General features: G+C 72.3%; 56 protein-coding genes and 1 pseudogene (1 of these 57 running past the window's edge). 19 read left to right on the top strand and 38 right to left on the bottom strand.

Going from position 1 to position 55703, the window contains the following annotated elements; translation table 11 throughout:
- From ACGGAQ_RS31000 to ACGGAQ_RS30965, 8 genes are all read right to left on the bottom strand, one after another.
- Positions 1–165: the beginning of a YciI family protein gene (locus ACGGAQ_RS31000; RefSeq protein ID WP_393055293.1), read on the bottom strand. Its footprint begins 171 nt before the window's first position; 165 of the gene's 336 nt are visible here — the first part of the coding sequence; the start codon lies at positions 163–165; its stop codon lies off the left edge, out of view.
- An 83-nt stretch (positions 166–248) separates the two neighbouring features.
- A complete protein-coding gene (locus ACGGAQ_RS30995) occupies positions 249–860 on the bottom strand; it encodes an ATP/GTP-binding protein (protein ID WP_393055291.1) in 612 nt (203 codons plus the stop codon).
- Entirely contained in the window at positions 841–1227 is a 387-nt protein-coding gene (locus ACGGAQ_RS30990; RefSeq protein WP_007462630.1) for a DUF742 domain-containing protein, read from the bottom strand. Before ACGGAQ_RS30990 ends, ACGGAQ_RS30995 begins: the two co-directional genes overlap by 20 nt.
- Positions 1228–1232: 5 nt before the next feature.
- Complete coding sequence (locus tag ACGGAQ_RS30985) at positions 1233–1655, bottom strand: roadblock/LC7 domain-containing protein (RefSeq protein WP_354861787.1); 423 nt, start codon at positions 1653–1655, stop codon at positions 1233–1235.
- 91 nt (positions 1656–1746) lie between these two features.
- Positions 1747–4335, bottom strand: coding sequence for a nitrate- and nitrite sensing domain-containing protein (locus ACGGAQ_RS30980; protein WP_393055289.1), 2589 nt, complete (start codon positions 4333–4335; stop codon positions 1747–1749).
- A gap of 123 nt (positions 4336–4458) precedes the next feature.
- Complete coding sequence (locus ACGGAQ_RS30975; protein WP_393055287.1) at positions 4459–6063, bottom strand: prenyltransferase; 1605 nt, start codon at positions 6061–6063, stop codon at positions 4459–4461.
- A complete protein-coding gene (locus ACGGAQ_RS30970) occupies positions 6056–6973 on the bottom strand; it encodes a terpene synthase family protein (protein WP_393055285.1) in 918 nt (305 codons plus the stop codon). Before ACGGAQ_RS30970 ends, ACGGAQ_RS30975 begins: the two co-directional genes overlap by 8 nt.
- On the bottom strand, positions 6970–8307 hold the full coding sequence (locus ACGGAQ_RS30965; RefSeq protein WP_393055314.1) for a cytochrome P450: 1338 nt from the start codon (positions 8305–8307) through the stop codon (positions 6970–6972). The genes ACGGAQ_RS30970 and ACGGAQ_RS30965 overlap by 4 nt, the downstream gene beginning before the upstream one ends.
- Positions 8308–8772: 465 nt before the next feature.
- Between ACGGAQ_RS30965 and ACGGAQ_RS30960 the strand changes: the two genes are divergently transcribed.
- Positions 8773–9021, top strand: a complete 249-nt coding sequence (locus ACGGAQ_RS30960; protein ID WP_354861771.1) for a DUF2630 family protein — start codon at positions 8773–8775, stop codon at positions 9019–9021.
- A gap of 49 nt (positions 9022–9070) precedes the next feature.
- Here ACGGAQ_RS30960 and ACGGAQ_RS30955 read toward each other — a convergent pair whose 3' ends face one another.
- The 3 genes from ACGGAQ_RS30955 to ACGGAQ_RS30945 form a co-directional block, all read right to left on the bottom strand.
- Complete coding sequence (locus tag ACGGAQ_RS30955; RefSeq protein WP_393055283.1) at positions 9071–10003, bottom strand: serine protein kinase RIO; 933 nt, start codon at positions 10001–10003, stop codon at positions 9071–9073.
- Positions 10004–10212: 209 nt separating this feature from the next.
- On the bottom strand, positions 10213–10857 hold the full coding sequence (locus ACGGAQ_RS30950) for an HAD family hydrolase (RefSeq protein ID WP_357993353.1): 645 nt from the start codon (positions 10855–10857) through the stop codon (positions 10213–10215).
- Positions 10858–10922: 65 nt separating this feature from the next.
- Entirely contained in the window at positions 10923–11783 is an 861-nt protein-coding gene (locus ACGGAQ_RS30945; protein ID WP_393055281.1) for a carbon-nitrogen hydrolase family protein, read from the bottom strand.
- Between the two features lie 77 nt (positions 11784–11860).
- On the opposite strand from ACGGAQ_RS30945, the gene ACGGAQ_RS30940 reads away from it, so the two are divergent.
- From ACGGAQ_RS30940 to ACGGAQ_RS30910, 7 genes and pseudogenes are all read left to right on the top strand, one after another.
- Entirely contained in the window at positions 11861–12433 is a 573-nt protein-coding gene (locus tag ACGGAQ_RS30940) for a TetR/AcrR family transcriptional regulator (RefSeq protein WP_234591495.1), read from the top strand.
- A gap of 134 nt (positions 12434–12567) precedes the next feature.
- A complete protein-coding gene (locus ACGGAQ_RS30935; RefSeq protein WP_393055279.1) occupies positions 12568–13494 on the top strand; it encodes a TIGR04222 domain-containing membrane protein in 927 nt (308 codons plus the stop codon).
- Positions 13491–14309 (top strand): DUF692 domain-containing protein, encoded by an 819-nt coding sequence (locus ACGGAQ_RS30930; protein ID WP_393055277.1) that lies wholly within the window; start codon positions 13491–13493, stop codon positions 14307–14309. Before ACGGAQ_RS30935 ends, ACGGAQ_RS30930 begins: the two co-directional genes overlap by 4 nt.
- A complete protein-coding gene (locus tag ACGGAQ_RS30925; protein ID WP_393055275.1) occupies positions 14306–14830 on the top strand; it encodes a hypothetical protein in 525 nt (174 codons plus the stop codon). The genes ACGGAQ_RS30930 and ACGGAQ_RS30925 overlap by 4 nt, the downstream gene beginning before the upstream one ends.
- Entirely contained in the window at positions 14815–15576 is a 762-nt protein-coding gene (locus ACGGAQ_RS30920) for an SDR family oxidoreductase (RefSeq protein WP_354861737.1), read from the top strand. Before ACGGAQ_RS30925 ends, ACGGAQ_RS30920 begins: the two co-directional genes overlap by 16 nt.
- Before the next feature lie 140 nt (positions 15577–15716).
- Positions 15717–16312 (top strand): annotated as a pseudogene (gene mug, locus ACGGAQ_RS30915) (G/U mismatch-specific DNA glycosylase).
- Positions 16313–16521: 209 nt separating this feature from the next.
- On the top strand, positions 16522–17010 hold the full coding sequence (locus ACGGAQ_RS30910) for a hypothetical protein (RefSeq protein WP_393055273.1): 489 nt from the start codon (positions 16522–16524) through the stop codon (positions 17008–17010).
- A gap of 4 nt (positions 17011–17014) precedes the next feature.
- On the opposite strand, the gene ACGGAQ_RS30905 is transcribed toward ACGGAQ_RS30910, so the two are convergent.
- From ACGGAQ_RS30905 to ACGGAQ_RS30895, 3 genes are all read right to left on the bottom strand, one after another.
- Entirely contained in the window at positions 17015–18991 is a 1977-nt protein-coding gene (locus tag ACGGAQ_RS30905) for an ABC transporter ATP-binding protein (RefSeq protein WP_393055311.1), read from the bottom strand.
- A 114-nt stretch (positions 18992–19105) separates the two neighbouring features.
- On the bottom strand, positions 19106–19873 hold the full coding sequence (locus ACGGAQ_RS30900; protein ID WP_393055272.1) for an enoyl-CoA hydratase/isomerase family protein: 768 nt from the start codon (positions 19871–19873) through the stop codon (positions 19106–19108).
- A gap of 46 nt (positions 19874–19919) precedes the next feature.
- A complete protein-coding gene (locus ACGGAQ_RS30895) occupies positions 19920–20147 on the bottom strand; it encodes a helix-turn-helix domain-containing protein (protein WP_007462679.1) in 228 nt (75 codons plus the stop codon).
- Between the two features lie 212 nt (positions 20148–20359).
- On the opposite strand from ACGGAQ_RS30895, the gene ACGGAQ_RS30890 reads away from it, so the two are divergent.
- Positions 20360–20959, top strand: coding sequence for a cadmium resistance transporter (locus ACGGAQ_RS30890; protein ID WP_393055270.1), 600 nt, complete (start codon positions 20360–20362; stop codon positions 20957–20959).
- A gap of 15 nt (positions 20960–20974) precedes the next feature.
- On the opposite strand, the gene ACGGAQ_RS30885 is transcribed toward ACGGAQ_RS30890, so the two are convergent.
- Complete coding sequence (locus tag ACGGAQ_RS30885; protein ID WP_354861729.1) at positions 20975–22579, bottom strand: ABC-F family ATP-binding cassette domain-containing protein; 1605 nt, start codon at positions 22577–22579, stop codon at positions 20975–20977.
- A gap of 246 nt (positions 22580–22825) precedes the next feature.
- Here ACGGAQ_RS30885 and ACGGAQ_RS30880 point away from each other — a divergent pair, with 246 nt between their 5' ends.
- Positions 22826–23743, top strand: a complete 918-nt coding sequence (locus tag ACGGAQ_RS30880; protein WP_393055268.1) for a neutral zinc metallopeptidase — start codon at positions 22826–22828, stop codon at positions 23741–23743.
- Positions 23744–23803: 60 nt separating this feature from the next.
- Here the strand turns inward: ACGGAQ_RS30880 and ACGGAQ_RS30875 are convergent, their stop codons facing one another.
- From ACGGAQ_RS30875 to ACGGAQ_RS30820, 12 genes are all read right to left on the bottom strand, one after another.
- On the bottom strand, positions 23804–24169 hold the full coding sequence (locus tag ACGGAQ_RS30875; RefSeq protein ID WP_393055266.1) for a YybH family protein: 366 nt from the start codon (positions 24167–24169) through the stop codon (positions 23804–23806).
- 2 nt (positions 24170–24171) lie between these two features.
- Positions 24172–24483, bottom strand: coding sequence for a muconolactone Delta-isomerase family protein (locus ACGGAQ_RS30870; protein ID WP_393055264.1), 312 nt, complete (start codon positions 24481–24483; stop codon positions 24172–24174).
- A gap of 125 nt (positions 24484–24608) precedes the next feature.
- On the bottom strand, positions 24609–25271 hold the full coding sequence (locus ACGGAQ_RS30865) for an acVLRF1 family peptidyl-tRNA hydrolase (protein ID WP_393055262.1): 663 nt from the start codon (positions 25269–25271) through the stop codon (positions 24609–24611).
- Positions 25272–25324: 53 nt separating this feature from the next.
- Complete coding sequence (locus tag ACGGAQ_RS30860; protein ID WP_393055260.1) at positions 25325–25951, bottom strand: LysE family transporter; 627 nt, start codon at positions 25949–25951, stop codon at positions 25325–25327.
- Positions 25952–26613: 662 nt separating this feature from the next.
- Positions 26614–27138, bottom strand: coding sequence for a metal-sulfur cluster assembly factor (locus tag ACGGAQ_RS30855; RefSeq protein WP_393055258.1), 525 nt, complete (start codon positions 27136–27138; stop codon positions 26614–26616).
- 73 nt (positions 27139–27211) lie between these two features.
- Positions 27212–27685, bottom strand: coding sequence for a Fe-S cluster assembly sulfur transfer protein SufU (sufU, locus tag ACGGAQ_RS30850; protein WP_355067651.1), 474 nt, complete (start codon positions 27683–27685; stop codon positions 27212–27214).
- 2 nt (positions 27686–27687) lie between these two features.
- On the bottom strand, positions 27688–28992 hold the full coding sequence (locus tag ACGGAQ_RS30845; RefSeq protein WP_393055256.1) for a cysteine desulfurase: 1305 nt from the start codon (positions 28990–28992) through the stop codon (positions 27688–27690).
- 20 nt (positions 28993–29012) lie between these two features.
- The gene (gene sufC / locus ACGGAQ_RS30840; RefSeq protein WP_151489655.1) at positions 29013–29786 is read right to left on the bottom strand and encodes a Fe-S cluster assembly ATPase SufC; all 774 of its coding nucleotides are present in this window, start codon (positions 29784–29786) and stop codon (positions 29013–29015) included.
- On the bottom strand, positions 29786–30112 hold the full coding sequence (locus ACGGAQ_RS30835) for a non-heme iron oxygenase ferredoxin subunit (RefSeq protein ID WP_234588432.1): 327 nt from the start codon (positions 30110–30112) through the stop codon (positions 29786–29788). The genes sufC and ACGGAQ_RS30835 overlap by 1 nt, the downstream gene beginning before the upstream one ends.
- Complete coding sequence (sufD, locus tag ACGGAQ_RS30830) at positions 30112–31254, bottom strand: Fe-S cluster assembly protein SufD (protein WP_393055254.1); 1143 nt, start codon at positions 31252–31254, stop codon at positions 30112–30114. The genes ACGGAQ_RS30835 and sufD overlap by 1 nt, the downstream gene beginning before the upstream one ends.
- Positions 31255–31351: 97 nt before the next feature.
- Entirely contained in the window at positions 31352–32782 is a 1431-nt protein-coding gene (gene sufB, locus ACGGAQ_RS30825; protein ID WP_074312771.1) for a Fe-S cluster assembly protein SufB, read from the bottom strand.
- On the bottom strand, positions 32779–33480 hold the full coding sequence (locus ACGGAQ_RS30820; RefSeq protein WP_393055309.1) for a helix-turn-helix transcriptional regulator: 702 nt from the start codon (positions 33478–33480) through the stop codon (positions 32779–32781). The genes sufB and ACGGAQ_RS30820 overlap by 4 nt, the downstream gene beginning before the upstream one ends.
- Positions 33481–33674: 194 nt before the next feature.
- Between ACGGAQ_RS30820 and ACGGAQ_RS30815 the strand changes: the two genes are divergently transcribed.
- Entirely contained in the window at positions 33675–34637 is a 963-nt protein-coding gene (locus ACGGAQ_RS30815; RefSeq protein WP_393055252.1) for a heme A synthase, read from the top strand.
- 46 nt (positions 34638–34683) lie between these two features.
- Here ACGGAQ_RS30815 and ACGGAQ_RS30810 read toward each other — a convergent pair whose 3' ends face one another.
- The 3 genes from ACGGAQ_RS30810 to ACGGAQ_RS30800 all read right to left on the bottom strand — a co-directional run bounded on the left by ACGGAQ_RS30810 (position 34684) and on the right by ACGGAQ_RS30800 (position 37197).
- Positions 34684–35604, bottom strand: coding sequence for a RimK family alpha-L-glutamate ligase (locus tag ACGGAQ_RS30810; RefSeq protein WP_393055250.1), 921 nt, complete (start codon positions 35602–35604; stop codon positions 34684–34686).
- 18 nt (positions 35605–35622) lie between these two features.
- A complete protein-coding gene (locus ACGGAQ_RS30805) occupies positions 35623–35958 on the bottom strand; it encodes a hypothetical protein (RefSeq protein ID WP_393055248.1) in 336 nt (111 codons plus the stop codon).
- Between the two features lie 285 nt (positions 35959–36243).
- Positions 36244–37197: a heme o synthase gene (locus ACGGAQ_RS30800; protein ID WP_393055246.1), complete on the bottom strand. Its 954-nt coding sequence runs from the start codon at positions 37195–37197 to the stop codon at positions 36244–36246.
- Between the two features lie 265 nt (positions 37198–37462).
- On the opposite strand from ACGGAQ_RS30800, the gene tkt reads away from it, so the two are divergent.
- The 6 genes from tkt to pgl all read left to right on the top strand — a co-directional run bounded on the left by tkt (position 37463) and on the right by pgl (position 45997).
- A complete protein-coding gene (tkt, locus tag ACGGAQ_RS30795; RefSeq protein ID WP_393055244.1) occupies positions 37463–39601 on the top strand; it encodes a transketolase in 2139 nt (712 codons plus the stop codon).
- 15 nt (positions 39602–39616) lie between these two features.
- The gene (gene tal, locus ACGGAQ_RS30790; protein WP_393055242.1) at positions 39617–40792 is read left to right on the top strand and encodes a transaldolase; all 1176 of its coding nucleotides are present in this window, start codon (positions 39617–39619) and stop codon (positions 40790–40792) included.
- 37 nt (positions 40793–40829) lie between these two features.
- The gene (locus tag ACGGAQ_RS30785; RefSeq protein ID WP_393055240.1) at positions 40830–42479 is read left to right on the top strand and encodes a glucose-6-phosphate isomerase; all 1650 of its coding nucleotides are present in this window, start codon (positions 40830–40832) and stop codon (positions 42477–42479) included.
- A gap of 63 nt (positions 42480–42542) precedes the next feature.
- A complete protein-coding gene (gene zwf / locus ACGGAQ_RS30780) occupies positions 42543–44093 on the top strand; it encodes a glucose-6-phosphate dehydrogenase (protein ID WP_354860403.1) in 1551 nt (516 codons plus the stop codon).
- A complete protein-coding gene (locus ACGGAQ_RS30775; protein ID WP_393055238.1) occupies positions 44090–45106 on the top strand; it encodes a glucose-6-phosphate dehydrogenase assembly protein OpcA in 1017 nt (338 codons plus the stop codon). Before zwf ends, ACGGAQ_RS30775 begins: the two co-directional genes overlap by 4 nt.
- 120 nt (positions 45107–45226) lie before the next feature.
- Complete coding sequence (gene pgl / locus ACGGAQ_RS30770) at positions 45227–45997, top strand: 6-phosphogluconolactonase (RefSeq protein ID WP_354860379.1); 771 nt, start codon at positions 45227–45229, stop codon at positions 45995–45997.
- Between the two features lie 33 nt (positions 45998–46030).
- Here pgl and ACGGAQ_RS30765 read toward each other — a convergent pair whose 3' ends face one another.
- From ACGGAQ_RS30765 to rapZ, 8 genes are all read right to left on the bottom strand, one after another.
- The gene (locus ACGGAQ_RS30765; RefSeq protein ID WP_354860378.1) at positions 46031–46375 is read right to left on the bottom strand and encodes an RNA polymerase-binding protein RbpA; all 345 of its coding nucleotides are present in this window, start codon (positions 46373–46375) and stop codon (positions 46031–46033) included.
- A 139-nt stretch (positions 46376–46514) separates the two neighbouring features.
- Positions 46515–46775: a preprotein translocase subunit SecG gene (gene secG / locus ACGGAQ_RS30760; protein WP_393055307.1), complete on the bottom strand. Its 261-nt coding sequence runs from the start codon at positions 46773–46775 to the stop codon at positions 46515–46517.
- 98 nt (positions 46776–46873) lie between these two features.
- A complete protein-coding gene (gene tpiA / locus ACGGAQ_RS30755; RefSeq protein WP_354860375.1) occupies positions 46874–47665 on the bottom strand; it encodes a triose-phosphate isomerase in 792 nt (263 codons plus the stop codon).
- A 2-nt stretch (positions 47666–47667) separates the two neighbouring features.
- Positions 47668–48891 carry a phosphoglycerate kinase gene (locus tag ACGGAQ_RS30750; protein ID WP_393055235.1) on the bottom strand — a complete coding sequence of 408 codons (1224 nt, stop codon included), beginning with the start codon at positions 48889–48891 and terminating at the stop codon, positions 47668–47670.
- A complete protein-coding gene (gene gap / locus ACGGAQ_RS30745) occupies positions 48888–49892 on the bottom strand; it encodes a type I glyceraldehyde-3-phosphate dehydrogenase (protein ID WP_393055233.1) in 1005 nt (334 codons plus the stop codon). The genes ACGGAQ_RS30750 and gap overlap by 4 nt, the downstream gene beginning before the upstream one ends.
- Before the next feature lie 261 nt (positions 49893–50153).
- A complete protein-coding gene (gene whiA / locus ACGGAQ_RS30740) occupies positions 50154–51134 on the bottom strand; it encodes a DNA-binding protein WhiA (RefSeq protein ID WP_074312802.1) in 981 nt (326 codons plus the stop codon).
- 54 nt (positions 51135–51188) lie between these two features.
- A complete protein-coding gene (locus ACGGAQ_RS30735) occupies positions 51189–52244 on the bottom strand; it encodes a 2-phospho-L-lactate transferase CofD family protein (protein ID WP_393055231.1) in 1056 nt (351 codons plus the stop codon).
- A complete protein-coding gene (gene rapZ / locus ACGGAQ_RS30730; protein WP_355049588.1) occupies positions 52241–53146 on the bottom strand; it encodes an RNase adapter RapZ in 906 nt (301 codons plus the stop codon). Before rapZ ends, ACGGAQ_RS30735 begins: the two co-directional genes overlap by 4 nt.
- A gap of 211 nt (positions 53147–53357) precedes the next feature.
- On the opposite strand from rapZ, the gene ACGGAQ_RS30725 reads away from it, so the two are divergent.
- The gene (locus ACGGAQ_RS30725; RefSeq protein WP_355134692.1) at positions 53358–53693 is read left to right on the top strand and encodes a hypothetical protein; all 336 of its coding nucleotides are present in this window, start codon (positions 53358–53360) and stop codon (positions 53691–53693) included.
- A gap of 70 nt (positions 53694–53763) precedes the next feature.
- Entirely contained in the window at positions 53764–55605 is a 1842-nt protein-coding gene (gene recQ, locus ACGGAQ_RS30720) for a DNA helicase RecQ (protein ID WP_393055229.1), read from the top strand.
- Positions 55606–55703: the final 98 nt, after the last annotated feature.

Here is a 55703-nt window from a genome sequence, read left to right as displayed (position 1 = left end):
GGCACGAACACGGACCGTGGTGGCAGCACCGGCCGGCCCGAGCACGTTGCCGGTCAGGCGTCGGCCACGGGCGTCGTTGTCCGCCACCCACTTGTGGATGTCGGGCAGCTCGGTCGGGTCGGTGTCCGGTGCGGTGTCGCTGCAAACGAACATCATGAACTTCATCGGTCGCTCCTTGTCCCTCGGGTTGTCGCCAGCATGACGAGCGGATAGGAGCGTTCCGGACAGCCTCCCCGGAAAAACTTCGGTCAGTCTCCGTTGGCAGCGCGGCGGCGGGCCTCGCGGGTCTTCATGGCGTGCTCCATGAGGGTCACGAGCACCTCCTTGCTGGACTCGCGCTGACGGGCGTCGCAGAGCAGCACCGGCACGCCCGGGTCCAGGTTCAGCGCGGTCTGCACCTCGTCGAGCCGGTACTGGCGAGCGCCCTCGAAGCAGTTCACCGCCACCACGAACGGGGTGCCCCGGCCCTCGAAGTAGTCGATCGACGGGAAGCAGTCGGCCAGCCGGCGCGTGTCGGCAAGCACCACCGCGCCGATCGCGCCCAGCGCCAGCTCGTCCCAGACGAACCAGAACCGGTCCTGCCCGGGTGTGCCGAACAGGTAGAGCACCAGGTCGTCGCTGATGGTGATCCGACCGAAGTCCATCGCCACGGTGGTGGTGGTCTTACCCTCCACCCCGGACAGGTCGTCGATGCCGACGCCGGTCTCGGTCAGCACCTCCTCGGTGCGCAACGGCCGGGTCTCGCTCACCGCGCCGACCATGGTGGTCTTGCCCACGCCGAAGCCACCGGCGACCAGGATCTTGATCGCGGTGGGCAGTGGCGTCGCTCCCGCCGGCCGCTCAGAGTGCCCGTAGTCCATTGATTACCGCCTCGAAGATGCTGTTGTCGGGAAGACCGGCCGTGGTCTGGGGTTCGCGTACCTGCACGAGGTTGCGGGCCGCCAGGTCGCCGAGGAGCACCCGGATGGTCCCCACCGGCAGGTCGAGGTGGGCGGCGATCTCGGCGACGGACTGTATTCGCTGGCACAGGCCGACGATCGCCAGGTGCTCGGGACCGAGACCCACCTCCGGCGTCACGTCGGCTCGGGTCGCGGTGACCAGGGAGATCAGGTCGAACGTGCCGGTGACCGGACGGGCACGCCCGCGTGTCACCGCGTACGGGCGCACCACCGGGCCCGCATGGTCATCCACCCACTGATGCTCTGCGGACTCCCCCTGCACGGTCATGGCCGTTACCTCTCGCCAGCCGACTGTTCGGCGCTCCGCGACGGGGAGGCCACGTACTTGCCGACCCGGGTGACGAGCATCGCCATCTCGTACGCGATGAGACCGACGTCGGCGTCCTCGCTGGCGAGAACAGCCAGGCAGGCGTTGCGGCCGGCTGCTGTGACGAACAGGAACGACGACTGCATCTCGATGATGGTCTGCTGCACCTGCCCACCGCCGAAGCGCTTGCCGGCGCCCCGGGCCAGGCTCTGGATGCCGGCCGCCATCGCCGCGAGGTGCTCGCCGTCGTCGCGGCTCAACCCCTGCGAGGAAGCCATCAACAGCCCGTCGGTGGAGAGCGCGACCGCATGCTCGGCCTGCTTCACCCGGCCCACCAGATCATCCAGCAACCACGTCAGGTCGGCACTCGAAGCCGTCTTCTGGGCCACTTCGTCGTCCTCTTCTCGCCCGGCAGTTGCGCCGTATTCGTCTTGGGCTTGACCGTCACACCGCGCGGGGACCCGCAGCACCGGCGCTCGGTCAGGTGGCTTGTGGTTCCTCGTCGGTTGGCTCGGGCGTGCCGCTCGCCGAGGCGTCGGACGCGCCACCGAGCAGTCGCGCCGCGTCGGTCCGACCGCGCCGGGTACCGGTCTGATACGAGCTCATCATCCGGCGTACCTGCTCCGGCGGCCGTGCCACGTCCTCCTCGTCGGACTCGGTTGCCGCCGCCGGGTCGTCGCGCAGCTCGGGAACGATGTTCGCCTGGCGGACGCGGACCGGCAGGCCCGAGCCGGTCCGGTCCGTCTCGGCCCGCGCCGGCATCGGCCCGCCCTCGCCGCCCGGCTCGCTGCCGCCGCCGCTCGGCGCGGCCCGGTCCACCGCGGGCAGGCCGGTGGGCACCGTCGGGCCCTCCAGGGCTGGCTGGCCCAGTCCACGCCGGGCCCGGGTGGGCAGCTCCGCCGCCGAGGCGCCCAGGGTCGTCCGCTGCCGGGTGGGGAGTACGACGTCGGTGTCGGTTCCGTCCACCTGCTGCTCGGTCGGGGTGCTGCTCTCGGCCGGCACCGGGGCGAGGGGGGCCACCGGCTGTGCCGCGGCCGGCCCGCTCGTGTCCGTTGCCGCGGCGGCCACCGCGACCGACGAGAGGCTGGCGGAGCGGCCGCCGTCGGCGGGACCGGCAACGGACGGCCCCGAGGGCAGGGCGATGGCCGTCGGCCCGGCCGGCAACGCGCCGGAGGTCTCCGGATCGGTCCCGTTCGCGGTGACCAGGTCCAACGGGATGAGTACGACGGCGGTGGTGCCGCCGTACGCGGACTCCTTGAGCCGGACCCGCACGCCGTGCCGCTCGGTCAGCCGGCTCACCACGTAGAGGCCGAGTCGGGCGGCGTTGGCGAGGTTCAGCTCGGACTGGTCGACGATGCGGTGGTTCGCCGCAGCCAGGTCCTCCTCGCTCATGCCGAGGCCTCGGTCCTCGATCTCGATGGCGAACCCGTTGGCCACCAGCTGGCCACGGACCTCGACGGTGGTGTGCGGCGGTGAGAACGACAGACCGTTCTCGATCAGCTCGGCGAGCAGGTGGATGATGTCGCCGACCGCCCGACCGGCGAGCGAGACGGGCCCGAGCGGCAGCACGTTGACCCGGGTGTAGTCCTCCACCTCGGCGACCGCGCCGCGCACCACGTCCACCATGGGGACGTTGCGCCGCCAGGCCCGGCCCGGGGTGGAGCCGGACAGCACGATCAGGTTCTCCGCGTTACGCCGCATCCGGGTGGCCAGGTGGTCGACCCGGAACAGGTCCTCCAGCTCCTCCGCGTCGTGTTCACGCCGCTCCATCGCGTCGAGCAGGGTGAGCTGGCGGTGCACCAGCGCCTGCGTACGCCGGGCCAGGCTGAGGAACACCTCGCGGACGTTGCGGCGCAGCTCGGCCTGCTCGACGGCGGTGCTCAGGGCGGTCTCCTGGACGGCGTTGAACGCCTTGCCGACCTGGCCGATCTCGTCGGTGCCGAATTCCAGCGGGGGCGCCTCGGTGGCGACGTCGACCTCCTCGCCGCGACCGAGCCGCTCGACCACCCGGGGCAGCCGCTCGTCGGCGAGCTGCCAGGCGGCCTGGCGCAGCCGCTCGAGCTGGCGCAGGAGGGTCCGGGCCGTGGTGATGGAGACGACCACCGAGGCGATGACGGCGAGCAGGCCCAGGCCGGTGGCGAGCACCAGCCGGACGACGACCATCACGGCCACGCCGGTGGCCCGGCCGACGATGCCCTCACCGCCGTCGGTGACGGCGTCGTTCACCTCGGCCAGTGCCGGCTCGACGGTGCCGCGCCACTGCTCGGCGCTGACCGGCAGCTGGGTGGCCGGCCGGCCCTCACGGATGATGCTGTCCTGCACGGCGCGCAGCCGGGTGAACGCCTCGCCCTCGACGAGCTGCCGGTAGCGGCGCTGGTCGGCGTCGGCGAGCCGGGCCCGGGTCTCCTCGCCGAGGAAGCGTTCGGCGCCGACCAGGCTGACGTAGCGGGCGTACTCCGGGCCGCTGATCCGGCCGTTGCCGAAGAGGCCGCTGAGCAGCGCGTCCTCCTGGGAGATCAGCTCCTTCATCCGGTTGAGCTGGATCAGGGCCGCCGCGTCGGCGGCGATCTCCTTGTCGTCGAGGCTGCCGGTGACGTCGTAGATCCGGAAGATCGATTCGATGGCGCCGGTGTAGGCGTCGGCGGCGGAGATCCGGTCCACCTTGCGGGCGAGCACGTCGGCGCGGGTCTGCTTCAGGCCGTCGACCTGCGCGATGGTGGCGTCCAGCTGGGCGTCGAGCGCCGAGCTGCCGGCCACGTCGACCTGCCAGTTGCGGACCGAGGCGGCGAAGTCCTCGGCCAACTGCGTGGCCTTGCCCTGCTCGGCCTCCAGCGTCGCGCGCTGCTCGGCGTCGGGGTTGCTCAGGTACGCCTGGGTCAGCCGCCGCTCCAACTGGAGCTCCTGCAACAGCGGCTCACTGGGCGTGTAGACCCTGCTGTTGAGCAGCTGGACACCGAGCAGGTTGAAACCGTCCCGCAGGGTCACCCATGCCGCGAACATCCAGAGCGCGACCAGGGAGAGCAGCAGGGCGACAACCTTGGTGCGGATACTCGTACCGCGAGAACGCATTGAACCGTCCCAGGCCGGGGTTGACTCAGCTCATCAACGGGTGATCATGAAAGACGACGTCCCGCCACAGCGGGGCGTACGGGGCTGAGGCTCTGCGTACGCTAGCAGTGTCCACACAACCCCTCAAGTTGTTGTTTTTGTTGACTCGTAACCACAATCCACCACCGAACGGTCGGCATCCGCCAGATGGACGGAGGCCAGCCGGCAGGCAGCCAGCACGGCCGCGCGGACGATCGCGGTAGGACAGTACAGCTCCTTGCCGTACCACAGTGGAGGGTCGGCCCGACCCGACGGCCGGTGCAGGTAGGCGTGGCCTCGTGCCACGGCGTCGTCGACCCGGGGCGCGCCGGTCGGCGCGGCCAGCAGCACCTGCAGGGCGTACGCGGTCTCCTCGGCCGTGCCGCCCCACCGCCCCCACGAGCCGTCGGCACGTTGGCCGTCCAGCACCCAGCGGGCCGCCCGGTCCACCGCCTCGGCCGCCACGCCGCCGCGACCGAACTCCGCCAGCGCCAGCACGCAGCAGGCCGTGGCGTAGTACGGCGAGGCGTGCCACCGGTCCTGCCACGGGCCGTCGGCGAGCTGGTGTGCCGGCAGCACGACGCTGAGTCGCTCGACCGTCCGGTGGTAGCGCATGTCCGCGCTGGGGTGCGCGGCCACGTGCTGGCCGAACGCGTCGAGCACGTGCGCGTTGGTGGTGACCGAGAAGCCGTCCTCGCTCCCCGGCCAGGTGCAGAAACCGTCCGCCGTCTCGTACGCCCAGAGGCTGGCCGGGTCGGCGGGGTGGCCGAGCCGGGCCAGCGCGTCAAGCGTGACCGAGGTGGTGTCGGCGTCGGTCGGCAGGCCCTCGCCGGTGGCGACGCCCTCGGCGGCGGTGGCGGCGGACAGGGTGCGCAGCACGGTGGCCGGCGGGTGGACCGCGACACCGGCGCGACGCAGCCCGCTGAGCACCCAGGCCCGCTCGAACACGGTGATCGGGGTCGGGCAGGGCACCGGCCCGTCGCCGTCGCGGATCAGCTGCCGCAGGAAGTCGTGGGCGGCGGGGCCGGCGTCCGGGCCGGCGGCGGCCAGCCAGGCGGCGGTCGCGGCGGGCGAGGCGCCGACGGCGGTGAGCGTCGGCCCGGCGTCGGCAGGTGTCGCGTCCAGCACCTCGTAGAAGTGGGCCAGCTTGGTCGGCAGGGCCGCTCCGGCGGCCACCGCGGCCCGTACCGCGCGCAACCGGTCGGGGCCGAGCCCCGGTGGCAGGGTCAGCGGCGGGTGGGGCAGCCGGTCGGCGTTCGCCTGGTCCAGCCGGGTCAGCCGGCCGTTGATCGACTCGACCAGCGCGGGGACGATGAGGTCCAGCGCCGGGGTGTCCGGCAACGTCCGCGCGTGCGTATCGAGCAGCCGGCCGGTGAGCGCGGCCAGTCCGCGCGCCACCGGGGCGAGCAGGTCCGCCCCGGACCACCCGCCGTCGGCCAGCGCGGCGAGCAGAGCGTCGGTGGCGCTGAGCGTGGGCACCAGGGCGTACCCCTCGGGTGGGCCCCACGCGCCGTCGGGGCGCTGCTCGCGCAGCAGGAACCCGATCCGCTGGTGGTGCCCCGGCAGCCAGGGCGCGTCGGCGACGAGCCGGGCGCTCTCGTACACCGAGGGGGCGACCTGCCCCCACGGCCGCAGCGCGAGGCCGGCGATCAGCTCGCGCGCGCCGTCGGTGGCCGGCTCGGCCAGTACGCGCGGGGAGCTTTCACTCATCGCGCGCCCCCCAGAAGTCCGACAGCTGATAGAAGCCACCCGTGAAGGAGATCTGCCGGTGCAGGTAGTCGGCCTGGCGGGGGCAGCGTTCGGCGAGGGCGGCCAGGTCGCCGCGGGACCGGGTGGTCAGCTCGGCGAGCCGGGCGTGCACCCGCGCCGGGTCGTCGACCAGCAGCAGGGCGTTCAGGTCGCCCCACTCGGCGTCCCGCCCGTGCGTGGCGAGGTCGTTGACCAGCCGCAGCACCCGCTGCACGCCACGTCCGGCGTCCAGCAGGTCGGTCAACTGGGCGAGGGTCCGCTCGTCCCCGGTGGCGATCCAGTGCGTGATGTTGACGAAGGAGCAGGCGAGGTTGTCGGCGTTGTCCAGATAGCGGTCCAGGTCCGGCAGGCGCCGCCCGGTGGTCGGGTCGGTCGGCAGGTTCTTCCAGTCCCACTCGCGCGACACGGCGGCGAGCATCCGCGCCAGCTCGTCACGCCAGATCGGGCGCAGCCGGCCGAACGCCGGGACTGTCGTCAACTCGTCGCGCAGATCGGCCAGCAGCCTCGCCAGGTGCCGGCCCGGCGGGGGCGCGGCGCCGTCGGCGACCGCCAGGCAGTCGGTCACGATCGCCCGGACGTCGTCGGCGGACCGGGCGAGGTAGTCGACCTGCCAGTCGGCGGCGAAGACCCAGAGCAGGGTACGGGTGGTGATCCGCAGTTCGGCGGCGGTGTGCCACGGCGCGGTGAACGCGATCGCAGTGGCCACCGAGCTGAGCAGCGCGGCGTCGAACGGCGCGGCGTCGAAGAGTTCCGGATGGGCTGCGGTGACGCCCTGCAGGTCGCGGACGCCTCGGACGGCGAGCGCGCACACCCGGCCCTGCTCGGCGACCGCGTCGGGCCCGGCCTGCACCGGCCACGGCGCCCCGGTCACGACACGACCGGCCGCTCGACCGGAGTGACGATCAGCTCGGCCCGCTGCTTGGGTTGCAGCGAGGCGCCGAGCCGGGGTGTCAGGCCGACGGGCTCGCGCAGTCGGAAGCGGTAGCGGCTCAACACGGTGCTGACGATGAGCTGCGCCTCCAGCAGGAACAGGTACTGCCCGAGGCACTGGTGCGGGCCACCGCCGAACGGGAAGTACGAGTAGCGGTAGCGCCGCCGGGGCTTCTCCGGCGCGAAGCGCTCCGGGTCGAAGAGCGTCGGGTCGTCCCAGAACGTCGACATCCGCTGGGTGACGTACGGGCTGACCAGCACGGTGCCACCAGCCTTGATCCGCACACCGCCCAGCACGTCGTCGCCGACGGCGGTCCGGGGGATCATCCAGCCGGCCGGGTAGAGCCGCAGCATCTCGTCGAGCACCATGCGGCCGTAGCGCAGCTGCGGCAGGTGTTCGCGGCCGACCCGTTCCGCGCCGACGACCTGCTCGATTTCGTCGGTCATCCGCTCGGCCACGTCGGGCCGGGAGGCCAGCACCGGCCACAGCCAGGAGAGCAGGGCGATGGTGGTCTCGGTGGCGGTGGAGAACATCGCCACCACGTCGCCGCGGATCGCGTACTCGTCGGGTTCGCTGCCGTCGGCCCGCGGCCGACAGAGGGTGGAGATGATGTCGTCGCCGTCGGTGGGCCGCGCCCGGGCCTCCCGGATGATCGGCAGCACCACCTCGTCGATGGTCCGCACGGCATCCCGGAAGCGTCGGTCGCCGGGCATCGGCACCGCGTACGGCACGAAGGGCACCAGCAGGCGCGGGAGCATCGCGGTGGTGACGGTGTCCAGCGCGGCGCTGATCCGTAGCGCGTCCGGCACGGAGATGCGGTCGGCGAAGAGCACCCGCATGGTGGTCCGCAGCACGATCCGGGTCAGCTCGCCGCCGCCGTCGATCGGGCGGCCGTCGCGGGCCGGTTCCAGCCACTCGTCGACGGCCTCGTTGATCGCCTCGGCCATCCGGTCGACGAGCGTCTCGGCCCGCTTCGCGGTGAACAGCGGTTGCAGCGCGCCGCGGCTGGACTCCCAGATCTCGCCCTCGGCGACCAGGATGGCGTCGCCGACGATCCGACGGACGGGCCGCCACAACAGGCCGTCGCCGTCGCGGGTGTAGTTGGCAACGTTGTCCCTCAGGACGCGTTGCAGGTGCTCCGGGTGACTGACGAGGTAGGGGCGGAACGAGCCGAGGTTCAGCCGGACGACCTCACCGCCAGCGGCGTCCGCGAAGTCGACAAGCGCGCCGAGCGGGTCGCGAACCAGCGCGGGCAGGGCGCGACGGAGCGGGATCATCCGGGGTTCGGTGCTGACGGGGGTGGGGCCGGCATCGGACACCTGGGACATGCAACGTCTCCTCGTCGTTCCGCCGGCCTGGGTTGTCCACTTCGGCCGGTCGGGACTGTGGAACTTTCACCTTCTGGGCGACGGAAGCATCTCACCAATTCGGGGGCACCTCCAGACCTGTGACCGGTGAGATTCCCCCGACGCGCCCGACGGACATCGATGGCGATGGCGGCCTGGAGTCCTGAGTGGATGGTCAGGAGGCGGCACCGATGCAGGTCGCACCCGTACACGTGGGGGTCGGCGCCGCCGACGGGCCCGCGGGACGGCGGGCCCGTGGGCCGCCCGGCCAGCGGGGCCGCCCGCCGGGTCGCACCCGTGCGATCCCAGAGGGCGGGCGGCGGGTGTGCGCCAGGACGCACCGGTACCTGCGAATCCGGGCGATGTCGGGCACCCTGTGCCAGGCTCTGTGGCATGGACGACAAGACCATCCTGAACCGGATCTCCGAGCTGGTCGACGAGGAACACCGGCTGCGCGCGGACGCCCAGGCCCACGAGTCGGGCACCGAGGGCGAGGCCAGCGAGCGGCTGCGCGCACTGGAGGAGTCCCTCGACCAGTGCTGGGACCTGCTGCGCCGCCGTCGGGCCGCCCGAACCACCCACGGCGACCCGGACTCCCAGGGCGAACGCCCCAAGCCCGAGGTCGAGCGCTACCTGCAGTGACGGGTACGGGCGGGTCGGGCAGCCGCTCAGGCCGCCCGACCCGCTCCGGTCAGCGGATGCCCGCCTCCCGCAGCAGCTCCCCCGTCAGCGCACCGGGGTCGACCTGCTCGGTGCCCAGCCCTCGGGCCACGAACCAGGCGCTGACCACCCGCACGTCGCGGGCCAGGAACTCGGGCCCCTGCGGGTTCGCCACCACGTCGACCACCTGCGGCAGGTCGATCACCACCAGCCGCCCGGAGTGCACGAGCAGGTTGTACGGCGACAGGTCGCCGTGGGCGTAGCCGGCCCGGGCCAGCACGCGCAGGGCCTCGACCAGCTGGCCCCACAGGTCGCGCAGCTCGGCCGGGCCGGGCCGTAGCTGGGCCAGTCGGGGCGCGGCCAGCCCCGACTCGGCGTCGCCGACGAACTCCAACATCAGTTCGGTGCCCCGCAACTGCACGGGGTACGGCACGGCGATCCGGTCGTGCCCGGCGCCGATCTCCCAGAGCCGGGCCAGCGCGGCGAACTCGGCCGCCGCCCACTGCCCGGCGATCATCTGCCGGCCGAAGGCCGTCCGTCCGGCCATCGCCCGGTTCTCCCGGGACCGCCGCACCCGGCGCCCCTCCAGGTAGCCGGCGTCGCGGTGGAACAGCCGGTGCTCGGCGTCCCGGTATCGCTTGACCGCCAGCAGGCAGGAGCGGTCCGTGTCCGGTACCGCCCGGCGGACCAGGTGGACGTCCGCTTCCTTACCGGTCTTCAGCACACCCAGTTCGGTGTCCTTGGCGGCCAGCTCGGTGACCAGCCACTGCGGGTGCGGCGCAGGGCCGTGCACGGCGTCGTCCCACGACGACCAGCGTTCGCCGGTGGCCGGGTCAGGATCGCCGTCGGGGTCGGCGAGCGGCTCGGTGGGCCGCCCGCGCTTCAGAAACTGCGGTTCGTCGTCGTCGAAGCGGCTCTTGCCGCGGCTGCGGCGCTCCAGCGCCGGCAGGTCATGATCGCGCACTGTGGTGAGGTTCCTTTGGTCGAGGCTGAGTTAGGCAGCTGGAAGCGACCTGCGAAGACGGCCATGACCGACCCCCTCTCCTCGACCGGGCGTACGCCCGGGTGCGCGATGCGCCGCCCATGCTGCCGTCGCCCCGACGGCCGGTCAATCGAATTACCGCTGCCGCCGCCCCGGCCGGTGCGCGCCGCGTCCGGTGGCGGCGAACCGCGTCAGCTCGCGAGCACCGTGGCGACCGCGGCGATCAACCCGTCCACGGTGCGGCTCGGCGCGAACCGGACGTCCGACCAGGTCCGTCCCCGGTGCAGCCAGACGCTGGGCAACCCGACGGCCGCAGCGCCCCCGATGTCCGCCTCCGGGCTGTCGCCGACCACCCAGGCGCCGCGCAGCGGCATCCGGACCCGCTGCGCGGCGAGCGCGAAGATCCGCGGGTTGGGCTTGCTGACCCCGGCCTCCTCGGAGATCACCCAGTCGGCGACGTACCGGTCCAGCCCGGTACGGCGGATCTTGGCGTCCTCGACGCGTACGGTGCCGTTGCAGACCACCACCGGCACCCAGCCCGCGTCGTCGGCGATCCGCAGCGCGCAGGCGGTCAGGGGATCGAGGCGGGTCTGCGCCACCACCCCGTCGTGCAGCTCCTCCACCAGGTCGATCGAGGGGATCCGCAGCTCGTAGCGGTCCCGGATCGCGTCGGCCAGGTCCCAGCGGTCGGTCAACCCGTCCGCGTCGATCGAGACCAGCCAGTCGATGTCGGTGGGGGGCGCGCCGATACCGTCCAGGAAGCGCTCACCCCAGCGGCGGAACGGCCCAGCCCGATCCAGCAGGGTGTTGTCCAGGTCCAGCAGGAGCAGTGGCACTCGGGCACCCTACGGGACCGACGTGTCCGCCAACAGATCCCGCGGGTGTCGACCTGACGGTGGGCTCAACCGGTCAGCGACACCCGTGGGCGGCCCTGGCTCGGCAGCAGATCGGCGAGCATCGAATGGGCTTCCCGGGTGGCCGTGAGCGCGGCCGGGTCGAGGGTCGCCACCAGCACCGCCGTGCCCTCGTCAGCGCCCCGGGCGAGCGTACGTCCCTGCGGGTCGTAGATCGCCGCGCCGCCGTTGAACCGCCACGGGTCGCTGCCGCCGACCGCGTTGGCGAAGACCACGAACATCGTGTTGTCCAGGGCCCGCGCGGCGTAGTACAGGTCCCGGCGGTGCTCGGAGCCGGCCAGGTAGCCGCTGGGGCACAGGTAGGCGTGCGCGCCGTCGAGCGCGGCGGCCCGGCCGTGCTCGGGGAAGCAACCGTCGTAGCAGATGCCCAACCCGAGCCGCCAGTCGTCGACCAGCAGCGTGGCGCCCCGACCGCCGGGGCTGAACAGCTCGCGCTCGTCGCCCCACAGCTGCTGCTTGTCGTACCCGACCCGGATCGTGCCGGCGCGGTCGACCACCAGGGCGGCGATGGTGCGCCGGCCGTCCGGGTGCCGCGCCGCCGCCCCGACCACCACGGTGATCCCGGCCGTCCGCGCCGCGGCGCGCAACGGGTCGAGCCGATCGTCGGCGACCACCCCGGCCGGGTCGGCCACGACGTCGGTGCCGACCGGATCGGCGGCGAGGGTCGGCGGGTGGTACGCGCACAGGTACAGCTCGGGGAGGACGACCACCCGGGCGCCCTGTCCGGCGGCCTGACGGACCAACTCGGCGGCGGCCACCGCGTTGCCGGCGACATCACCGGGTACGGGGGCGGCCTGGACGGTGGCGACGGTCAGCGCCGCGGTGGGCGTGGGGTGCAGCGGGGTCACCGGAGGATGGTAAACGGCACCGCACCAAGCCGTACGTACGGTTTGCATGGCCCGGGGTGACCTGCGACGATCGACGTGTGCCCAGAGTAAGCCAGGACCAGCTCGACGCGCGCCGGCAGGAGATCCTCGCCGCCGCGCGGGCGTGTTTCGCGCGGCTCGGCTACGAGGGGGCGACCGTCCGCCGCCTCGAGGAGGCCACCGGGCTGTCCCGGGGTGCCATCTTCCACCACTTCCGGGACAAGGACTCGCTCTTCCTCGCCGTCGCGGAGGACGACGCCGCCGCCATGGTCGAGACGGTGGCCCGCAACGGTCTGGTGCAGGTGATGCGCGATCTGCTGGCCCGGGCGGTCTCCCCCGACACCACCGGCTGGCTGGGCAGCCAACTGGAGGTCTCCCGCCGGCTGCGCACGGATCCGGCGTTCGCCAAGCGCTGGGCCGAACGGTCTGCCGCGATCGCCGAGGCGACCCGCGACCGGCTGGCCCGCCAACGCGACGCCGGGGTGCTGCGCGAGGACGTACCGATCGACGTGCTGGCCCAGTTCCTGGAGCTGGCCTACGACGGCCTGGTGCTGCACCTGGCGATGGGCCGACCGGCCGGCGACCTGGGCCCGGTGCTCGACCTGGTCGAAGAGGCCGTCCGCCGCCGCTGAACGCCGGCCGCACCGTCGCCCTGGCCGGGGAGGCCGTCCGCCGCCGCTGAACGCCAGCCGCGCACCGGGACGGGGACCGTGGCGGTCGTGCTCCACAATGGGGCCGCCGATCCCTCCGGCGACAGGAGCAGCCGATGATCGTCCACGCCGCGTCGGGCGACACCTGGGGCATCCCCGGCCCGACCTTCCTCCGGCTCTACCTCGTGGCGGCCGCCGTCGTGGTCGCCCTCGCGGTGCTGCACCGGGTCCGCCTCGCCACCGAAGGCGGGCACGCCGCCGCCGACCCGCTCAGCCCGCAACAGGTCGCGTACCTCAACGGTGGGCCCGCGCTCGCCGTGCACGCCGCGCTCGGCGGGCTGCGCGGCAGCGGGGCGATCGGCGTACGGCCGGACCGCCGGCTGACCACCGTCGGGGCGGCGCCGACCGGGCTCACCCCGTTGGACAGCGCCATCCACTGGGCGGCCCACCAGCACTTGCGTGTCCGGGACCTGGGCCAGGACGAACGGGTGGTCACCGCGCTCGACCAGCTCCGTACCGGCCTCGAAGAGCGTGGCCTGCTCGTGAGCCCGACGCGACGCGCCACCGCACGACGGTGGGCGCGCCTCCTCGCCGCGCTGCTGGTGCTCGGCGTGGTGCGGCTGTTCGCCGGCCTGGCCAACGGGAGGCCCGTGGGCTACCTGCTGCTCACCCTGGTCGGGGTGCTGGTGGCGGTACTGCTGCTCTGGCGAGTGCCGCAGACCAGCCGGGCCGGCCGCGCCGCGCTGCGCGACCTGCGGGGGCGGCACACCCACCTGGCCCCCGCCTCGGCCCCCGCGTACGCCACCTACGGCGCGGCGGGCGCGGCTATGGGCGTGGCGCTGTACGGCACCGCGTCCCTCTGGGCGATCGACCCGGGTTTCGCCGAGCAGGCCGAGATCCAGCGCCAGGCCATCGCCAGCAGCGGCTGGTCGTCGGGCACCAGCAGCGGGTCATCGGGCACCGCCGGCAGCTCGTGTGGCGGCGGCAGCTCCTGCGGTGGCGGCGGTGGGGGCGGGTGCGGCGGCGGTGGGTGCGGCGGATGACCGCCCCGTCCGGCGTCGGCATCGGCTGGCGTCCCGAGATCGCCGGTTTCGTGGTCGAGCTGCCCGGGTTGCGCTTCGTCGAGGTGGTGGCCGAGTCGGTGCCGGCGACCGGGCCACTCCCGCCAGGGCTGGCGGAGCTGCGGGAGCGCGGCGTGACAGTCGTACCGCACGGGGTGCGGCTCTCCCTCGGCGGCGCCGAGCCGGTCGACCCGACCCGCGTCGCCCACCTGGCCACGGTGGCGCAGCGGGTCGACGCCCCGCTGGTCAGCGAGCACATCGCCTTCGTACGGGCCGGCGGGCTGGAGGCCGGGCACCTGTTGCCGCTGCCGCGCAGCCGGGAGGCGGTCGACGCGGTCTGCGCCAACGTGGCCCGAGCGCAGGCCGAGCTGCCCGTGCCGATCGCGCTGGAGCCGATCGCCGCCCTGTTCGACTGGCCCGACGACGAGCTGGACGAGGCGGACTTCCTCACCGAGATCCTCGACCGCACCGGCGCGCTGCTTCTGCTGGACATCGCCAACGTGCACGCCAACGCCCGCAACCGGGGCAGCGACCCGCTCGCGCTGCTGGACCGGCTGCCGTTGGACCGGATCGGTTACGTGCACGTGGCCGGCGGGGCCGAGCACGGCGGGTTCTACCACGACACGCACACCGATCCGGTGCCGCCGGAGGTGCTGGAGCTGGTCCGCGCGCTCTGCGCGCGGCAGCGGCCACCGGCGCTGCTGCTGGAACGCGACGGCGGCTACCCACCGGCCGTCGAGCTGCGCGCCGAACTGGACGCCCTGGCGGCCGCCGCCGGCTTCCCGGCCGTGACGTGACGGGCATCGATCCCCGCGCCGGGCTCGCCGCGCGGCAGGCGGAGCTGGTGGCGACGCTGGTCGCCGGAGGTCCGCCGCCGGCGGGGTTCGCGGCCGGGCCGCTGGCCGCCACCCGGGCGGCGCTGCGCCGCAAACGGGCCGGTGAGGTGGCCCGGCACTGGCCGCTGCTCGCCGCCGGCCTGGGCACGGCGTGGCCGGCGACCTTCGCCGACTGGGCCGCCGAGCGCCCCACCGCCGGTTCGCTGCGCGACGGTTGGGACCTGGCCCGGGCGCTGCGGGACCGCGACGCGCTGCCCCCGGCCGGCGCCGAGGAGCTGGCCGTCCGCGAGGCGGGCCTGCGCTATGACGGGCGTGGGGCGCCGCGTCCGCGCCGGCTGCCGGCCGTGGCCCGCGCCGGCGGCGCCGTCGCGGTGCAGATCGCCGGTCGGGTACGCCTGGTGCGCCCCGCCGCGCGTCCGCCCGCCCGCGTTGGCGGGCCCGAGGCGGATGCGGCAGGATCGGCGACATGGATCTCGGACTGACCGACCGGGTGTACGTGCTCACCGGCGCCTCCCGCGGCCTGGGCTACGCGACGGCGCAGTGCCTGGTCGCCGACGGCGCTCGGGTGGTGCTCTCGGCCCGCGACGCCGACGCCGTCGACGCCGCCGCCGAAGCGCTGGGTGGCCCGGACCGGGCGGTCGGCGTCACCGCCGACCTGGCCGACCCGCAGACCCCGGAGCGGCTCGTCGCGGCGGCCCGGAAGCACTTCGGCCGGATCGACGGCGCGCTCATCTCGGTCGGTGGCCCACCCGCCGGTAATGCGGCGTCGATCACCGACGAGCAGTGGCGGCACTCCTTCGAGACCGTCTTCTTGGGCACCGTCCGCGCGGCGCGCACCGTCGCCGCCGCGCTGCCCGACGGGGGCGCGATCGGGCTGGTGCTCTCCACCTCGGCCCGTGGTCCGGTGCCCGGCCTGGGCATCTCCAACGGCCTGCGACCCGGCCTGGTCGGCGTCGCCAAGGACATCGCCGACGACTACGGCCCGCGTGGCGTACGGGTGGTGGGCCTGCTGCCCGGCCGGATCCTGACCGACCGCAACCGGGAGCTGTTCGCCGCCACCGGCGACCCGGAGCGCGCCCGCGCCGAGGCGGAGGCGAGCATCCCGTTGCGACGCCTCGGCGACCCGGCCGAGTTCGGCCGGGTGGCCGCGTTCGTGCTCTCCCCCGCCGCCAGTTACCTGACCGGCCTCACCGTGCCGGTCGACGGCGGCGCGCTGCGCGGCCTGTGACACCCGGCGCTCCGACACCCGGCGGCCGAGCCGGCGCGTCGACGCCCGGCGCTCCGACACCCGGCGGCCGAACCGGAGCGTCGACACCCGTCGGGCGAGCCGGCGCTCCGACACCCGGCGGGGGCGGCCGAGGCGGGGATGTGCCGCCCGCGCTGGGAGGTCGTGCGGGTGCTGGGCATCCACGTCCGACCAGGGCGGATCTGGCCGCCGCCACCGACCGAACCATCCCCGACGTGCTCGCGCCCGAGCTGTCGGTGCTCTTCGTCGGGATCAACCCGGGCCTCTGGTCGGCCGCCACCGGCTGGCACTTCGCCCGGCCTGGCAACCGGTTCTGGCCGGCGCTGCACCTGGGCGGGTTCACTCCCCGGCTGCTGCACCCGAGCGAGCAGGGCGAGTTGCCCTCGGGCTCGGCATCAGCAACATGGCAGCCCGGGCCAGCGCCCGCGCCGACGAGCTGAGCGCCGAGGAGCTGCTGGACGGCGCCGCGATCCTCACCGACAAGGTGACCCGGTACCGGCCGCGCTGGGTGGCCGTGGTCGGGGTGACCGCGTACCGGATCGGCTTTCAGCGGCCGAAGGCCGCCTTCGGGCCGCAGCCGGAGTCGCTGGCGGGGGCGCGGCTGTGGGTGCTGCCCAACCCGAGTGGCCTGAACGCGCACTTCACGCCGGTCACGCTGGGGGCCGCGTTCGCCGAGCTGCGCGAGGCGACCGGCCTGCCGGACCGTCGACCGGACTGACGCCGACTGCCACTGATCAACTCGACTTCATGGAAGTCGGGCTGTCGGCCTGACCGGGACACCCCGGATTCAAGGAACCCGAGTCGATCAACGCTCGGGGGCGTGGGTGTGTTCGTAGCCGAGTAACCCACTCCTGGGCCGCCGCTTCCACTGGTCCCGGCACCATAATCGACAGGTTCGTTCCATCGTGGACTGGGAACGATCGCCACATGGCCGACGACTGCAAGCCTGGGCTGGAGGAGCTGCTCTCCTCGCGGCTGTGGCCTGCGGTCCTCGTCCCACTCGGTGTGCTCGCCGCGCTGGTCGCCGCTGGCGTCTGGCTGGCGCCCACCTTCCCGTTCGTACCGGTCGCTCTTCTGCTCACCACGGTGGTGGTGGCCTGGCGACAGCGGGGCGACGCCCTGTTGGCCGACGAGACCGGACTGTGGATCCGGCGCCGTGGCCGGGTCACTCGCCGCTACCGCTGGGAGGAGATCCGCGAAGCTGGCCTGACGCGGCCGGGCTTCGGTCAGGTCGCCCTGGCTGTCTACCCCAACGGCGGGCCGTGGGACGTGCCCGGCCCCAACAGCGCGGTCATCGTGGGTCGCATCTGGATGCTGCGCAAGCCCGACCGGCAGATCACCGACCGGGTCAACGCGTTGCTGCGCTCGCGGGGCGTGCGCACGATCGACTCGCCGCACCCCCCGATCGGCACCTGACGGGTCAGTTGGCGGCGGCGGGTGGCATCGCCTCGTCGGCGACGTACGTGCCCAGGGGCATGACCACCGGCTCGGGACCGGTCGCGTCCACGAAGGGCCGGGGCGAGTCGGCGACCGCGAACTGGGTGCGGTACAGCTCGGCGTAGAGCCCGCCGACCGCGACCAGCTCGTCGTGGCGCCCCCGCTCGACGATCCGCCCGCCGTCGAGCACGAGGATCTGGTCGGCGTCGCGGACGGTGGAGAGCCGGTGCGCGATCACCAGGGCGGTACGCCCGGCCAGCGCCACCGACAGCGCCCGCTGCACGGCCGCCTCGCTCTCCGAGTCCAGGTGTGCGGTCGCCTCGTCGAGGATCACGATCGACGGGGCCTTGAGCAGCAGCCGGGCGATCGCGATGCGCTGCTTCTCACCGCCGGAGAAACGGTAGCCGCGCTCCCCCACCGTGGTGTCCAGCCCGTCGGGGAGCGACCGGACGAGGTCGGCGACCTGGGCGCCGGCGAGCGCCGCCCAGATCTCGTCGTCGGTGGCGTCCGGCTTGGCGTAGCGCAGGTTCTCGGCGATCGTCTCGTGGAACAGGTGCGAATCCTGGGTGACGACGCCGATCTCGTCGCGCAGGGAGGCGAGCGTGGCGTCGCGCACGTCCACCCCGCCGACCAGCACCTGGCCGTCGGTGACGTCGTAGATGCGGGAGATGAGCATGGACAGCGTCGACTTGCCGGCGCCGGACGGGCCGACGAGGGCGACCATCTGCCCCGGCTCGACGCTGAACGAGACGCCCTTGAGCACCGGCTCGTTGACGGTCCGGTCGAGGGTGGCGACCTCCTCCAGCGATGCGAGGGAGATCTCGGCGGCGCTCGGGTAGCGGAAGCGGACGTCGCGGAAGTCGACGCGACCGTTGCCGCGGGGCACCGGCACCGCGTCGGGCTTCTCGACGATGCCGGGCTCGAGGTCGAGCACCTCGAAGACGCGGTCGAAGGAGACCAGCGCGCTCATCACGTCCACCCGGACGTTGGAGAGCGCGGTGAGCGGCCCGTACAGCCGCGTGAGCAGCAGCGCGAGGGTCACCACGGTGCCCGCGCTGACGCCGCCGGTGACGGCGAGCCACCCGCCGAGGCCGTAGGTGAGCGCCTGCGCCAGCGAGGCGACAAGCAGCATCGCCACGAAGAACGTCCGGGAGTACATGGCCGACTGGATGCCGATGTCACGCACCCGCTCGGCCCGGTCGGCGAACCGGCGGGCCTCGATCTCGGGCTGGCCGAACAGCTTCACCAGCAGCGCGCCGGCCACCCCGAACCGCTCGGTCATGGTCGCGCTCATCTTGGCGTCGAGGTTGTACGCCTCGCGCGTGATGTCGGCCAGCCGCCGCCCGACCCGTCGCGCCGGGATGATGAAGATCGGCAGCAGCACCAGCGAGAGCGCGGTGATCTGCCAGGAGAGGGTGAACATCACCGCGGCGGTGAGGACCAGTTGGATGACGTTGCTGACCACACCGGACAGGGTGGAGGTGAAGGCCCGCTGGGCGCCCAGGACGTCGTTGTTGAGCCGGCTGACCAGGGCGCCGGTCTGGGTGCGGGTGAAGAACTGCAGCGGCATCCGCTGCACGTGGTCGTAGACCCGGGTACGCAGGTCGAGGATGATGCCCTCGCCGATGCGGGCCGAATACCACCTCTGGGCCAGGGACAGCAGCGCGTCGGCGACCGCCAGCCCGGCGATGAACAGGGCCAACTGGACCACGAGTCGGCCGGCCTCGCTGCCACCCCGGTTGATCGCGTTGATGACGTCACCGGCGAGCACCGGCGTGGCCACGCCGATGATGGCGGCCAGCACCACGGTGGCCAGGAAGACGATGATGTCGCGCCGGTAGGGCTGGGCGAAGGCCACGATGCGGCGGGCCACGCCGTGCTTGAGCCGGTGGGTGGAGACCTCGTCGCGGTTACGCATCGACCGGAGCATGCTCCACCCGGCCATGCCACCGCCGGACATCGGGTTGGACACCGCTCACCTCCGGGTCGTCGGGTGGACCGCACACGTCAGGTCAATTCTCCCGACGACTCTGACAACCTCGGTCGTAACCCGGATCTTCCCGTACGGTCCTTACTATTCTCCCCGGCCGGCCAGATCCCGCAGGCGGCGGGTCTGCGCCTCCCGCTCGGCGCGCTGCTGGTCGGCGTGCGACCGCCCCGCCGCGCCGGCGAGCAGGGCCTTGATCTCCACCACCGCGTCGCGGGCCCCGGCCAGCAGGCCCGCGGTCAGGTCACGGACCGCGCCGTCCAGCTCGCCCGGTGGTACGACAAGAGTGGCCAAGCCGATCCGGTCCGCCTCGGCGGCGTCCAGCCGGCGGCCGGTCGCGCAGATCTCCAGCGCCCGGGAATAGCCGACCAGCTCGACGAGGCGCTTCGTGCCGGCCAGGTCGGGCACCAGCCCGAGGGTCACCTCGGCCATCGACAACTTCGCGTCGGCGGCCAGGACCCGCAGGTCACAGGCCAGCGCGAGTTGGAACCCGGCGCCGATCGCGTGCCCCTGCACGGCGGCGACGGAGATGACGTCCGGCCGGTGCAGCCAGGTGAAGCCGGCCTGGAACGCCGCGATCTGGTCGGCGCACTCCTGCTCGGGCAGCGCGGCCAGCTCGGCGAACGACCCCGGGCCTGAGGCGCCAGCAACCGCGAGGTCGAGGCCGGCGGAGAACGCACGCCCCTCGCCACGCACCACCACCACCCGGACGTCGCCGGGCAGGTCGCGGGAGAAGTCGCTCATCGCGCGCCACATCGCCGGCGTCTGGGCGTTGAGCACGTCGGGCCGGCACAACGTCACCGTGGCAACCGGCCCGTCGCAGGTCAGCCGAACCCCGGTCGCCTCGGCGGTCACCGGGCTGCCCGGGGCGCGGCGCTGGTGAACGACGCGAAGGGGCGGGTCACGCCTTCTTGCGGCGCCGGGCACCGCCGCGCTGACGCAGCTGAACCCCGGACTCGGTGAGCACTCGGTGGATGAACCCGTAGGAACGGCCGGTCGAGGCCGCCAGCGCGCGGATGCTCTCCCCCGAGGTGTACCGCTTTACCAGGTCCTTGGCGAGCGTCTGACGCTCGGCTCCGACGATCCGGCGACCCTTCTCAGTGCTGGTGGCTGTGCCAGTGGCTGCCATGCTGTGTCCTCACGTCCCAGACTGTGCGGTTCGGATACGGTCCCACCTATTAGACCGCCTCGGACGATCATGCGCCAGATATCAACTCTTCGCCAACCGACACGCTATGCAATGTCAGCTTCCCGATAGAGTGATCCTCGCGATCGGTCCCGGCACGCCGTCCGGAAGGGCCACCGCCGAGCGGTGACGACTCGGCCCGTACGCTCCCGGGCGTGATCGACCTGCTGGGCACCGCGGCCGGAGCGGCGGTGGTCTTCGCCGCCACCGACGTCGACGACATCGTCATCCTCACGCTGTTCTTCGTGGCCGCCCGCACCACCGGCCGGCCCCGCACCTGGCAGATCGTCGCCGGCCAGTACCTCGGCATCGGCGCCCTCGCGCTGGCCAGCGCGGTGGTCGCCGCCGGCCTGCTGGTCGTGCCGGACCCGTGGACCGGGCTGCTCGGCCTGCTGCCGATCGCGCTGGGCGTCCGCGCGCTGCGCGGCTCGGACGACGACGAGCCGGCCACGGTCGTCAGCGGGACACTCGGCGTGGCCGGGGTGACCATCGCCAACGGCGCCGACAACGTGGCCGTCTACGTACCCGTGTTCCGGGCCCTCGGCCCCGGCGACAGCGCGGTCGTCCTGCTCGTCTTCGTGGCGCTCGTCGGTCTGTGGTGCGCCGGCGCGGCCTGGCTGGGTAGCCACCGCAGGGTGGTCCGGCTGGTGGAGCGCGCCGGCCACTGGCTGGTGCCCGCCATCTTCGTCACCATCGGCGTGGTGATCCTGGTCAGCTCCGGCGTGCTCGGCCGGCTGCTGGACCTGCTCGGCTGAGGCCCGGCCCGGCGGTCAGGCAAGCTCGACCAGTTCGAGGAGGTCGTCGCTCCAGGCGTCCTCGTCGCCGTCGGGCAGCAGGATCGCGCGGTCGGGCTTGAGCGCGAGCACCGCGCCCGGGTCGTGCGTGACCAGCACGATGGCGCCCGGGTAGTTGGCGATGGCGTCGAGCACCTGCTCGCGGCTGACCGGGTCGAGGTTGTTCGTCGGCTCGTCGAGCAGCAGCACGTTGGCGCCGGAGCAGACCAGGGTGGACAGCGCCAGCCGGGTCTTCTCGCCGCCGGAGAGCACCCCGGCCGGCTTGTTCACGTCGTCGCCGGAGAAGAGGAACGCACCGAGGATCTTGCGCAGGTCGGTGTCGGACTGCTCGACGGCGGCGGCCCGCATGTTCTCCAGCACCGTCCGCTCCACGTCCAGCGTCTCGTGCTCCTGGGCGTAGTAGCCCAGCCGCAGCCCGTGCCCCGCGTGCACCTCGCCGGTGTCCGGGGTGAGCAGCCCGCCGAGCATCCGCAGCAGCGTCGTCTTGCCGGCGCCGTTGAGCCCGAGGATGGCCACCCGGGAACCCCGGTCCACCGCGACGTTGACGTCGGTGAAGATCTCCAGCGAGCCGTACGACTTGGACAGGCCGGTCGCGGTGAGCGGCGTCTTGCCGCACGGGGCGGGGCTGGGGAAGCGCACCTTGGCCACCCGGTCGGCGACGCGCACCTCCTCCAGGCCGGAGATCAGCTTCTCGGCGCGGCGGGCCATGTTCTGCGCGGCGACGGTCTTGGTGGCCTTGGCCCGCATCTTGTCGGCCTGCGCCATCAGCGCGCCGGCCTTCTTCTCCGCGTTGGCCCGCTCCCGGCGGCGGCGGCGCTCGTCGGTCTCGCGGGCCTCCAGGTACGCCTTCCAGCCCAGGTTGTAGACGTCGATCACGCTTCGGGTGGCGTCGAGGAACCAGACCTTGTTGACCACCGACTCCAGCAGCGCGCCGTCGTGGGAAATCACGATGAGGCCGCCCTTGTGGTTGGCCAGGAAGCCGCGTAGCCAGGTGATCGAGTCCGCGTCCAGGTGGTTCGTCGGCTCGTCGAGCAGCAGGATGCCGCCGCCGTTCTCGCCGGCGTCGCGGAACAGGATCCGCGCCAGCTCGATGCGCCGGCGCTGACCGCCGGAGAGGGTGCCGATCGTCTGGGCGAGCGCGCGGTCCGGCAGCCCCAGGTTGGCGCAGATCCGGGCGGCCTCGGCCTCGGCGGCGTACCCGCCCAGGGCGGCGAACTGGTCCTCCAGCGCGCCGTAGCGGCGGACCAGCTTGTCGCTGGCGTCCTCGGCGAGCTGGGCCTCGATCTCCTTCATCTGCGCCATCAGCACGTCCAGGCCACGGGCGGAGAGCACCCGGTCGCGGCCGGTGACCTCCAGGTCGCCCGTACGCGGGTCCTGGGGGAGGTAGCCGATGGCGCTGCGCTGGTCGATCTGCCCGCCGTACGGCTGCCCCTCGCCGGCGAGCACCTTCAGGGTGGTGGTCTTGCCGGCGCCGTTGCGGCCGACCAGGCCGATCCGGTCACCGGGCTGCACGCGCAGCGTGGTGTCGGACAGCAGGATCCGGGAGCCGGCGCGCAGCTCCAGGCCGGTGGCAGTGATCATCTCGTGGGACTCGCTCTCGGGGTCTGGAAGGCTGACTCAGGGCACGCGAAAGCGCCGGCGGGCGGTGGGCCCGTCGGCGCGGGGCGGTTCAGCCTTCGCAGCGCGGCACGGGGACAAGTGTACCGGGGCGCGGGTCGAGCAGCCGGGCTGGATTACCAATCAAGATCATCGGGTACCGGAACGCCGTCCGGACCCGGTCCGGCGCTGACGGCGTATCACAGGACATTTCACGCGATCGAGGTCACGATGGAGCTGAACGAGAACGCGCAGGTCGACACCAGTCAGGTAGAGGACATGCGTGGATCCGGCGGAGGTGGCGGGGGCGGAGGCCTCGGGATCCCGATCCCCGGGGGCGGCGGCCGGGGCGGCGGCCTGATCGGCATCATCATCGCCGTCGTGCTGGCGTTGGCCGGTGGCGGTTTCGGGCTCAGCCAGCTCGGCGGCGGAGGCGGCAGCGACCAGCCGGCCGACAACTCCAGCCTGGACGCCGAGTGCTCCACGAGCGCGACCAAGACCGAGGACTGCCGCAACACCCTCTACATCAATTCCATCCAGGCTTACTGGAAGGACGCCATGCCGAAGGCGTTCGGCGACCAGTACCAACCGGTCACCACCCGGTTCTTCAGCAACAGCGTGAACACCGGCTGCGGCCAGGCCGACTCGGGTGTCGGCCCGTTCTACTGCCCGGCGGACAAGCACGTCTACATCGACCTGACCTTCTACGACACCCTCAAGTCCGAGTTCGGCGTCAACGGCGAGTTCCCCCAGCCGTACGTTCTCGCGCACGAGTACGGCCACCACGTGCAGGACCTGCTCGGCACCGAGGCCAAGGCGCAGGACGGCAAGACCGGGCCCACCTCCGGCTCGGTGCGGCTGGAGTTGCAGGCGGACTGCTTCGCGGGCGCCTGGGCCAACCACGCCACCGAGACCAAGTCGAAGAACAACACGGCGATCTTCAAGTCGATCAGCCAGCAGGACATCCAGGACGCGGTGAACACCGCCGGCGCGATCGGCGACGACGCCATTCAGCAGAAGTCCGGCCGGGGCAACGACCCGAGCTCGTACACCCACGGCACCGCCGCCCAGCGACAGAAGTGGTTCGAGCAGGGCTACGAGAGCGGCGACCCGAAGAGCTGCGACACCTTCGGCACCGATCAGCTCTGACAGCTCCACGCGATCGTGGCAGGCCCGCCGAGCAGGCCTGCCACGATCGTCGTTGGGCGGTCAGTCGAGCCGCGACACCTGGTAGTGCCCGATCAACCAGGCGTCCCCGACCTGCCGGACGACCACGCCGAGGTGCACGGTCAGCGCCGGCCGGTCGGTGAAGCCGAACTCGACCTCCAGATAGCCGAGGACCGCGTCGTCGGCGAGACGCCGGGTCTCCCGGATCTCGTACGCGGCGGTCAGGCCCAGCGGCTGCGCGGCGTAGTACGCGGCGACGCCGTCGCGCCCGACGGTGTACGGGTGCAGCCCCTGAAAGATCGCATCCTCGGTGAAGGCCGACGCGACCTGGTCCGGCTCGTGGGCGTCGACCGCCGGCTTCCACCGGTCCAGGGCGGTCCGCAGGATCTCCGCCTCGCTGCTGGCCATGGTCACCTCCCCGGCTGCCGAGGCGGCTGACCCGGGTCGTTCGGATGCGGCGTCAATCCGGTGACCGTCTCCCGCCGCCAGGCGCGCAGCGGCATCGAGGCGAGGACCGCCTCCAACTCGTCCGCGTCGGCGGCTTGGAAGAGCCCCCACGTACGCCACTCCCCCGGCGCCAGCGGCGGCCGCCACAGCCGCAGGAGGCTGCCCTGTGCCACCAGCTCGGCCGAACGCGCCGCCTCACGTGCGCGCATGTCGGCGACCTCGTCCTCGGACGTGCCGTCGGGCACCGTCGTCACCATGTCCACCAGGAACTCCACCCGCCCATCCTCCGGCCGCCGGCCCGGCAGCACGCCAGGAACCCCGATCTGCGTGGCGGTCGTCTCCCCTGCGGCCCGCCGCGTTGGTGCGCCGGAGCGGGCCGGCGGAACGCGCGCCGCCGACGTCACGAAGCGGGGTCGGGTTCCGGGTCGCGCAGCCGGATCCGTACCGCCCGGGCCGCGCTCACCGCCGCGACCAGCACCGCGTGCCGCGGCTCCGGCACGTCGAGCAGCCGCTCGGCCCGCAGCGGCACGAGCGGAGCCAACCGCCGGTCGGCCAGCACGGTGTCCACGGCCCGCCGGTCACCGCCGCCGACGAGGGCCGCGAGCCGCGCCGCCTCCGGCAACAGCAGGCGTACGGCCAGGTCCGCCGCGTCGCCCAGCGCCGCCTTGGCCTGGTTGTCGCGCCGGCGGGCGAACCGGTGCTGCGACCATCCCCCGGCGGCGGTGCGCCCCTGCACGTACCGGGTGTCCACCTTGGAGACCACGAGGTCGGGGCCCTGCGCCACACCGACCGCCACCGCGCCCTTGCGGGCCAGCAGCAGGCCGATCCGGTGCGGTGTGCCGGCGGCGGCGACGAAGGCGGCCACGTCCGCGCCGACCGGAGCGCCCGGTGGGGCGTACAGCTCGGCGGTGGTCCCGTCGGGGGCGGTGAGCAGCAGGCCGTACTCCCGCGCGGTGGTGGTGGGCGGGCCGTGCCGGTCGGCGAAGCCCTCGACCCAGCGCCCGACGCGGGCCGGGTCGACCTCGACCCACCGGCCGCCCCCGGCTGCGGGTCGACTGGTCACGGCCCCGACCGTACGCCACGGCGGCTCCGGTCGGGGCGTCGGGCGGGTGCGGCTCAGCCGGGCAGCAGCGCCGCCACCGCGAGCGCGGCGATGAGCGCGCTGGAGACCAGGCCGGTGACCAGCCGCCCACGCGGCCCGGTCAGCGCCCGGCCGACAATCGTGCCGCCGCCCGCGATGAGCAGCTGCCAACTCGCCGACGCCAGGAACACGCCGGCCACGAAGAGCGCGGCGGTCAGCCCGTTCGCGTCCGCGGTGTCCCGGCGGCCGAGCACCAGCGCGGCGAAGTAGAGCACTGTCGTCGGGTTCAGCAGGGTCAGCCCGAGCACCGCCGCGTACGCCCGCCCGGGAGTGCGCAGGCCCCCACCGGCCGACGGTGCCGGCCGGGCGCGGTGAGTGGTCCACGTGCGCCAGAGTCCGTGCGCGGCGAGCCCCAGCAGGACCACGGCGGCGACCACCCGCAGCGGACCGGCCGCCGGCGCGACGACCCCGGCCAGGCTCGCGCCGCCGAGCGCGGCGACCGCCGCGTACAGCCCGTCGGCCGTCGCCACCGCGAGCGCCGCGGCCGCGCCGACCCGGAACGAGGTACGGGCACTGAGCCCCAGGATGAGGATCGCGATCGCGCCGACCGGGATGGCGACGCCGTACCCGGCCACCAGACCGGCGAGGAACGCGCCGCTCACGACAACGGGCGGCGAATCGAGGCCAACCCGGGCACGGCGCGCTGTCGACGCGCGGCGGTGGCCGCACGGACAGAAACCTGCATCGGGTACGCCTCGATCACAGTCGGCATCCTGCGCGCCGCACCCACGCCCCCGCAACGGAGTTTCCCGCGCCCCGCGCCCCGCGCCCCGCGCCCCGCGCCCCGCGCCCCGCGCCCCGCGCCCCGCGCCCCGCGCCCCGCGCCCCGCGCCCCGCGCCCCGCGCCAAGATCCTCACAACTTCACCGATGTTGCTGCCTCAGACGGGCGGGAGACAGCAACATCGGGGATGTTGCGCGGATCTTGGCGGCGCCGGCCAGCCGCGAGCCATCCGGAGGCGAGCCGCGAACGCCAACGACGATCCGGTCAAGATCGTGCTCGAACCAGGATGTAGTGGCCTCGGTGCGCCGGCGAGGCCACTACATCACTGATCGAGCACGATCTTGGGCCATCAGGGCCCATCAGTGCCGCGCTCCGGGCCACCGGGGGTCGCGGCCGAGGTAGGCCAGCAGGGCGCTGACCTCGTCGGCCTCGGCGCCGGGGTCGAGCGGTGCCGCGTACGCGCATAGGCCCGCGCATCCCACAACGGATCGAGCGCGGCACCCAGAGGGCACCGCGCTCGACGAAGGTGTTACGGAGTCGGGTCAGACGTTGAAGCCCAGGGAACGGAGCTGGTCCCGACCCTCATCGGTGATCTTGTCCGGTCCCCACGGCGGGAGCCACACCCAGTTGATCCGGATGTCGTTGACCAGGCCGCCGCCCGGGCCGGTGGTCAGCGCCTGCCGGGCCTGGTCCTCGATCACGTCGGTCAGCGGGCAGGCCGCCGAGGTGAGCGTCATGTCCAGGGTCGCGACGTTCTCGTCGTCGACGTGCACCCCGTACACCAGGCCCAGGTCGACCACGTTGATACCCAACTCGGGGTCGACGACATCCTTCATCGCCTCTTCGATGTCGGCGATCATCGCCTTGCTGACGCCGCCCGTCGAGGTGGCGGCGTCGCCGGCACCCGGGACCGCAGCGCCGTCGGTCGTCGCGCCGTCGGTCGCAGCGCCGTCGGTCGCAGCGGCGTTGGTCGTCGCGGCCCCGTCGGTCGTCACGGCGTCGGTCTGCGGCGCCGCGGTGGCGTCACCGGCCTCCGGCGTCGCCGCGGTAGCGGTGTTCTCGCTCATGCCGTCCCTCCGGTTCGCTTCGTGATGCCATCCGGCACCACCGTGCTGCTGGAAATCGCTCGCTGACGCTCGCTCACGCCTTCACCTCCGGGCCCACGCCCACGCCGGCGCGTGCCGCGGCGTCCTTGAACGCCATCCACGGCAGCAGCGCGCACTTGACCCGGGCGGGGTAGCGGGCGACGCCCGCGAAGGCCACCCCGTCACCGAGTACGTCCTCGTCCGGTGTGACCTGGCCACGTCCGGACATCAACTCGACGAACGCCTCGTGCACCTCGAATGCTTCCCCGGTGCCCCGACCGCGCAGCAGTTCGTGCAGCACGCTCGCCGACGCCTGGCTGATCGAACAGCCCATGCCGTCGTACGAGATGTCGTGCAGCACGTCGCCGTCGGTGGCCACCCGGACGGTGATCTCGTCGCCGCAGGTCGGGTTGACGTGGTGCGCTTCCGCGACCTGGTCGGCCGCATCGTCGGCGTCGCGCAGGCCACGGCCGTGCGGATGCTTGTAGTGGTCCAGGATGATCTCCTGGTAGAGCTGGTCGAGTTGCACCATCAGTTGAACACCTTCCGCACCTGCTCCAGACCGCCCACCAGGGCGTCGATCTCCTCGGTGGTGGTGTAGAGGTAGAACGAGGCCCGGGTCATCGCCGGGACGCCGAACCGGCTGCACACCGGCTTCGCGCAGTGGTGGCCCACCCGCACCTGCACGCCGAGCGAGTCGAGCACCTGGCCCACGTCGTGCGGGTGCACGTCACCGAGCGCGAACGAGATGGTGCCGCCGCGGCCGATCGGCACGGTCGGGCCGAAGATCCGCAGGTCCGGCACCGTGCCGAGGGCGTCCAGCGCGTACGCCGTCAGCTCCTTCTCATGCCACTGGATGGCCGGCATACCGACGCCGGTCAGGTAGTCCACCGCTGCGCCGAGCGCGACCGCCTCGGCGATCGGCGGGGTGCCCGCCTCGAAGCGGGCAGGCGGCGCGGCGAACGTCGAGCGGGCCATGGTGACCGTCTCGATCATCGAACCGCCGCCGAAGACCGGTGGCATGGCTGCCAGCAGCTCACCCCGGCCCCAGAGCACGCCGATCCCGGTCGGGCCACACATCTTGTGCCCGGTGAAGACGATGTAGTCCGCGTCCAGGTCGACCACGTCGATGGGCAGGTGCGGCACCGACTGCGAGCAGTCCAGCAGCAGCAGCGCACCGACCTCGCGGACCCGCGCGGTGATCCGGGAGGTGGCGTTGACGGTGCCGAGGATGTTGGACGTGTGCACCAGCGAGACGATCTTCGTCCGTTCGGTGACCAGATCCTCCAGGCCCGACTCGTCCAGCCGACCCTGGTCGGTGACTCCGAACCAGCGCAGGGTCGCGCCGGTGCGCTCGCAGAGCAGCTGCCACGGGACGATGTTCGAGTGGTGCTCCATCTCGGAGATCACCACCTCGTCGCCGGGGCCGAGCCGGAACCGGGGGTCACCGTCCGGGCGCAGCGAGGCGTTCGAGAAGGCGTACGCCACGATGTTGATCGCCTCGGTGGAGTTCTTGGTGAACACCACCTCGTCGACGCTCGGCGCGTGAAGGAACGCGGCGATCTTGGCCCGCGCCCCCTCGTACGCCTCGGTGGCCTCGGTGCCCAGGGTGTGCACCGAGCGCGACACGTTGGCGTTGTGCCGTGCGTAGTGCTCGTCGAGCACGTCGAGCACCTGACGGGGTTTGTGCGAGGTGTTGGCGCTGTCGAGGTAGACCAGCGGGTGGCCGTTGATCTCCCGATCGAGGATCGGGAAGTCGGCGCGTACCCGGGCCACGTCGAAACGCGGCACGTCGTCGTACTGCGGCATCCCCTCAGGGATCGCGATGCTGGTCATCTCGGCAGCGCCTTCCCCACTCAGGCCTTGGCCGTGCCGGCCCCGGCGGCGTACCGCTCGTAGCCCTCGGCTTCGAGCTTGTCGGCCAGCTCCGGGCCGCCCTGCTCGACGATCCGGCCGGCCACGAAGACGTGCACGAAGTCCGGCTTGATGTAGCGCAGGATCCGCGTGTAGTGGGTGATCAGCAGCACGCCGGTGTCACCGGTGTCGCGGACCCGGTTGACGCCCTCGCTGACCACGCGCAGCGCGTCCACGTCGAGGCCGGAGTCGGTCTCGTCGAGGATCGCGATCTTCGGCTTGAGCAGCTCCAGCTGGACGATCTCGTGGCGCTTCTTCTCACCACCGGAGAAGCCCTCGTTGACGTTGCGCTGGGCGAACGCCGGGTCCATCTGCAGGCGCTCCATCGCGCCGCGCAGCTCGCCGCCCCAGGTGCGCAGCTTCGGCGCCTCGCCGTCGATGGCGGTCTTGGCGGTACGCAGGAAGTTGGCCACCGAGACGCCGGGCACCTCGACCGGGTACTGCATGGCCAGGAAGAGGCCGGCGCGGGCGCGCTCGTCGACGGTCATGGCCAGCACGTCCTCGCCGTCGAGGGTCACCGAGCCGCCGGTGATCTCGTACTTCGGGTGGCCGGCGATCGAGTACGCCAGGGTGGACTTGCCGGACCCGTTCGGGCCCATGATCGCGTGGGTCTCGCCCGACTTCACGGTCAGGTCGACGCCGGCCAGGATCGGCTTGAGCTCACCCTCGGGCAGCTTGACCGACACCTTCAGGTCGCGGATCTCCAGGGTGCTCATTATCGGGTCACTCCATTACTCGGCGTCAGGCTGAGGTAGATGTCGCCGTCGCGGACTTCGACGGGGTAGACGGGGACGGGTTCGGTGGCGGGCAGGCCGGTCGGCGCGCCGGTGCGCAGGTCGAAGCGCGAGCCGTGCAGCCAGCACTCCAGCGTGCAGCCGTCGACCTCACCCTCGGAGAGGGCGACCGCGGCGTGCGAGCACTCGTCGTAGGCGGCGTAGAACTCGCCGTCCTCGCCGTGCACCAGGGCGATCGGGGTGCCGTCGACGTCCGCGCTGATCGCGGTGCCCTTCGGCACGTCCTCGGTGGAGCAGATCCGGATCATCAGGCGCCCGCCTTGGCCAGCCGGGCCTCGATCGCGTCGCCCAGGCGCTCGCGCAGCTCCTCGACCGGAATCTTGTTGATCAGCTCGGCGAAGAAGCCGCGCACCACCAGGCGACGGGCCTCACCCTCCGGGATGCCCCGGGCCATCAGGTAGAACAACTGCTCGTCGTCGAAGCGGCCGGTCGCGCTGGCGTGGCCGGCGCCGGCGATCTCGCCGGTCTCGATCTCCAGATTGGGTACGGAGTCCGCCCGCGCGCCGTCCGTGAGCAGCAGGTTCCGGTTGATCTCGTACGTGTCGGTGCCGGTCGCCTCGGCCCGGATCAGCACGTCGCCCACCCAGACGGTGTGCGCGTCCGCGCCCTGCAGGGCACCCCGGTAGCCGACGTAGCTGCGGCAGTCCGGCACGGAGTGGTCGACCAGCTGGCGGTGCTCCAGGTGCTGGCCGCCGTCGGCGAAGTAGACCCCGTACAGCTCGGCCTCGCCGCCCCGGCCGGTGTACTCCACGCTGGTGAACTGGCGCACCAGGTCACCGCCCAGGCTCACCTGCACGTGCGTCACCCGGGCGTCCCGGCCGAGCTTGAACTTGAGGTGCTGCGCCTGCACCGCGTCCGGCGCCCAGTCGGCCACGGTCACCAGCGTCAGCTTGGCCCCGTCGCCCACCGACACCTCGACGTTGTCGGCCAGGGTCGCCGAGCCGACGTGCTCCAGCACCAGCGTCAGCTCCGCGAAGCGGCCCACCTCGACGAAGGTGTGCCCGAAGGCCAGACCCTCGCCGCCGTCGCCGACCACCCGCACGCTCACCGGAGAGCCCACCACGACATCACTCGCCACCGAGAGCAGCAGCGCCTGCCCGGCGGCGCCGTACGCGAGCGCGCTGACCCGGTCGACCGGGGTGAGCACGCTGCCCACCCGCGGGTCGTCGGTGCCGATGCGCTCGACGGCCACACCCTCGGGCAGGTCGCCGTACTCGTGCCGGACCGTGCCGGCGCCGGCCTGCGCGTCGCCACTGAGGCCGCGGAGCCGCTTGAGCGGGGTGAAACGCCACTCCTCCTCCAGGCCGGTGAGGGCCGGGAAGTCGGCGACGTCGTACGAGCGCAGCGCCTGCGACTTGGTGCTGGGCGGCGCGGAAGCCTGGGTAGTCATGTCTTCCTTGGTCTGTCATGGATCGGAGGGTCAAAGCGGGCTGGACCGGACCCGGCGTACCGGGTCCGGGCCCGTCCGTGGCCGGGCGGAGGCGGCGTCAGCCGACCGCGCCCTCCATCTGAAGCTCGATCAGGCGGTTCAGCTCCAGGGCGTACTCCATCGGGAGTTCCTTGGCGATCGGCTCGATGAAGCCACGCACGATCATGGCCATCGCCTCGTCCTCGCTCAGGCCCCGGCTCATCAGGTAGAAGAGCTGGTCGTCGCTGATCTTGGAGACGGTCGCCTCGTGGCCCATCGACACGTCGTCCTCGCGGATGTCGACGTACGGGTAGGTGTCCGAGCGCGAGATGGTGTCGACAAGCAGCGCGTCGCACTTGACCGTGCTCCGGCTGTGGTGCGAACCCTCCAGCACCTGCACCAGACCGCGGTACGAGGTGCGGCCGCCACCACGGGCGATCGACTTCGACACGATCGTCGAGGAGGTGTGCGGCGCGGCGTGCACCATCTTGGCGCCCGCGTCCTGGTGCTGGCCCTCGCCGGCCATCGCCACCGAGAGCACCTCGCCCTTGGCGTGCTCGCCGGTCATGTAGACCGCCGGGTACTTCATGGTCACCTTGGAGCCGATGTTGCCGTCGACCCACTCCATGGTCGCGCCCTCGTGGCAGACGGCGCGCTTGGTGACCAGGTTGTAGACGTTGTTCGACCAGTTCTGGATGGTCGTGTACCGGCAGCGCGCGTTCTTCTTGACGATGATCTCCACGACCGCGCTGTGCAGCGAGTCCGAGGAGTAGAGCGGCGCGGTGCAGCCCTCGACGTAGTGCACGTACGCGCCCTCGTCGACGATGATCAGCGTCCGCTCGAACTGGCCCATGTTCTCCGTGTTGATCCGGAAGTAGGCCTGCAGCGGGATCTCCACGTGCACGCCCTTCGGCACGTAGATGAACGAGCCACCGGACCACACGGAGGTGTTCAGGGCAGCGAACTTGTTGTCGCCGACCGGGATCACCGTGCCGAAGTACTCCTTGAAGACGTCCTCGTGCTCGCGCAGCGCGGTGTCGGTGTCCAGGAAGAGGACGCCCTGCTCCTCAAGGTCCTCGCGGATCTTGTGGTAGACGACCTCGGACTCGTACTGCGCCGCGACACCGGCGACCAGCCGCTGCTTCTCCGCCTCCGGGATGCCCAGCCGGTCGTAGGTGTTCTTGATGTCCTCGGGCAGGTCCTCCCAGCTGGTGGCCTGCTTCTCGGTGGACCGCACGAAGTACTTGATGTTGTCGAAGTCGATGCCGGTGAGGTCCGCGCCCCAGGCCGGCATCGGCTTGCGGCCGAACAGCCGCAGACCCTTGAGGCGCAGGTCGAGCATCCAGGCCGGCTCGTTCTTCTTGGCCGAGATGTCCCGCACCACCGCCTCGTTGATGCCGCGCTGGGCGACCGCCCCGGCGGCGTCCGGGTCGGACCAGCCGTACTCGTAGCGACCCAGGGCGGCGAGCTGCTCTTCCTGGGTCAGGGGCTGGACGATCTGCTCGGTCATCTATCTGTCCTCACAGTGGTGACGGGATTACCGGATTGAGCGCGGCCCGGCTGGGTCGGGATGTGCGTGGTGCACACCCCGTCGCCGTGCGCGATGGTGGCCAGGCGCTGTACGTGGGTGCCGACCAGACGGGAGATCACCGCGGTCTCGGCCTCGCACAGCTGGGGAAACTCGGCGGCCACGTGCGCCACCGGGCAGTGGTGCTGGCAGAGCTGGCCGCCAGAGGCGATCGTGGTCGCGTTGGCAGCGTAACCCTCGGCGGTGAGCGCTCCGGCGAGTGCCTCAGCACGCGCGAGGGGGTCGTCGCCGGCGTCCTCCATGGCGGCGCGGCAGCGCGACTCCAGCGCGGACACCTGCTCGGTGGCGAACGCCTCGACCGCGTCCGGGCCTCCGCTGCGGGCGATCCAGCGCAGCGCGGCGGTGGCCATGTTGTCGTAGTGGTGTGTGCCACAGCGGACCCGGGCCGCCTCGGTCAGCACGAAGACCTTCGCCGGACGCCCCCGACCGCGGCTGCCCTGCACCGTCTGCTCGCGGGCGACGACGTCACCCTCGGCGAGCATCGCGTCCAGGTGGCGGCGGATCGCCGCCGGGCTCAGGCCGAGCGCCAGACCGAGCTGCGCGGCGGTGGTCGCACCCCGCTCCAGCAGCAGCTGGGTGACGCGGTCCCGGGTGGAGATCTCCGTCGCGGCGCCGCCCAGCGCGGACGACGAGGCTCCGACGAGGGCGGACGCGGACGCGCCGACGGCCTGGGCAGCCGTCGGCTGGTGCCCGGAGAGCGCCGCCGCGTTTTTCACAACGCCAACGTTACGTAATTACCCGGGGGGTGGCAAACCCGGGCCCCGGTGATCCGAACCACCGCCCCTGCGGAGTCGGACGAACCTCGATCACTACGGTGCGTAGGATTTGCGCCGTGAACCGCATCGTCCGTCCGGTCTCCGGTCCCCTGCTGCGCCGCCTCGCGCTCGCCTCGATCATCGCGAACGTCGGCATCGTCGTCACCGGCGGGGCGGTCCGGCTGACCGCCTCGGGCCTCGGCTGCCCCACCTGGCCCCGGTGCACCGACGATTCGTACGTCACCACGCCCGAGATGGGCGTGTACGGGGTGATCGAGTTCAGCAACCGGATGCTGACCTTCGCGGTGGGCCTGATCGCGCTGGCCACCGTGCTGGCCGTCCTGGCACACCGGCCGCGCCGCCGCGGGGTGCTGACCCTCGCCGTCGCCGTCTTCCTGGGCATTCCCGCCCAGGCGGTGATCGGTGGCATCACGGTGCTCACCAACCTCAACCCGTGGGTGGTCGGGCTGCACTTCCTCGCCTCGATGGCGGTGATCGCCGCCGCGTACGCCCTCTGGCGGCGGGTCGACGAACCAGACACCGCGACGGTGGCCGTGGTGCCCACACCCCTGCGCACGCTGGCCCGGGTCACCACCGGCGTCACCGTCGCGGTGCTGGTGATCGGCACCTGGGTCACCGGCAGCGGCCCGCACGCCGGCGACCACGGCGCGGCCCGCAACGGACTGGACCCGGAGTCGATCTCCCAGGTGCACGCCGACGGCGTTTTCCTGCTGATCGGCCTGTCGGTGGCGTTGATCTTCGCGTTCCGCGCGGTCGGCGCGGCCCGGGCCACCCGGGCCGCCGTCGTCCTGCTCGCGGTGGAGCTGGGTCAGGGGCTCATCGGCTTCGTGCAGTACTTCACCCACGTGCCGGCGATCCTGGTCGGCGCGCACATGCTCGGCTCGTGCCTGGTGCTGCTGGCCGCCCTCGCCGTCCAGTGGTCCACCCGCGAACGCCGCCCGGGCGTGCCGACGCCGCAGGCCACCGCGACCGAGGCCGAAGCCATCCCGGTCACCGCCTGAACCCGCGCACCGCACCATCTCGGAGATGGTGCGGTGGGCTCGGGGGTCAGGGTCGGCGGGCCAGGTGGGTGGCGATCGCGGTGGCGAGGCGGTCGGGGGCGCCGTCGGCGTACCCGATGAAGAGCGACGGCTCGGTCAGCTCCAGTTCCACCAGGACCGGGTCGCCGTCCGGGCCGGGGATCAGGTCGACCCGGGCGTAGAGCAGTTGACGGGTGCCACCGGGCACCGCCGCGAGGGCCCGCTCGGCGACCGCCAACTGCTCGGGCCGCGCGGCGCGGGAGCTGATCTCCTCGGCCTTGTAGAGGCCGTCCGGGCCGAGATCCGGGCCGGTCAGCATCGGACCCTTGCGGATGGCGTGGCTGTACGCGAGCCCGTCCGGGCCGGCCAGGAAGAGCAGTGCGGTCTCGCCCTCGCTGTCGACGGCGCTCAGGTACGGCTGGACCATTGTCGTCCGGCCGGCGGTGGAGAGGCGGCGTACGTGGGCGTGAGCCAGGTCGCGGTGCTCCGGGTCGGCCAGGTCGTACCGGCCGGTGTCCTGACTGCCGGCGCTGACCGAGGGCTTGAGCACGTACTCGCCCGTCTCGGCGGGCGGCGACCAGGTCTCGCCCGGCTCGACCCAGGACGTCGGCACGGTCGGCACCCCGGCGGCGCTCAACTCGGCCAGGTAGCGCTTGTCGGTGTTCCACCGCACCACGTCGGCCGGGTTGACCAGGGTGGGCACGGACGCGGCCCAGGCGACGAACTCGTCGCGGCGCAGGGCGTAGTCCCACGGTGAGCGGAGCACGACGAGGTCGTACGAGGACCAGTCGGCGTCGGGGTCGTCCCAGACGACCGCCTCGACGGCGATCCCGCGGGCGGTGAGCGGGTCGAGGACGAGGCGGTCATCGGGGTCGAGGTCGACCAGCTCGGTGCAGGTGACGAGAGCGACCCGGGGTTCCCCCCGGGTCGACTGGTGGTGGTTGGTCAATTCAGCTCTCTATCTATCTCAACGGGCCATCGTGCGCCGGGCCATCGACCGCCAGAGGTCGTTGCTCGGTCGCATCTGGTCCATCAGTTCACGCTCCCAGGCGTTCTCGACGGTGACTCCCGCCTTGGCGCACGCCTCCCGGGCGGTGACGGTGTCCTCGGCGAACTGGTCGCCCCACTCACCGTCGGCACCCACGAGGACGATCCGTGCGCCGCGCTTACCGACGTACTCGATGACGGCCTTCGCACCGCCGTGCCCGGCGGCGAACGACTGGAGGCCCGCGACCAGGCCGCGCGGGGCCTGCTCGCCGGCGGTCTGCTCGGCCGTCAGCGTCGTATCGGAACCATCTGCCATGACGCGAAGCCTAAGCAGAGTTGCACTCACACGTGCGAGAACCATGAACCTTTTGTGATGCCAATTACCTCTAGGTTTAAGGAAGACCACAGGCTTCCTGTCCGGTTATATCCGGACTTTCCCGCACTAATCACTCGGGCAAATCAGGGTCCAGTGCCCGCAGGTTGAGTCGATCCGACTCATGCCGAAAGTTACTGTCATGTGACGTTAAACCCGGACAACTCATCCACGACCACGATTAGTCTGTGGATTTCCGCAGCGTCGCGGGACGTCCCGCGACGCGCGTCAGATCAGCGCGTCGAGCGCGACGGCTACGAAGACGATGGTCAGGTACGTCGTCGACCAGTGGAACAGCCGCATCGGCTTGACCGCCTCGCCGCGGGTCGCCCGCCGGCAGAGCCGGTGCGCCTCGACCAGGAAGATCGCGCCCACCACCAGCGTCGGTACGCCGTAGATCGCGCTGAGGCCCAGCGGCCAGACCGCGAGGGAGGTGAGCACGGTGAGCCACGCGAAGATCAGGATCTCGGCGTTCACCCGGCGGGTGGAGGCCACCACGGGCAGCATCGGGATGCCGGCGCGGGCGTAGTCGTCCTTGTACTTCATGGCGAGCGGGTAGAAGTGCGGCATCTGCCAGAAGAAGACCACCGCGAACAGGCCCCAGGCCGCCGGGGCGAGCCCGCCGGTGACCGCCGCCCACCCGATCAGCACCGGAGCGGCACCGCAGGCGCCACCCCAGAACGTGTTCGTCGGCGTGGAGCGCTTGAGCCAGAGCGTGTAGACGACGTCGTAGTAGACGATCGCGGCGAGCGTCAGCGCGGCGGCGAGCAGGTTGGTGAACGCCGCCATCAGCACGATCGAGATCGCCGCCAGCACCAGGCCGAAGACGAGCGCGCTGCGCGGCGACACCGTGTGCGCCGGCAGCGGACGCCGCTTGGTGCGCCGCATCAACTGGTCGATGTCCCGGTCGATGTAGCAGTTGAGCACGCTGGCCGCCCCCGCGGCGAGCGAGCCACCGATGAGCACCACGGCCATCAGCCACAGCGACGGCAGTCCCCCGTCGGCGAGCATCATCGCCGGGACGGTGGTGACCAGCAGCAACTCGACGATGCGCGGCTTGGTGAGCGCCACGTACGCCGACACGATCGCGCGCACGTCCCGCCGCGCCACCGGACCCTCGGCCGCCCGTGCCGGGGGCTGCCCGGCGGGGTTGCTCGCGGGGCGCTCGGTGATCATGCTCACGGATTGCCACCTTCCGGCATCGGCACGGGGAGATCGAGTCGGCGGGGCCCGCTCGGGGACCGCACACCGACCCACACACTACGCGTTGTCGTTTTGGCTGCCCGGCCGACCCGACAACGGTGCGGGCCGTCACACCAGCGGGTTGAACGCCTGGGCGCAGAGTCACGTACTGCACACCATGCGGAGATCCCCGGGCGCACGTTTAGTCGCGCTCGATAGGGTCATCAGTGAGGGTTCCGCCCATCTGCCGAGGAGCACAACCATCGTGGCTGCCAAACGACCCGAGCACTCCGAACTCAACTGGTCCGACCTCGATCGCCGGGCCGTCGACACCGTCCGCGTGCTGGCCATGGACGCCGTGGAGAAATCCGGCAACGGCCACCCGGGCACCGCGATGAGCCTCGCGCCCGCGGCCTACCTTCTCTTCAACCGGGTCATGCGGCACAACCCGGCCGACCCGAACTGGCCCGGCCGGGACCGGTTCGTGCTCTCCGCCGGGCACTCCAGCCTGACCCTCTACATCCAGCTGTTCCTCTCGGGCTACCCGCTGAGCCTGGACGATCTCAAGTCGCTGCGGCAGTGGGGCTCGATGACCCCGGGTCACCCTGAGCACGGCCACACGCCGGGCGTGGAGACCACCACCGGTCCGCTCGGGCAGGGCCTGGGCAACGCGGTCGGCATGGCCATGGCGGCCCGTCGCGAGCGCGGCCTGTTCGACCCGGAGGCCGAACCGGGCACGTCGGTCTTCGACCACAACATCTGGTGCATCGTCTCCGACGGCGACATCGAGGAGGGCATCAGCCACGAGGCCAGCGCCCTCGCCGGGCACCAGCAGCTGGGCAGCCTCACGGTGATCTACGACGACAACGAGATCTCGATCGAGGACGACACCCGCATCGCCAAGAGCGAGGACGTGGCGGCCCGCTACGAGGCGTACGGCTGGCACGTGCAGACCGTCGACTGGCGCCGCGGTGACGCCGACCAGGGTGACTACCACGAGGACGTCGAGGCGCTGCACGCCGCGCTGCTGGCCGCCAAGGCGGAGACCGGTCGCCCCTCCTTCATCGCGCTGCGCACCATCATCGGCTGGCCCGCGCCCAACAAGCAGAACACCGGCAAGATCCACGGCTCGGCGCTCGGCGCCGACGAGGTGAAGGCCACCAAGCGGATCCTCGGCTTCGACCCGGAGCAGACCTTCCAGGTCGACGAGGAGGTGCTCGGTCACGCCCGCACGGTGATGGGCCGCGGCTCCGACGCCGAGCAGGAGTGGACCGCCGCGTTCGACGCCTGGAAGAAGGCCAACCCGGAGCGCACCGCGCTCTACGAGCGGATGGCCGGCCGGGTGCTGCCGGACGGCTGGGCCGACGCGCTGCCCACCTTCCCCGCCGACGCCAAGGGTGTGGCCACCCGGGCCGCGTCCGGAAAGGTGCTGGAGGCGCTCGCGCCGGTGCTGCCGGAGCTGTGGGGCGGTTCGGCCGACCTGGCCGAGAGCAACAACACCACGATGAAGGGCGAGCCGTCGTTCATCCCGGCCTCGCACGCCACCAAGGACTTCCCGGGCCACGAGTACGGCCGGACCCTGCACTTTGGCATCCGTGAGCACGCCATGGGCGCGATCCTCAACGGCATCGCGCTGCACGGCGGCACCCGCCCGTACGGCGGCACGTTCCTCGTGTTCAGCGACTACATGCGCCCGTCGGTGCGGCTGGCCGCGTTGATGAAGCTGCCGGTGACGTACGTCTGGACGCACGACTCGATCGGCCTGGGCGAGGACGGCCCGACCCACCAGCCGGTGGAGCACCTGACCGCGCTGCGCGCCATCCCGGGCCTGGACGTGGTCCGCCCGGCGGACGCCAACGAGACGGCCTGGGCCTGGCGACTGGCGCTCGAGCACACCGACCGGCCGACCGCGATGGCGCTGAGCCGCCAGCCGCTGCCGACCCTGGACCGGGACGTCCTGGGTGACGTGGCCGGCGTCGCCAAGGGTGGCTACGTGCTGGCCGAGGCGTCCAACGGCAAGCCCCAGGTGATCATCGTCGGCACCGGCTCCGAGGTGCAGCTCTGCCTGACCGCCCGGGAGCGGCTGGAGGCCGACGGCACGCCGACCCGGGTCGTCTCGATGCCCTGCCAGGAGTGGTTCTACGAGCAGGATGAGGCATACCGGGAGTCGGTGCTCCCGCGTGGGGTAAAGGCACGGGTGAGCGTGGAGGCCGGGATCGCCATGTCCTGGCGCGGCATCGTCGGTGACCTCGGCGAGAGCGTCAGCCTGGAGCACTACGGGGCGAGTGCCCCGCACACCGTGCTCTTCGAGCAGTTCGGGTTCACCCCCGACCGGATCGTGGCGGCGGCACACGCCTCGCTGGCCCGGGTGGGCGACATCACCGGTTTCACGACCGGCAACTGAGGGAGCGTGGACGGCATGACGGACAAGCTGAATGAGCTCACCGCCGCAGGTGTGGCGGTGTGGCTCGATGATCTTTCCCGGGTACGTTTGAGCTCCGGCGGGCTGGACAAGCTCCGCCGTGAGAAGCACGTCGCGGGCGTCACCACCAACCCGACGATCTTCGCGAAGGCGTTGAGCGACGCCGACGAGTACAACTGGCAGTTGCGCGACCTGGCCATTCGTGGCGTGGACGTGGAAGAGGCCGTACGGATGCTCACCACGTACGACGTACGGTGGGCCTGCGACGTGATGCGCCCGTCGTACGACGGCAGCGCCGGCGTGGACGGCCGGGTCTCGATCGAGGTGGACCCGCGCAGCGCGCACGACGCGGACAAGACGGTCGCCGAGGCCAAGGCGCTGTGGTGGCTGGTCGACCGGCCCAACCTCTTCATCAAGATCCCGGCCACCGAGGAGGGCCTGTCGGCGATCACCGACACCCTCGCCGAGGGGATCAGCGTCAACGTGACCCTGATCTTCGGTCTGGACCGCTACTCAGCGGTCATGGAGGCCTTCCTGACCGGTCTGGAGCGGGCCAAGGCCAACGGGCACGACCTGTCGACCATCGGCTCGGTCGCGTCGTTCTTCGTCTCCCGCGTCGACTCAGAGGTCGACAAGCGACTGGAGAAGATCGGCTCCGACCAGGCCAAGGCGCTCAAGGGCAAGGCCGCCATCGCCAACGCCCAGTTGGCGTACGAGCGCTACACCGAGGTCTTCTCCTCGGACCGCTGGAAGGCGCTCGAGGCCGCCGGAGCGCACCCGCAGCGGCCGCTGTGGGCCTCCACCTCGACGAAGAACCCGGACTACCGGGACGTGATCTACGTCGAGGAGCTGATCGCCCCCGGCACGGTCAACACCATGCCGGAGTCGGTCATCCACGCGTACGCCGATCACGGCGAGACGCGCGGCGACACCATCACCGGCGCCTACGACGCGGCCCGGAAGGTCTTCGCGGACCTGGAGTCGGTCGGGGTGGACATGGCCGACGTGATCGCCACCCTCGAGCGCGAGGGTGTGGAGAAGTTCGAGGCGAGCTGGCAGGAACTGCTCGACGGCGTCCGCAAGTCGCTGGAGGCGGCCGCCAGCGGCAAGGGTGCTCCGAACAAGGCGGCCAAGGGCAACGCCAAGGCTGCCGCGAAGGCCGGTGGCGCGTGAGCGAGCGAATCAGTATGCGGCGAAGCGGAGTGGCGGCATGAGCGACCTTCTTGCAGGGCCGGTGGAGGCAGCCGCCGGGCTCGCCGTGTACGGCGCGGACGCGGTCGACAAGTCCGCGCCCGCCTCGACCCGGGAGGCGCTGGTCAAGGCCGGCGTCCCCGGCAGGCTGGCCGCCAAGGACGCGAGCCTGTGGGGTCCGGACGCCGAGGCCGAGGCGAAGGTCCGGCTCGGCTGGGTGGACACCCACCGGCGCAGCCGGGAGCTGCTGGTGCAGCTCGCCGAGCTGACCGCGGAGCTGGCCGACCTGGACCACGTGGTGCTCGCCGGCATGGGCGGCTCGTCGCTCGCCCCCGAGGTGATCACGCGGACCCTGGGCCGGCCGTTGACCGTGCTGGACACCACCGACCCGGGCCAGGTCCGGGCGGCCCTGGGTGACCGGCTGGAGCGCACCGTGGTGGTCGTCGCCAGCAAGTCCGGCTCGACGGTGGAGACCGACAGCCACCGTCGCGCCTACTGGCAGGCGTTCCTGGACGCCGGGATGACCGAGGCGGAGGCCGGCCGGCACTTCGTCATCGTCACCGACCCGGGTTCGCCGCTGGAGACCACCGCGACCGAGATGGGCGCGTTCACCGTGCTCGCCGACCCGAACGTGGGCGGCCGGTACTCGGCGCTGACCGCGTTCGGGCTGGTGCCGTCCGCGCTGGCCGGTGTCGAGGTCGCCGAGCTGATCGACCAGGCCGACGCGTTGGCCGAGTCGCTCGGCTCCGACCGCGACAACCCGGCGCTGGCGCTGGGCGCCGCGCTGGGCGCCGCGGCCACGCTGGCCCGCGACAAGGTCGCCCTGGTGTCCGACGGCACCGGCATCGACGGCCTGGGCGACTGGGCCGAGCAGTTGATCGCCGAGTCGACCGGCAAGGCCGGGGTGGGCATCCTGCCCGTCGTGGTCGAGTCTCCGCAGAGCCCCGGCGCCACCGGGCCGGACGTGCTGACCGTCAGCTACGGCGGCGCGCTGGCCCCCGGTGACGTGCCGGGCGGCGGCGCCGACCCGGACGTGGCCGTCAACGGCCCGCTCGGCGCGCAGTTCCTGGCCTGGGAGTACGCCACCGCGGTGGCCGGCGTGGTGCTCGGCATCGACCCGTTCAACCAGCCGAACGTCACCGAGTCCAAGGAGAACACCAACAAGATCCTGGCCTCGGGCCTGCCGGTCCAGGCGCCGTCGTTCACCGAGGGCGCGATCGAGGTGTACGCGCCGCAGGGCGCGCCCGGTGACCTGGCCGGCGTGCTGCGCTGGCTGCTCGACGGTCTCGGCGACGACGGTTACCTGGCCGTCATGGCGTACCTGGACCGCTTCGCCGACGCCGACGCGGCCCGGCTGCGGCCGCTGCTGGCCGGCGCGTCCGGTCGGCCGGTCACCTTCGGCTGGGGGCCGCGGTTCCTGCACTCCACCGGCCAGTACCACAAGGGCGGCCCGCAGGTGGGCAGCTTCCTGCAGGTGACCGGCGCGGTCACCGAGGACCTGGCGGTGCCGGGCAAGCCGTACACCTTCGGTGAGTTGCAGGCGGCACAGGCCGCCGGCGACCGGCAGGCCCTCGCGGGTCGGAAGCGGCCGCTGCTGCGGCTGCACCTGACCGACCGGGCAACCGGCGTCGCCCAACTACTCGACGCGGCCGGTGAGCTGCGGGCGTGAGGATGGACGCTGTGACAGAAGCGGAAGCGAGGGAGCACCGTGAGCGCGAGGAGTGAGCCGGGGTTGCGAGCCCCGGAAGCGCGAACCGAAGGTGGCTCGACGAACCCGCTACGCGACCCGCAGGACCGCCGGTTGCCCCGGATCCCCGAGCCGTGCGCTCTGGTGATCTTCGGGGTGACCGGCGACCTGGCCCGCAAGAAGCTGCTCCCCGCCGTCTACGACCTGGCGAACCGGGGCCTGCTGCCGCCCGGTTTCGTGGTGCTCGGCTTCGCCCGCCGCGACTGGGGTGACGGCGACTTCGAGACACTCGCGTGCGAGGCGGCGAAGAAGCACGCCCGTACCCCGTGGCGGGACGAGGTGTGGGCGCGACTGGCCGGCAACATCAAGTTCGTCGGCGGGTCGTTCGACGACGACGCGGCCTTCGACCAGCTCGCCTCGACGCTGGACGACCTGCGGCAGAGTCACGGCATCGCCGGCAACGCGGCGTTCTACTTCTCCATCCCCCCGGCCGCGTTCCCCGTCGTGCTCAAGCAACTGGCCCGCACCGGAATGGCCGACAACGAGAAGTCCGGCGGTTGGCGCCGGGTGGTGGTGGAGAAGCCCTTCGGCAACGACCTGCCGTCGGCGAAGGCGCTCAACGACCTCGTCGACGACGTGTTCACCCGCCAGGACGTCTTCCGGATCGACCACTACCTGGGCAAGGAGACCGTCCAGAACATCCTGGCCCTGCGGTTCGCCAACAACCTGTTCGAGCCGCTGTGGAACTCGAAGTACGTCGACTCGGTGCAGATCACCATGGCCGAGGACGTCGGCATCGGCAGCCGGGCCGGCTTCTACGACACCGTCGGCACCGCCCGTGACGTGCTGCAGAACCACCTGCTCCAACTCCTGGCGCTGGTGGCCATGGAGGAGCCGACGAGCTTCGACGCCGACGAGATCCGCGCCGAGAAGCTGAAGGTGCTCAAGGCGATCACCCTGCCGAAGGACGTGGCCCGGGACACCGTCCGCGGCCAGTACCTGCCCGGCTGGGTGGGCGGCGAGCGCGCAGTCGGCTACCGGGAGGAGCAGGGCGTTCCCCCCGACTCCACCACGGAGACGTACGTGGCGGTGCGGCTCGGCATCCAGAACCGGCGCTGGGCCGAGGTGCCGTTCTACATCCGGGCCGGCAAGCGGCTGCCCCGGCGGGTCACCGAGGTCGCCATCATGTTCAAGAAGGCGCCGCACCTGCCGTTCAACGACGCCGACATGGAGTCGCTGGGCAACAACCAGCTCGTCATCCGGGTGCAGCCCGACGAGGGCGTGGTGCTCAAGTTCGGCTCGAAGGTGCCGGGCACCACCATGGAGGTCCGCGACATCGCGATGGACTTCCAGTACGGCGAGGCGTTCACGGAGTCCAGCCCGGAGGCGTACGAGCGCCTCGTCCTGGACGTGCTGATCGGGGACCGCACCCTGTTCCCGGACGCGGCCGAGGTCGAGCAGAGCTGGCAGGTGATCGACCCGCTGGAGCACGCCTGGGAGGGCACCACGCCGGAGCCGTACCGTGCCGGCGAGTGGGGGCCGCGGGCGGCCGACGAGATGCTGGCCCGCGAGGGCCGCGCTTGGAGAAGAGCATGATCGGGCTGTGGGACACCACCGGCAACGAGGTGGTCAAGGCGTTGGCCGCCGAGCGGCGCAGCGCCGGTGGTGTGGCCAGCGGTATGGCGCTCACCCTCATCGTGGTGGTGGACGAGAAGCGGGTCCGCGAGGCGGAGGCGGCGGCGACCATCGCCGCCGCCGCCCACCCGTGCCGGCTGGTGGTCGTGGTCCGCTCCGACATCGAGCGGGAACGCAACCGACTGGACGCGGAGATCGTGGTCGGTGGCCGACTCGGCCCCTGCGAGGCGGTGGTCACCCGGATGTACGGGCGGCTCGCCCTGCACGCGGAGTCGGTGGTGATGCCGCTGCTGGTGCCGGACGTGCCGGTGGTCACCTGGTGGCACGGCGAACCGCCGGCGGAGATCGCCACCGACTTCCTCGGGGTGGTCGCCGACCGGAGGATCACCGACACGGCGCAGGCCACGGACCCGGTGGAGGCGCTGCGGCAGCGCGCCCGGGACTACGCCCCGGGTGACACCGACCTGGCGTGGACCCGGATCACCCCGTGGCGGACCCTGGTCGCCGGGGCGTTCGACACCACCGAGGCGAAGGTCACCGAGGCGACCGTCGTCGCGCCACCCAGCGACCCGACGGCGGCGCTGATGGTCGGTTGGCTGTCCAGCCGGCTGGGCATCACCCCGCGCCGGGTCGACACCAACGAGTTCCCCCGGATGCGGGAGGTGCAGTTGACCTGCGCCAACGGCGACCGCCTGACGCTGACCCGCGAGGACAGCCTGGCGGTGTTCCGGCGGACCGGTCAGGAAGACCGGGCCCTGCCGCTGGTCCGTCGGCCGCTCGGCGACGAGTTGGCCGAGGAGCTGCGCCGGCTGGACGCGGACCAGGTGTACGCGGAGGCGCTGGGCGCGACCGCCGGGCTGCGGGGTCTGGAACAGCGCCCCCCGCAGCGGGTGCACGTCTGGAAGGATCCGGCCACGGCCCAGCGCGCCGAGGCCGGGGTCACCGCGCACACCGGCACGAGCGGCGAGAGCTGATCAGCACGAAACCGGGAGGGCCGGGACGAACGTCCCGGCCCTCACCGCCACCTCCGGGCGTTCCGTCCGGGCACGACGCGACAGCGACCGTCACGCGGTCGGGAAACGAAGGCACAACCCATGAGTGAGGCGAGTGTCGCCGTCCACGCCGACGCCGACCTGCTGGCGCAGGCCGTGGCGGCCCGGCTGCTGGTGAAGCTGCTCGACGCGCAGGCCGACCGGGGTGAGGCCGCGATCGTGCTCACCGGTGGGCGCGTCGCCGCGGCCGTGTACCGGGCGGTGGCGCAGTTGCCGGCCCGCGACGCGGTGGACTGGTCCCGGGTCGACGTGTGGTGGGGTGACGAGCGGTTCCTGCCCGCCGGCGACCCGGAGCGCAACGAGACCCAGGCCCGGGCCGCCCTGTTGGACGTGGTGCCGCTCGACCCGGCCCGGGTGCATCCCATGCCGGCCTCCGACGGCCCGGCCGGCAACGACCCGGAGGCGGCCGCCGCCGCGTACGCCGACGAGTTGGCCCGCGCCGCCCGGCCGGGGCACGCCGCGCTACCGCACTTCGACGTGCTGATGCTGGGTGTCGGCGAGGACGGGCACGTCGCGTCGGTCTTCCCCGGGCACCCGGTGCACTACGAGACGCGGCCGGTCAGCGCGGTCCGGGGCAGCCCGAAGCCGCCGCCGGTGCGGACCACGCTCACCCTGTCGGCGATCAACACCGCCGAGGAGGTCTGGCTGGTGGCCGGCGGCGCCGACAAGGCACGTGCGGTGGGCATGGCGCTGGCCGGCGCCGGCCCGGTGCAGCTGCCGGCCGCCGGGGTGCACGGCGTGGACCGTACCCGCTGGCTGCTGGACCGCGCGGCGGCCGCTGACGTGCCCGCCCGGCTGCGTAGCCTGCGCTGAACGACGGCAAGGGCCCCGACGCGGGGCCCTTGCCTAACTTTCGCCCCGGCGGCGGCGCAGCGCGGCGAGCGCCTCCGCCAGCAGCGCCTCGCCCTCCTCGGCGGTACGCCGCTCCTTCACGTACGCCAGGTGGCTCTTGTAGGGCTCGGCGCGGACCCGTCCGGGCGGGTTCTGCGCGTCCAGGCCGGCGGGGAGCCCGCAGCGGGGGCAGTCCCACAGCGGCGGCGCCGTGGCGTCGGCCGCGATCCGGATGTCGGTCTGGTGGTCGTTGCGACACCAGTAGGTGACGTCCTGTCGGGGTGCGGGTTGGTGCCGCTCGTCCGGGCGCATGGGTGCGGACCCGACGCGGGCGCCGCGAATGACGTTGCCACTGGGCACGGCTGCTCGCTCCTGTCGTCGGAGGGGACCCGCCGCCGTCGGGGATGGGCGGAGGGCGACGCGGTGCAGCGGAGAAAAGACTGCGCACGGCCCGTCGAGTGACGGACCGCGCGCAGATTGTACGACTTCGCGGGCCTGCTCAGGAGCCGCTGTTCAACTGGAGACGGAGCCAGAGCCCCAGCCCGACGATCGCCGCGAACCAGACGACACCCACCAGAACGGTGTAACGGTCCAGGTTCTTCTCGGCCACCGAGGAGCCGGCGAGGCTGGAGCTGACACCGCCGCCGAACATGCTCGACAACCCGCCACCCTTACCGCGGTGCAACAGGATGAGCAGGGTGAGCAGGATGCTCGTGATGACCAGCAACACGATCAACGTGTATGCGAACCAGATCGGCATCATGGCTGGGGGGAGTCCTCTCGTAGCGATCCTCGCCCGGACAGGTCGGGCACGGTGGCACCGGCCGGTGGACGGGCGGTGTCCAGGATAGCGAGCGATCAGCGAGCGATGTGCTCGGGGAACCGGCAGATCTGCGCGAATTCTTCGGCGTCCAGGCTGGCGCCGCCCACCAGGCCCCCGTCCACGTCCGGCTGAGCCATGATCGAGGCGACGTTGGACGCCTTGACCGAGCCGCCGTAGAGGATCCGAACGGCATCAGCGGTCTCGGCGTCGAAGCGCTCCGCCAGCCGCTGCCGGACCGCACCGCAGACCTCCTGGGCGTCCTCGGGCGTCGCGGTCTTGCCGGTGCCGATCGCCCAGACCGGCTCGTACGCGATGACCACCTGGCGCACCTGCTCGGCGGTGAGCCCGGCGAGGCCCCCGTCGAGCTGGTCGGCGCAGTGCGCCACGTGGGTGCCCTGCTCGCGGATGTCCAGCCCCTCCCCCACGCAGAGGATCGGGGTCAGGCCGTGCGTGAGCGCCGCCTTCACCTTCGCGTTGACCAACCCGTCGTCCTCGTGGTGGTAGGCCCGCCGCTCGGAGTGCCCGACCACCACGTACGTGCAGCCGAGCTTGGCGAGCATCACGCCGGAGATGTCACCGGTGTACGCGCCCGCCGTGTGCGGGGAGAGGTCCTGCCCGCCGTAGCCGATCAGCAGCTTGTCGCCGTCCACCGCCGTCTGCACGGTGCGCAGGGCGGTGAACGGCGGCAGCACGACCGTCTCGACCTCGGTGAGCTGCTTCTCGGTGAGGCTCGCGGCCAGCTTCTGCACGAGCAGGTTGGCCTCGAGGTGGTTGAGGTTCATCTTCCAGTTGCCGGCCATCAACGGCCGGCGGGTCGTGCTCGCCATGCTCAGTTCTCCAGGGCCGCGATGCCGGGGAGGGTCTTGCCCTCCAGGTACTCCAGGGAGGCGCCGCCGCCGGTGGAGATGTGCCCGAACGCCTTCTCATCCAGGCCGAGGAGCCGGATCGCGGCCGCCGAGTCACCGCCACCGACCACGCTGAACGCGTCGGAGTCGGCGATGGCCTCGGCGACGCCCCGGGTGCCCGCGGCGAAGGGCGCCATCTCGAACACGCCCATCGGCCCGTTCCAGAAGATCGTCCGCGCGTTCGCGGAATCCCCACACGCGGAGGTCTTCAGGGCGGCGGCGAAGCCGGCGACCGTCTCCGGGCCGATGTCCAGCCCGATCCGGTGGCTCGGGATGCCGTCCGCCGGGAAGACGTCGTGATCGGCGTCCGGGGAGAAGGCGGTAGCGGCCACGACGTCGACCGGCAGCATGATCTTGCCCTCGGAGCGCTCCAGGAGGTTGCGGCAGGTCTCGACCATCTCCTCCTCCAGCAGCGAGGTGCCCACCTCGTGGCCCTGGGCCTTGAGGAAGGTGAAGCACATCCCGCCGCCGATGAGCAGCCGGTCGACCTTCGGCAGCAGCGCCTCGATCACCGCCAGCTTGTCGGAGACCTTGGAACCGCCCAGCACCACCACGTACGGGCGCTCCGGGTCGCCGGTCAGCTTGCCGAGCACCTCGACCTCGCGCAGCACCAGCCGGCCGGCCACGTGCGGCAGCCGCGCCGGCACGTCGTACACGCTGGCGTGCTTGCGGTGCACGGCGCCGAACGCGTCGTCGACGTACGCGTCGCCGAACGCGGCGAGCTGGTCGGCGAAGGCGCCCCGCTCGGCCTCGTCCTTGCTGGTCTCACCGGCGTTGAAGCGCAGGTTCTCCAGCAGGGCGACCTGGCCGTCGGCCAGGCCGGCGACGGTGGAGCGGGCCGAGTCGCCGACCGTGTCGGTGGCGAAGTGCACCGGAGCGCCGAGCAGCTCACCGAGCCGCCCGGCGACCGGGCTCAGGCTGAACTGCGGGTCCGGCGTGCCCTTCGGGCGGCCCAGGTGCGAGCAGACGACCACCTTCGCGCCGGCCTCGACCAGCGCGCCGAGCGTCGGCAGCACGGCACGGATGCGTCCGTCATCAGTGATCGCACCGGTCTGCTTGTCGAGCGGGACGTTCAGGTCGGCGCGCACCAGCACGCGCCGACCCGACACCCCCTCGGCGAGCAGGTCGTCGAGGGTCCGGATGCTCACAGCGACGAACCGACCAGCTTGACCAGGTCGACCAGGCGGTTGGAGTAGCCCCACTCGTTGTCGTACCAGCCGACGACCTTGACCTGGTTGCCGACGACCTTGGTCAGCGGCGCGTCGAAGATGCACGACGCCGGGTCGGTGACGATGTCGGTGGAGACGATCGGGTCCTCGTTGTAGACCAGGATGCCCTTGAGCGGGCCGTCCGCGGCGGCCTTCAGCGCGGCGTTGACCTCGTCCACGGTGGTCTCACGGCCCACGGTGACGGTGAGGTCGGTGACCGAGCCGGTCGGGATCGGAACCCGCAGCGCGTACCCGTCGAGCTTGCCCTTCAGGTCCGGCAGCACCAGGCCGATGGCCTTCGCGGCGCCGGTCGAGGTCGGCACGATGTTGAGCGCGGCGGCCCGGGCGCGGCGCAGGTCCTTGTGCGGCGCGTCCTGCAGGTTCTGGTCCTGGGTGTACGCGTGGATCGTCGTCATCAGACCGTGCTGGATGCCGAACGTGTCGTGCAGGACCTTCGCCATGGGCGCGAGGCAGTTGGTGGTGCACGAGGCGTTGGAGATGATGGTGTGCTTCGCCGGGTCGTAGGTGTCGTGGTTGACACCCATGACGACGGTGACGTCCTCGTTCTTCGCCGGAGCGGAGATGATGACCTTCTTGGCGCCGCCGTCGACGTGCGCCTTGGCCTTGGTGGCGTCGGTGAAGAAGCCGGTCGACTCGATGACGACGTCCGCGCCGACCTCACCCCACGGCAGCGCCGCCGGGTCCTTCTCGGCGTACGCCTTGATGGTCTTGCCACCGACGGTGATCTCGTCGGCGGTGGCCTTGACCTCGTACGGCAGGCGGCCGAGGATGCTGTCGTACTTGAGCAGGTGGGCGAGCGTGCCGTTGTCGGTGAGGTCGTTCACCGCCACGACCTCGATGTCGGCGTCGGACGCCAGCACTGCCCGGAAGAAGTTCCGGCCGATTCGGCCGAAGCCGTTGATGCCAACCCGGATGGTCACAGGTCCCATCTCCTCGCGTTCTGGTCTGCCGGCTTCAGACAACGGGCCGGCGGAGTGGTGTGCGCCGACCGTTGGAGCCGGCCGTTGACGGTTCGTCTCGGCACCCCGCCGCGGTCTGAGGACCTGACCGCCCGAGGCGGTAAGCACGACGAGGAGTGCCCGTGTCGGCCCCCTTGCCGTACTCAGCGACCTTATCCGAGCGCGTGAGACCACGCCGCGCCGGGTCGTGCTCCCGGCGCACCGTACGGCCCCACCGTCCTATCAGACCACGAGCATGTCGGGCGTGACGGCCGCTTCGGTATCCGGGATGCCGAGGTCCCGGGCCCGCTTGTCGGCCAGCGCGAGCAGACGGCGGATCCGTCCGGCGATGGCGTCCTTGGTCAGCGGAGGCTCGGCCAGCGCGCCCAGCTCCTCCAGCGACGCCTGCCGGTGCTCCAGGCGCAGCCTCCCTGCGTCGGTGAGGTGGTTGGGCGCCTCGTCGGCCAGGATCTCCAGCGCCCGGGTCACCCGGGCGGCGGCGGCGACGGCGGCGCGCGCCGAGCGGCGCAGGTTGGCGTCGTCGAAGTTGGCCAGCCGGTTGGCGGTGGCCCGCACCTCGCGGCGGACCCGGCGCTCCTCCCAGGCCAGCACGCTGGAGTGCGCGCCGATGCGGGTGAGCAGCGCCGCGATCGCGTCGCCGTCCTTGACCACCACCCGATCCACCCCGCGCACCTCGCGGTTCTTCGCGGTGATGCCGATCCGCCGGGCCGCGCCGACCAGCGCCAGCGCCGACTCCGGCCCCGGGCAGGTGATCTCCAGCGCGCTGGAGCGGCCGGGCTCGGTGAGCGAGCCGTGCGCCATGAACGCGCCCCGCCATGCCGAGACCGCGCAGCAGACGTTGGCCGCCACCACGTGCGGGGGCAGCCCGCGCACCGGCCGGCCGCGCACGTCCAGCAGGCCGGTCTGCCGTGCGAGCGCCTCACCGTCCTTGACCACGCGGACGATGAAGTGGCTGCCCTTGCGCAGCCCACCGGAAGCCAGCACGTGGATCTCGCTGGGGTAGCCGTAGACCTCGGCGATCTCCCGGCGCAACCGACGCGCCACCGCGCCGGTGTCCAGCTCAGCCTCCACCACCACCCGGCCGGAGACGATGTGCAGCCCGCCGGCGAAGCGCAGCAGCGCCGCCATCTCCGCCCGCCGACAGCAGGGCTTGGGCACGTCGACCCGACTCAGCTCGTCCTTGACCGCAGCCGTCATCGCCATTGTGCGTCCCCTCACGGACCTGTTCCGGCGTGTCGCCGGAGATTACGTACGTGTCTAACGATCGGCGCCCAGGACAGGCACCAGCGCGGCGCCCAGGGCAGCCGGATCATGGCGGGGAGTGCCGTCGATGACGGCGACGGGGGCGAGGACCAGGCGGGCACCCAGCGATTCTGCCGCACGTTCGACCGGTTCAGGGTCACCCACCGCCTTGGCGTCCGCGAGCACGAGATCAACCTTGAGCTCGGGCAGGTACCAGCGCAACGCCGCCAGATGATCGGCGACCGAGAGGCCGAGGGTCTCCTTCTCCGCGGCCAGGTTCAGCGTGACCAGCCGCCGGGCCGAGCTGGACACGATCGCGTCGGCCAGCTGCGGCACCAGCAGGTGCGGCAGCACACTCGTGTACCAGCTGCCCGGCCCGAAGATCAACCAGTCCGCCGCGCCGATCGCCGCCAGGGCCTCGGCGCAGGCCGCCGGGGCGGCCGGGGTGAGGCGCAGCGACTCGACCCGCCCGGTGGTGACCGCCACCTGGTGCTGACCGCGTACGGTGCGCACCTCGTCGGGGGCACTCGGGTCGGCGCCGCGCACCCGCGCCTCGATGCCGACCGGCTGGCGCGACATCGGCAGGACCCGCCCGACCGTGCCGAGCATCGCCCCGGCGTGTTCCAACGCGGCCACCGGGTCGCCGAGCAGCTCCATGAGACCGCAGAGCACCAGGTTGCCCACCGCGTGCCCGGCCAGCCCGTCGGTGCGCGCGGCCGTCGGGTCCGCGCCGCGCGACTCCGGGCCGCCCGCCGCCGCCGGGTCCGCGTCGGTCCCGCCGTCCGGGGGTACGCCGAGCGCCGGCACTGCGGCGAAGCGGTGCTGGAACAGCCCGGCGCTGCGTCGCGTGGCGGGGTGGTCGCCGGCCAGCGCCACCAGCGCCTGGCGCAGGTCACCCGGGGGCAGGCCGCCCCGTTCGGCGCGCAGCCGGCCGCTGGAACCGCCGTCGTCACCGACCGTGACCACCGCGGTGATGTCCAGATCGAGTTCGGGGGCGCAGTGGCGCAGCGCGCGCAGCGACGCGGACAACCCGTGCCCTCCGCCGAACGCCACCACCCGACGCGCCGTCATTCCCGCCCCAGGTCGCGGTGCTGCGCGTTGGCGGCCAGCCCCGACTGGCGCAGCCGACCGGCCAGCTCCTCGGCGATGGCCACGCTGCGGTGTTTGCCGCCGGTGCAGCCCACGGCGACCGTCAGGTACCGCTTGCCCTCCCGCTCGAACCCGGTGGTGGTGGCGTTGACCAGGTCGGCGTATGAGGCGACGAAGGCGTCCGCGCCCTCCTGACCCAGCACGTACGCGCTGACCGCCTCCTCCCGCCCGGTGTGCTCGCGCAGCTCCGGCACCCAGTACGGGTTGGGCAGGAACCGGGCGTCCAGCACGAAGTCGGCGTCCGGCGGCAGGCCGTACTTGAAGCCGAACGACAGCACGGTGACCCGCAGCCGGCGGGCGTCCTCGCCGCCGAACAGCTCCTCAATGCGCCGACGCAGCTGGTTGACGTTCAGGTGGCTGGTGTCGATGATCACGTCGGCCTGGTCGCGGGCCTCCTCCAACAGCCCGCGCTCCACGGCGATGCCGTCGGCCAGCCGCCCGTCGCCCTGCAACGGGTGCGAACGCCGAACGCTCTCGAAACGCCGGATCAACACCTCGTCGTCGGCGTCGACGAACACCACCCGGGGCGAGAAGCCCCGCTCCTTCAGCTCGCGGATCGCCCCGGCCAGGTCGGTGGAGAAGGCCCGCGAGCGCACGTCCAGGACCATCGCCGTACGCCGGGCGGCGCCGCCGGCCTTGAACGCCAGCTCGGCCATGTCGAGCATGAGCGCCTGCGGCAGGTTGTCCACGACGTAGTAACCGACGTTCTCCAACGCCCGGGCGACGGTGCTGCGACCGCCACCGGACAGCCCGGTGACCACCACCAGGGTGGTCTCCGACTCGGCCGTCGGCTGCCCGTCACCGGCTGTGTGCGCCTCGCTCACCCGTACCCCCAAGCCGTGGCGCCGCGGCCGCCATCGGCCGCGATTGGTCAATCAGCGACTCTATCCCGCCGGCCGGCGCCGGGCCGGGCGCGTCCGCACCCGGGGACCGCGGGTCGCCCTCCCGACAGCCCTGGCCCTTGATGACGATCAGTGCTCATCTATACGCTCTTCGTGATCACCGCAGGTCAAGGCCGACATCTGGGAGGGTGCGATGCACGATCTGGCGGACAAGAACAAGTACGTCGGTTTCCTGTTCATGCGGATCAGTCCGGAGTATTTCGCCCTCGGCCGGGAGGGCATCCACGAGGTCTCCGCCGAGCACGCCCGGGATCTGGGCCGCTTCGCCAAGCAGCTCACCCACGTCGTCTGCACCGGGGTCAACGGGAAGTACGACCAGGTGACGATGGTGGAGGCCGACACCCTCGAGGAGATCAACGCCGCTGCCACCGCGTTCCGGATGGGGGCCAAGGCCCGCTACATCGAGATCGTCGACATCGTCGTCGGGATGAAGGCCCCGCCGCGCGGCCTGGCCAACCGGTCCAGCTGACCGCACGCTCGTCCGGTGTGCCCGGGTGCGCCGGGCGAGCGGTGTCGGGGTCGGCTCGTAGACTCCGCGAATGGCTTCCCCCACCGACCTGCGTACCGAGGACGCGCTGCCGGTGCTGCGCCGGGTGTTCGGCTACGACGCCTTCCGCGGCTTCCAGCAGCAGGTCATCGACCATGTCGTCGCCGGTGGCGACGCGCTGGTGCTGATGCCCACCGGTGGCGGCAAGTCGCTGTGCTACCAGATCCCGGCCCTGGTCCGCGAGGGTGTCGCGGTCGTCGTCTCCCCGCTGATCGCGCTCATGCAGGACCAGGTGGACGCGCTCACCGCGGTCGGTGTCCGCGCCGGCTTCCTCAACTCGACCCAGACCCTGGACGCCCGGCGGCGGGTGGAGGCCGCGTTCGTCGCCGGCGAACTGGACCTGCTCTACCTGGCGCCGGAGGCGCTCGGCGTCCGCTCCACCCTCGCCCTGCTGGACCGGGGGCGCATCTCCCTGTTCGCGATCGACGAGGCGCACTGCGTGTCCCAGTGGGGGCACGACTTCCGGCCCGACTACCTGGCGCTGTCGATGCTGCACGAGCGCTGGCCGCAGGTCCCCCGCATCGCGCTGACCGCCACCGCGACGAGCGCCACCCGCACCGAGATCGCCAGCCGGCTGGGGCTCGACGACGCGCGGCACTTCGTGGCCAGCTTCGACCGGCCCAACATCCAGTACCGGATCGTGCCCAAGCGGGAACCCCGCAAGCAACTGCTGGCCCTGCTGCGCGACGAGCACCCCGGCGACGCCGGGATCGTCTACTGCCTGTCCCGCGCCTCGGTGGACAAGACCGCCGAGTTCCTCGTCGCCAACGGCGTCGCCGCGCTGCCGTACCACGCCGGTCTGGACGCGGCCACCCGCGCCGCCAACCAGCAACGTTTCCTGCGCGAGGACGGCCTGGTCATGGTGGCCACCATCGCCTTCGGGATGGGCATCGACAAGCCGGACGTGCGCTTCGTCGCCCACCTCGACCTACCCAAGTCCGTCGAGGGCTACTACCAGGAGACCGGCCGCGCCGGCCGCGACGGGCTGCCGTCCACCGCCTGGCTGGCGTACGGCCTGCAGGACGTTGTCCAGCAGCGCAAGATGATCGAGACGTCCGACGGGGACCTCGCGCACCGGCGCAACCTCGCCGCACACCTGGACGCGATGCTCGCGCTCTGCGAGACGGTCCGCTGCCGACGGGTGCAGCTGCTCGAGTACTTCGGCGAGACGACCCCGACGGCCTGCGGCAACTGCGACACCTGCCTCAACCCACCGGAGTCGTGGGACGGCACCGTCGCCGCCCAGAAGCTGCTCTCCGCCGTGTTCCGCCTCGACCGCGAACGCAACCAGCGGTTCGGCGCCGGGCACTGCATCGACATCCTGCTCGGCAAGCAGACCGACAAGATCAGCCAGTACGGTCACGACTCGCTGACCGTCTTCGGCATCGGCACGGAGCTGAGCGAGGCCGAGTGGCGGGGCGTGGTCCGGCAACTCCTCGCCGAAGGGCTGCTCGCCGTGGAGGGCGACTACGGCACCCTCGCGCTGACCGAGGCCAGCGCCGATGTGCTGGGCCGCCGCCGTACCGTCACGATGCGCCGCGAGCCGGAGCGGCCCGCGTCGAGCCGGTCGTCGAAGCCGCGCGGGGCGGCCACCGTCGTCGCCGAGCTCACCCCGGCGGCCGCGTCGGTCTTCGAGCGGCTGCGCGCCTGGCGGGCGGCCACCGCCAAGGAACAGGGCGTGCCGGCGTACGTCATCTTCCACGACGCCACCCTCCGGCAGATCGCGAGTGACGCGCCCACCTCGCTGGCCGAGCTGTCGCGGGTCAGCGGGGTCGGCGAGAACAAGCTCGCCAAGTACGGCGAGCAGATCCTGGCCGTCCTCGCGACCGACTGACGGCATGCCGAAAGGGCCGGGCCCCGTGGTGGGGTCCGGCCCTTGTCGGTGGTGGTGCTGGGTGTGGTGGTGCTGGTGGGGTCAGCTGGTGGCGTAGC

The organism is Micromonospora sp. NPDC047557 (assembly GCF_043205095.1).
Lineage (GTDB): Bacteria > Actinomycetota > Actinomycetes > Mycobacteriales > Micromonosporaceae > Micromonospora.
The sequence above is the reverse complement of the archived record's forward strand: the minus strand, read 5'-3'. Positions and strand labels throughout refer to the sequence as shown.

Excerpts from the sequence above, each read along its gene's own strand:
- ACGGAQ_RS30910 (WP_393055273.1), top strand. The coding sequence starts at position 16,522 with ATGGCCGACGACTGCAAGCCTGGGCTGGAGGAGCTGCTCTCCTCGCGG.
- ACGGAQ_RS30855 (WP_393055258.1), bottom strand. The coding sequence starts at position 27,138 with ATGAGCGAGAACACCGCTACCGCGGCGACGCCGGAGGCCGGTGACGCC.
- ACGGAQ_RS30995 (WP_393055291.1), bottom strand. The coding sequence starts at position 860 with ATGGACTACGGGCACTCTGAGCGGCCGGCGGGAGCGACGCCACTGCCC.
- ACGGAQ_RS30875 (WP_393055266.1), bottom strand. The coding sequence starts at position 24,169 with ATGGCCAGCAGCGAGGCGGAGATCCTGCGGACCGCCCTGGACCGGTGG.
- ACGGAQ_RS30885 (WP_354861729.1), bottom strand. The coding sequence starts at position 22,579 with ATGATCACTGCCACCGGCCTGGAGCTGCGCGCCGGCTCCCGGATCCTG.
- ACGGAQ_RS30920 (WP_354861737.1), top strand. The coding sequence starts at position 14,815 with ATGGATCTCGGACTGACCGACCGGGTGTACGTGCTCACCGGCGCCTCC.
- whiA (WP_074312802.1), bottom strand. The coding sequence starts at position 51,134 with ATGGCGATGACGGCTGCGGTCAAGGACGAGCTGAGTCGGGTCGACGTG.
- ACGGAQ_RS30880 (WP_393055268.1), top strand. The coding sequence starts at position 22,826 with ATGGAGCTGAACGAGAACGCGCAGGTCGACACCAGTCAGGTAGAGGAC.
- ACGGAQ_RS30735 (WP_393055231.1), bottom strand. The coding sequence starts at position 52,244 with ATGACGGCGCGTCGGGTGGTGGCGTTCGGCGGAGGGCACGGGTTGTCC.
- ACGGAQ_RS30845 (WP_393055256.1), bottom strand. The coding sequence starts at position 28,992 with ATGACCAGCATCGCGATCCCTGAGGGGATGCCGCAGTACGACGACGTG.
- ACGGAQ_RS30805 (WP_393055248.1), bottom strand. The coding sequence starts at position 35,958 with ATGGCAGATGGTTCCGATACGACGCTGACGGCCGAGCAGACCGCCGGC.
- tpiA (WP_354860375.1), bottom strand. The coding sequence starts at position 47,665 with ATGGCGAGCACGACCCGCCGGCCGTTGATGGCCGGCAACTGGAAGATG.
- sufD (WP_393055254.1), bottom strand. The coding sequence starts at position 31,254 with ATGACTACCCAGGCTTCCGCGCCGCCCAGCACCAAGTCGCAGGCGCTG.
- ACGGAQ_RS30990 (WP_007462630.1), bottom strand. The coding sequence starts at position 1,227 with ATGACCGTGCAGGGGGAGTCCGCAGAGCATCAGTGGGTGGATGACCAT.
- ACGGAQ_RS30895 (WP_007462679.1), bottom strand. The coding sequence starts at position 20,147 with ATGGCAGCCACTGGCACAGCCACCAGCACTGAGAAGGGTCGCCGGATC.
- ACGGAQ_RS30935 (WP_393055279.1), top strand. The coding sequence starts at position 12,568 with ATGATCGTCCACGCCGCGTCGGGCGACACCTGGGGCATCCCCGGCCCG.
- ACGGAQ_RS30905 (WP_393055311.1), bottom strand. The coding sequence starts at position 18,991 with ATGTCCGGCGGTGGCATGGCCGGGTGGAGCATGCTCCGGTCGATGCGT.
- ACGGAQ_RS30835 (WP_234588432.1), bottom strand. The coding sequence starts at position 30,112 with ATGATCCGGATCTGCTCCACCGAGGACGTGCCGAAGGGCACCGCGATC.
- secG (WP_393055307.1), bottom strand. The coding sequence starts at position 46,775 with ATGCCGATCTGGTTCGCATACACGTTGATCGTGTTGCTGGTCATCACG.
- ACGGAQ_RS30930 (WP_393055277.1), top strand. The coding sequence starts at position 13,491 with ATGACCGCCCCGTCCGGCGTCGGCATCGGCTGGCGTCCCGAGATCGCC.
- tal (WP_393055242.1), top strand. The coding sequence starts at position 39,617 with ATGACGGACAAGCTGAATGAGCTCACCGCCGCAGGTGTGGCGGTGTGG.
- ACGGAQ_RS30975 (WP_393055287.1), bottom strand. The coding sequence starts at position 6,063 with ATGAGTGAAAGCTCCCCGCGCGTACTGGCCGAGCCGGCCACCGACGGC.
- pgl (WP_354860379.1), top strand. The coding sequence starts at position 45,227 with ATGAGTGAGGCGAGTGTCGCCGTCCACGCCGACGCCGACCTGCTGGCG.
- sufB (WP_074312771.1), bottom strand. The coding sequence starts at position 32,782 with ATGACCGAGCAGATCGTCCAGCCCCTGACCCAGGAAGAGCAGCTCGCC.
- ACGGAQ_RS30960 (WP_354861771.1), top strand. The coding sequence starts at position 8,773 with ATGGACGACAAGACCATCCTGAACCGGATCTCCGAGCTGGTCGACGAG.
- ACGGAQ_RS30725 (WP_355134692.1), top strand. The coding sequence starts at position 53,358 with ATGCACGATCTGGCGGACAAGAACAAGTACGTCGGTTTCCTGTTCATG.
- recQ (WP_393055229.1), top strand. The coding sequence starts at position 53,764 with ATGGCTTCCCCCACCGACCTGCGTACCGAGGACGCGCTGCCGGTGCTG.
- ACGGAQ_RS30785 (WP_393055240.1), top strand. The coding sequence starts at position 40,830 with ATGAGCGACCTTCTTGCAGGGCCGGTGGAGGCAGCCGCCGGGCTCGCC.
- ACGGAQ_RS30980 (WP_393055289.1), bottom strand. The coding sequence starts at position 4,335 with ATGCGTTCTCGCGGTACGAGTATCCGCACCAAGGTTGTCGCCCTGCTG.
- sufC (WP_151489655.1), bottom strand. The coding sequence starts at position 29,786 with ATGAGCACCCTGGAGATCCGCGACCTGAAGGTGTCGGTCAAGCTGCCC.
- ACGGAQ_RS30775 (WP_393055238.1), top strand. The coding sequence starts at position 44,090 with ATGATCGGGCTGTGGGACACCACCGGCAACGAGGTGGTCAAGGCGTTG.